Below are 57671 nucleotides of genomic sequence, written 5' to 3'. Positions count from 1 at the left end.
CTCGTTGGCCTTGCCCATTTCAATGTAGTTCGCGATCTGATCGTACTGCTTCTTGTTGATGACGCAGCCGATGTCGCTGTCTTCATCACGCGGGTCGCCGACCTTCATCTTGGCAACACCGTCAACGAGCTTAGCCAGGAAGTCGTCGTAGATGTCCTCGTGCAGGAACAGGCGCGAGCCCATGGTGCACGACTGGCCCTGACGGGCAAAGCGGGTCGACAGGAGAACCTGTTCGAGCGTGTAGTCGTTGTTCGCATCCGGGAACACGATGTTGGGGCTCTTGCCGCCCAGCTCCATCGAAGAGTGAGCCAGGCGAGCGCCGGCAACCTCGGCCACGTGGCGGCCCACACCGGTCGAACCGGTGAAGGAAACCTTGTCGACATCGTTGTGCTGAGTGAGAGCCTCACCGATGACCGAGCCCTTGCCGGTCACAACGTTGAGGACACCCGCAGGCAGGAACTCCTGGATGATTTCAGCCATCTTGAGGATGGTCAGCGGTGCGTCCTCGGCGCACTTGAGGACAATCGTGTTGCCCGCAGCCAGCGCTGCAGGAGTCTTGAACGCCGCAATCATCAGCGGCGAGTTCCACGGCAGGATGCCTGCCACAACGCCCAGCGGAACGCGGCGCGTGAACTGCAGCTGCGCTTCGCCGGCCGGAAGGGTGTTGCCCTTCACTTCGCCTGCCACACCGGCCATGTAGCGGAACAGGTCAACAAGCGTCTGCGTTTCAGGGCGAGCCTGCGTGCGCAGCGCGTTGCCGGTGTCGATCGCGGTCAGCTGAGCGAGCTCTTCAGCCTGCTCTTCCAGGGCGTCGGCGCACTGTCCGAGGACCTTCTGACGCTCCTTGAAGTGCAGAGCAGACCACGCGGGGAAAGCCGCGCGAGCAGCCTTGACAGCGCAATCGGCATCTTCTTCTTTGCCTTCCGGAACACGGGCAATCACACGATTGCGGTCGATCGGCGTGATGACATCAGCCCACGAACCGTCAGCGGCTTCAACCCATTCGCCGCCGATGAGCATCTTCCAGTCTTTGACCTCGGGGAAGTCCCGTACCTGTGCCATAGTCGTCTTTGTCCTTTCGGCATCGAAGCGTTTGCGCTGTGCCCCGCGCTGCCTCAACCGCAGAAGTGTGGGCGGGGACACTCTTGGACTCAGCATAGCCGCGCATCCCCAGGGCTTGTAGGCCCCCGTCTGCCCGATTGCGCACAGCCCGTGTGCGTGCGCGCTAGGGTCGTAGTCATGACGATTGACCTGTTAGAAAACGTCAGCCCCGACTGGCTGGAAGCACTGGGCCCCGCCGTGCCCAAGGTGCGCGAACTCCAGCGGACGGTCCAACGGGATGCCCAGCACCACCTCGTGCTTCCCCGGCCCGAACAGGTCATGCGCGCATTCTTCGAACCGCTTGCCGACGTGCGAGTGCTCATTGTGGGCCAGGACCCCTACCCCACACCCGGCCATCCCATCGGACTGTCGTTTGCGGCGGAGCGCCACGTGCGCCCCCTGCCACGCTCACTGGGCAACATCTATCGCGAACTCGAGGACGACCTCGGGATTGCACCAGCCGAACATGCCGACCTGTCGGCCTGGCAGCGGCAAGGCGTCATGCTGCTCAACAGAGTGCTCACGGTGCGTGCGGGTGATGCCGGGTCACACCGCGGAATGGGCTGGGAGGCCGTCACCGAACAGGCCGTGCGCGCACTCGCCGGCCGCGGCGGACCACTGGTCGCCATTCTGTGGGGCCGGCCCGCACAGACGCTCACTCCCCTGTTGGGGAACATTCCGATCATCGCCTCACCCCATCCGTCGCCGCTGTCAGCCCGCCGCGGTTTCTTCGGGTCAAAGCCGTTCAGCCGCTGCAACGCGCTGCTGGAGGAACAGGGCTCAGCCCCCATCGACTGGCGAGTGGACTGAAACGACTGCGCTGATCAGGCCGTACTCGGCTTGATGCCCGCATCCTTGCGCATAGCCTCGAGCTTTTCTTCCGCTTTCGCTCGAGCCTTCGCAGTCCGACGGGATTTCGCGTAGCGCGACATGGGCCGGGACAGGAAGTCACCGAGCACAGCACCGGCGGCAATTGCCGAGTTCGCGGTGATCGCCGCAAACAGGGCACCCAGGCCAACCGACAGAGGAACATCCTCCCCGGGCACGGGGATCATCCGGTAAACAGACGCGAAGATCGACAGCCCCTGCAGCAGCGGGAAGATCGCCGGAACGATGAGCACAATCGCCGGTGAACCCAAGCGGGAGGCCACCGGGCGGCAGAACAAACCGACAATCGTCGACGCAATGAGCAGAGCCAGAATGTTCTCAATGCCCACAAGCGAAGCACCCACATAGACGAGGAAGCCCACAAGGCCGATGAGCGCGGCCGGGATCACGAGCCTGCGCGCACAGTAGAACCCAATGGCGCCGCAAGCACCGACAAGGAACGCGGCAATAACAGCGATGATCGTGGTGAGCACGCTGATCCCGCTGCTCTGCACCGTAATCTCCATCGGTTTGAGCTCGAGCGTATTGCCGATGACAACAGCGCACGCAATACCGGAGACGATGCCGCCGAAGCCCATCCCCGTTTCGACTATGCGCCCGGCAGCGGTCAGCGGGAAGTTCGACAGCGCATCCTGTACGGCTGACACCAGCCCCAGGGTGGGCAGCAGCAGAACGATGCCCGCGGCAACCGAATACTGGGGCGATGAAATGAACCCGACGTGATGGGCAAACATTGCAGTCAGCGTCGCAATCGCCGATTGGGCCATCACGAGGAAGAACGCCGGCAGACCGGTCTTGCCGATCACCCGGCCCACCCAGTCAATGAAGATGGCCAGGCCGAAGCCCAGAACAGCAGACGGCAGGCGCCCGCCGATCAGCGTGACGAAGCACGCCACGAGCACACCCCACGCAAGGGTCACAAGCCACTGCGGGAAGGGCCTGCGCTGGGCGCGAATGGCATCCAGTCGGCTGCGCGCCTGCGTGTAGTCAACTTTGCCGGCGACCATGTCGGACACCAGCCGGTGCAGGGATGACACTTTGGCGAAGTGCGGGGAAACCTCACGCACAACCCGCACGACCGTCATCTGCTTGCCCTCGGGGTCGGCGTAGTGGACCGTGAGTGCGGTGGCGGTGAGGTCGACTTCCGCGTTCGGCAGCCCCATCGAGGTGCATGCGGCAATGACGCTGACCTCAACGTCAGAACTGCCGGCTCCGGCACGCAGGACCATGGCCCCGATGTCGACCGCCAAGTCCAGGATCATCCGCGCTTCGGATTCGCTTTTCGCCTTCGCCTGCACGGGGGCCTGGTACGGGGTGCCCTCAAGCACTTTGACGATCGGGACCGGCTGGGTGGTCGGCTCCGGATCAGAGGCAAAGCGCGCTACCGTACGCTGTGCGATTCGCTGCGCGGCACGCCGCTTGGAACGTGAGGTGCGCTGGCTCTGGGCCGCTGCACCTTTCTTGGGACTTCCAGCTTTCGAGGTGACAGCACCTGCCCCGGAACGCACCCCGGGCCCCTGAGAAGGACGAGGTGCCTGCCCGGCACCATCTGCGGGTTCGGGTTTCGTGGGGCGCGAGCGAGGTGCGCTGGCGGGGCGTACGGTGGCGGCCGTGTCTGCCGCCCTCTGCCTGGCGACACCTTCGCGCACCTGGTCGACGCTGATCGAGGCGGTCTGCGCAGAACCAGATGCGTCACCTGATGCAACGGGCTTACCGCCTGCCTCAGCTTCGCTGCCCGCACCTTCCGGCATGCTGCCGTCAACGTACTCAACTTCCTGCGTGGGCTTGTCAAAAGCACCGGCTCTTTCAAGGTCCGACAGGAGATCCCGGGCTCGGGCCGACCGCGTGGGAGGTTCGGAAGCGTTTTCGCTCGACGTCCACGCGGCCGCAGTTTCAGACTGCGGGTTCCGTCCCGTCGTCGATGCCTCTGAGTGCGGTGCGGCAGTGCCGTCGCTTCCGGTGCCGTCGGTGCCGTCTGCGCCACGGCCGGAAGCGGGGCCGCGAACGTCCTGAGGATCCAGTTTTGCCACGCCTTCCTAGTAGTGTTGAGCTATGAGCAGATACATCATTGTGGGAGCCGGAGCCATTGGCGGAATGCTCAGCGCTGGATTCTGCCGCGCCGAGGTGGACCACGTGCTGGTTGCGCGGGGAAGCCAAGCCGATGCTGTCGAAAATGCCGGGCTGACCGTCCGCACTCCGCATGAAACTCTGACTGCACATCCAACAGTAGTGCGCTCTGCCGCACAGGTGAATCTCCGCCCTGACGATGTCATCATCCTGGCAGTGAAAACTCAGCAGGTGCCCACCGCACTGAGCGAATGGGCCGACCGTCCGGTTGAGGACGAACACGGCAGGCAGCTGGGCACCGCCGGCGAGTGCCTGCCGCTCATGCTGTTCCTCAACGGAACTGACGCACAGGAGCAGGCGCCTCGTTGGTTCCGGACCGTGTCGACGACCGTCATCTACACACCTGCCGTCTACACGGAACCGGGACAGCTGGCTGTGTTCATGGAAGACCGCTGGGCCGGGCTGATCACCGGTCCCGTGTGTGGTCCGGATGTGCCCCGACCGCAGGCCGGCGCCACCAGCACCGCTGACAACGCGGCCCTTCCGCACTACCTTCAGCAGGCAGACCGCGACTTCACGGCCGGAAACTTCGCATCCGTGCTCGTACCCGAGCCTTCGCCCTACACCTTCGGGAAGCTGCTGGCGAACCTGGCAAACGGCATCGACGCCCTCGTGGGATCCGTCGACTACAGCGACCTGCTGGAGCAGCTGCAGGACGAAGCTCGCAGCGTCTACGAGGCCGCGGGGATTGTGCACTGCCCCAACCCGCCCGAAGAGCTCGGTTTTGCCGACCGCATTCCCGAAGCCCCCATCGACGGAGTGCAGAACCTGTCCTCCACCTGGCAGTCCATGGCCCGCGGGACCGGCAATATCGAAGCCGACTACCTGGGCGGTGAGATCGTCCGCCTGGCACACCTGCACGGCATCCGGGCACCCAAGAACAGCCTCGTCATGCAGTGGTGCCGCCGCGTCATGACCGGCGACACCACGATTCCCGCCAACCCAGAAGAGCGGGCCAGCGGACTGCGTGAAGCCTGCGACCAGCTCAATAAGGAGGCCCTGTGACAGAACACGAAGACAACCGGATCCGCACCTACCTGGCCATCGGGGATTCGTTCTCGGAAGGGCTGATGGACGAATCCGCGCTCGAGGACGGCCGCTTCATCGGCTGGACCGACCGGCTGGCACACGCGCTCACACAGTCCCCCGTCGGCAGCCCCGACCTCCTGTACGCCAACCACGCTATCCGCGGCAGGCAGCTGACCGCCATCATCGACGAACAGGTGCCCGTCGCCCTTGACCTCAAACCCGACCTCGTGTCGTTTGTCGCCGGCGGCAACGACGTGCTGCGCCCATCAGCCGATGTTGACGGCCTGGCCGAACAGCTGGAACGGGCAATCTCGGCCATGCGCGCCGAAGGCATCGAAGTGCTTTTGGGCAACGGCTTCGACACAGCCGCCTTCAGCCCCGTGCTGCGCGCACTGCGCCCCCGCGTGGCCGTGTACAACGCACACATGTGGACCCTGGCCGGCCGCCACGGCTGCTACATGCTCGACCTGTGGGGCATGCGCCCGCTCTACGCCCCGGAATACTGGGCACCCGACCGCATCCACCTGAGCACGCAGGGCCACCGCATGGTCGCCCAGTCCGCACAGACAGTGCTCGAAGGAAGCCGCGTCGACTTCCGCGGATTCCGGCTGCAGAAAACCTCGAAACCGCTGCGCGACCGCATGGAAAACGAAGCCGAATGGCTTAAGGACCACCTGGCCCCGTGGGTGGGCCGCCGACTCCGCGGAACATCGTCGGGGGCTTTCCTTGACCCGAAATACGCCGAATGGGTCCCCGCGGCCGAGCTTCCCCTCGACGCCCGCAGCCAAAGCGGCAGAAACGTCTCACTCGCTGCCCATCAGGCCGCGGCCGACGATGCGGCCGCCTCGGAAGCCCCCGGCACCTCAGAAGTTCCGGAAGCACCGGAGCCGCCCGGCGCCTCGGGCCCTTCCGACAGGACCTGAAACAGCGAAACGGCTGCTGAGCATGTGCTCAGCAGCCGTTTCGCTTGTGACCCGGTCAGCCGGGGCCGAGGTGAGACCCGGCTTCAGCCGGCTCCGTCACCGACCGTGGCGGGACCCGAGGCTGTCCTCCTGGATCTGGTTGGTCGCCAGCATCGTGTTGCGGATTTCGGCCGCGAGGTCACCCACGGCACCGGGGGTGTTCGGCATGAACATGACGTTCGACTTTCCGTTGCGGGCAACGTCCTGCATGGTGTCGAAGTACTGGGTCATGAGCAGCAGCTGTTCAGCGGTCTGCTCGATGCCCACGCGGCGCAGCGCTTCGTACTGTTCGGCGATACCGTTGGCGATTGCCTTGCGCTGGGCGGCGACACCCTCACCCTGAAGGCGACGCGATTCAGCTTCCGCTTCGGCCTGCGTGACGCGCTTGACCTTGTCAGCTTCAGCCAGGGCCTGCGCGGCAACGCGGTCGCGCTGGGCGGCGTTGATCGAGTTCATCGAGTCGCGCACACGCGAGTCCGGGCTGATGTCAGTCACGAGGGTGTTGACGATCCGGAAGCCGTAAGCGGCCATCGACGTCGACAGTCGCTGTTCGACCGAGGTGGCGATGTCGTCCTTCGATTCGAACGCCGAGTCCAGGGTCAGGGTCGACAGTGCCGAACGGACGGTGTCGAAGACGTAGGAGCGGATCTGCTCTTCCGGGTTCGACAGGCGGTAGTAGGCGTCAACGACCTGGTTTTCGCCGATCACGTACTGCACCGCAACCGGCACCATGACGAACACGTTGTCCTGGGTTTTGGTTTCGATGTTGACCTCAAGCTGGTGCACGCGCAGCGAAATCGGCTTGGTGGTCGTGTCGACGAACGGGGCCTTCATGTTCAGGCCCGGTTCGCAGACTTTGCGGTACTTGCCGAAGCGCTCGACGATGACGCGCTCCTGCGTTTTGACGGTGAAGAAGATCGATGTGCGCAGCCCGCCGAACAGCAGGAACAGCAGCACCACGATGATGATGACGGGGATGAGCGGAATCAGAATGTACAGGGGTTCCATATCTGCGTCCTCATGGTGTTTTCCGATGACGGCAACACTCTATAGGAGCCGAGTCACACTGAGAAGAATGACGAATTCGGCCAGGTGTCACTCGCCGAGGTGCCGAACCGGCACTGCTGAAAACGGCGGCTGGGCGCCGGTGGCAACGGCGGCTGGGGCTGGTGGCGTGTCAGCCGGCCACGAGCGCTTGGATCGGCCCGGATGCGAAGTACACGATGAACAGTGCGGCCGTGAGGTACATGAGCGGGTGCACTTCGCGGAACTTGCCGCGTGCGGTCTTGAGCACGACGTAGGACACGAAGCCCGCACCGATGCCGTTGGTGATCGAGTACGAAAACGGCATGAGCACAATCGTGAGGAACGCGGGAACCGCAATTTCAATGTCCGTCCAGTTGATGCGCACAACCTGCTGCATCATGAGGAAGCCGACGAATACGAGCGTCGGCGCTGCCGCCTCGGAGGGGATGAGAGCGGCCAGTGGAGCGAGGAACACCGTCAGCAGGAACAGCGCACCGGTCACAACATTCGCCAGGCCGGTGCGAGCGCCGGATCCGACACCGACGGTCGATTCGACGAAACCGGAATTCGACGAGGTTCCGCCCAGACCGCCGACGATGGCACCGAGAGCATCGGCCACCATGATCCGCTTGGCGCCTTCTACCTGACCGGACTCGTCAACGAGTTTCGCCTGCGTGCCGACGGCCATCATGGTGCCCAGCAGGTCGAAGAAGTTCGTCAGCAGCAGCGTGAACACCACGAGAACTGCGGTGATGATGCCGACTGACTGGAAGGAGCCCAGCAGGTTGAACGAACCGAGGATCGACAGGTCTGGCGAATGGAACCATCCGCCTTCGATCTTCGGCACCGTCAGACCCCATCCACCCGGGTTGGCGACCTCGCCGTCAGCACCGGTCTTCGGTCCCAGGTTGAACACCGCTTCGAGTGCGAATGCGACGGCTGTCGCAATGAGGATCGTGTAGAGGATCGCGGCGCGCACACCCGAGGCGTACAGGACGAACAGCAGCAGAAGCGCGACCGTGAACAGCAGCACCGGCCAGCTGGCAATCGACCCGCCCTGGCCCAGTTCAAGCGCTGTGCCGCCGGAGTTGCTGATGAAGCCGGCGTTGATCATGCCGATGAGCGCAATGAAGAAGCCGATGCCCACACCGATTGCGGATTTCAGCTGGCCGGGCACCGCGTTGAAGATCGCGGTGCGGAAACCGGTGACCACCAGCAGAAGAAGAATGATGCCCTCGATGACCACCAGGCCCATCGCATCGGCCCACGTCATACCGGGGATGACAACGACCCCGAAGGCCATGAACGCACTCATGCCCAAGGCTGAGGACACCGCCATGGGGAAATTGCCCACCAGGCCCATGAGCAGAGTGAGCAGACCCGAAATGAGCGAAGTCGCAGCAGCCACGGCGGCCAGGTTGGGAGTGTCTCCCCCGCCGAGGAAAGCACCAGTGGAGTCAGCGGCCGCACCGATGAGGATCGGGTTGAGCACGATGATGTAGGCCATCGCGAGGAAGGTCGTCAGACCTCCCCTGATCTCTGTGCCCACCGTCGAGCCGCGCTGCGTGATTTTGAAGAAGCGGTCAAGTCCGCTGAGTCTGCTTCCTTCTGCGTTCGTCACAGGGGAAGTCTAGGTGAGACTCAAAACAGAAACGGGAAGCACCTCACAATGAGGTGCTTCCCGAAGAAGCTGAGCCCCCTGTCAGACTCGAACTGACGACCTTCGCTTTACAAGAGCGGTGCTCTACCAACTGAGCTAAGGAGGCGGACGGAGGGACTCCCTCCGATCGTGAGCAGTTTAGTCCACCAGCTCACACAGCCCAAATCAGTGCGAGTGCGGTCTGCGGCAAACCCCGTCGGGAGCAGCCGCAGACCGCCCTCGATCACTTCTTCTGAGCCTGGAGGATTTCAGCGAAGAACGACTGCTGGTCGCTCCAGTCACCGACGTTTTCGCCGTTGACCTGCACCGTCGGGGTACCCTTGAGACCGCCGTTGAGAGCTTCCTTTGTCGACTGGGTGACGAAGTCCTCGAACTGAATGTTGTTCACGCAGTCCTTGACGGTCACATCGTCTTCGGCGGTGTTGATCTTCTTGTCGACGTCGACTCCGGCCTCCTTGGCCAGGTCGAGCATCTTCTGATCATCAAGACCCGTTCCGCCCTCTTCGGGCTGGTTGGAGAACAGGCTGAGCGACAGTTCCTGGAACTTATCGGCCTGGCCGGAGTCGACAACACACATCATGAGGTTGGCCGACCGGGTCGAGTACTTTGTACCGCCGGACTGGTTGTCCAGCAGCGCCACCGGCTGGAAGGTCAGCGAAATATCGCCGTCTGCAACGAGCTTTCCAAGCCCCTTGCCGTTGAGGCCTTCAAACTGCGCACAGGCTGGGCACTGGTAGTCGAGGAACACCTTGACGTTGGGCGCGCTGTCCTTTGCGTCCTTGCTGTCTTTGGCCGGGTCTTCCGTCAGCGCTACGCCGTCGCCGTCCTTGACGAACGTCACCGAACCTTCGGTGTAGCCCTGCGGCTGGGCGGCTGGCTTTGTGGACTGGTAGATGAGCACACCCACCACGACCAGAACCAGTGCCGCTACGAGAGCGACTCCGATGTAGAGCACGCGCTTGGCTGTCTTCTGCTTGCGCGCCTGCGCTTCGGCAATCTGACGCGCCTTTTCACGCGCTGCCGCACGGCGGTCAGTGTTCGACGGTTTCTTCGCCATGTTTCTCTGCTTTTCCTCCGGTTGAAGATTTCACAGACAATCGTACTTGCGCTCTGTGCCGCGGACTCACATGCGGTTCGGATGGAACGCCGGACGCTGGCTATGTCAGCTGCGGTATGGAGTCCAGGATCTCCGGCGGCAGCGGCCACAGGTCAAAGCTGTTTGAGGCGAGCACCGCTGCCAAAAGAAAAGCCGCGGCGATCAGGAGGACGATCCCGATGATAATTCCCGCCGTCCGCGAGGATCCCGTACACCGGTCAAAGGTCAGACGCGTGCCCAGGCGCAGCATCTCTGCACCCGGCCCCAGCCACAGAACGAGCGTGTACACGAACGAGGCGATCAGCAGCTCCACTGTGACCGGCAGCGGGCCGTCGCCGAACTGCACAAAGTTCAGGTGGGCCAAGATGAATGTCGCAGCACCCGCCATGACGGGCAGGATGGTCGCAAAGATGCTGAGGAACAGCGAACTGAAGAACGCCCCTAGCCCGTGGGACAGGAACCCCCACTTTGCACTGTCAGGCCCTTCGTAGAAGCGCCGCCTGCGCACAATCACGTGCACCTTGCCGAACGTGCGCGCCAGCACCTGCCACACGTAGGAGACGATCACCATGATCAGCGGTGCGAAAACCGCTGCCGCCATGCCGAGCATGACAGCACCGAAAGTCGGGAGGCGTCCCTTGAGGGACTTCTGCACGGCCGGCTGGGCAGAAGCCGCGTTCGGATAGGGAGGACGATGCGCCGGGTACTGCACCGCCTGCTGGGCCACGGGACTTGCGGCGTGGTTCTGCACCATGGGCGCCGGTGAGTGCGGCTGGTACCCGAGCGCTGGGGACGGGTGAAGAGCGGGTGGGCGAGGCGGAGCCGGCTGCTGGGGTGGGTAGGGCCGCTGAGCGGGCTCCAGTGATCCGTGCTGCGGCGGTGCCCACTGGGGTGCCGGCGACTGCGGGTGCGGGTAGACGTTCGTGGAACCCACCGCCGGCGGCTGCACCGCCGTAGGAGTTTCCGAGCCCCGCCCAATGGCGGGCATCCGCCCCTCTTCGACGTCGATGAGAGCGCCCAGGAGTTCGTCAGCCGCCGGACGGTTCGCCGGTTTCGGCTGCAGAGCGGCCCGAATGATGGGGACAATGCGCTCGGGGCAGCCCTCCAAATCAGCTCGGCCGGTCGCCACGCGGGCGATGACCGCGTCAATACCGCCACCGCCGAAGGGATTACGTCCCGTGGCGGCAAACGCCATCGTCGCACCCCAACCCCACCAGTCAGTCGAGGGTGCCGAATCTCCCCCTTCGACCACCTCGGGAGACAGGTAGCCGGGGGTTCCCATGACCAGACCGGTCACGGTGACAGTCACCTCGTCAGCGGCCTGCGCAATGCCGAAGTCGATCACCACCGGTTCGCCGTCGGAGATCATGACATTGGCGGGTTTGAGATCGCGGTGGACAACACCTGCCGCGTGCACGGCTTCCAGCGCGTCAATCAGCGCGTGTCCGAAGTGCACGAGCTCAGATTCCGAAAAGGGACCGCCGGAGCGGACGTCCTCAAGCAGCGTCGTACCCGACACGAACTCCGTGACAATGTACGGGTGATCAGCTTCGAGGTCGGCGTCAATGACAGCCGCGATGCGCGGGTGGGAAATGCGCTGCAGAGTGCGGACTTCGCGGGCCAGGCGCATGCGGGAAGGTTCGTCGTCCGCAATGCTGGGGTTGAGGACTTTCACCGCAACGGGACGGTCGTGGTCGTCATAGCCCTTATACACGACGCCCATGCCGCCCGAGCCGAGTTTTTCGCCCAGGCGGTAGCCGCCGACTGTCTGCAGATTCATCACCAACAGGGTAGACGAATTCAGTAGGATGGGCTTTAAGTCCCGGATCTCCGCACAGAACACGCACCGGGCACCCAGGGTCATCCCGCCGGTGCACCGCCGATTCTGTGGTCGAGTAAGGAGCACAGTGAAACGCCTGTACGCCGCCGATCAACTGCCCACCATCGATCCGCCCGCGGAAGGCCCAGAATTCCTTGTTGTGGCCAACCGACTGCCCATCGACCGCGACGATTCCGGCGACGAACCCGGGTGGAAAACCGCGCCCGGCGGCCTCGTAACGGGACTCGCACCGGTTGTGCGGAGAGCAAGCGGAGCCTGGATCGGCTGGCCGGGAATCACCGACACCGACGTCGACCCCTTCGAACACGACGGCATGCACCTGGTGCCGGTGCGCTTGAGCTCCGAAGACTTCCAGATGTACTACGAGGGCTTTTCCAACGGCACCCTGTGGCCGCTGTTCCACGACGTCATCGCCCCACCGGCATTCCACCGCACGTGGTGGGACAAATACCTCGAAGTCAACACCCGCTTTGCCATCCGCACGGCAGAAACCGCTGGTAAGAACGCAACCGTGTGGGTGCACGACTACCAGCTGTTCCTGGTCCCCCAGCTGCTGCGCTCCATGCGTCCGGACGTCAGCATCGGATTCTTCCTGCACATCCCGTTCCCGCCGGTGGAGCTCTACAGCCAGCTGCCGTGGCGCTCCGAGATTCTGCGCGGAGTCCAGGGTGCAGACCTCATCGGCTTCCAACGGCCCACCGATGCCGCGAACTTCCGCCGCTGCGTGCGCAAGCACTCAGGCTTCATCACCAAGGGCGACGACATCACCGTCACGGCCGACCCCGACTTGGGCACCGAAGAGCACATCACGCGGGCCGCCCACTACCCCATTTCCGTCGACACCGATGCACTCATCGAACTGGCGAACACCCCCGCGATTCAGGCCCGGGCGCAGGAAATCCGCCGCGAACTGGGCAACCCGGACATCGTGATCCTCGGCACCGACCGCATGGACTACACCAAGGGTCTGCGCCACCGTCTGAAAGCGGTTCACGAACTTCTGCGCGAAGGCCGGCTGGACAAGGACAAGGTCACGTTCGTGCAGATCGCCACCCCCAGCCGCGAAAGACTGGACCACTACAAGCAGATCCGCACGGAGGTCGAACTGGCCGTCGGCCACACCAATGGCGAGTTCTCAGGCCTGCACAACCAGGTCATCCACTACTTCCACTACTCGTTCCCACGGGACGAAATGACGGCCTTCTACCTGGCGGCAGATGTCATGCTCGTCACCCCGCTGCGCGACGGCATGAACCTCGTGGCGAAGGAGTACACCGCCTGCCGCACCGATGATTCCGGCGCGCTTGTGCTCTCAGAGTTCGCAGGTGCTGCCGACCAGCTGACCCAGGCCGTGCTCATCAACCCCCACGACATCACCGAACTGAAGAACGGCATCATGCGCGCCGTCGGCATGGAGGTGCGTGAACAGCGTCGCCGCATGCGGCCCATGCGCAGACGCCTGAAAGACGAAACCGTGCACACGTGGGCCCGCAGTTTCCTGTCCGACCTCGCCTGGATCGCAGGAGCCGAACCCGTTCCGCTGGAAACCGCGGCCATCAGCCTCGACGCGGTACGCGCCGGCCTGGACGGGACCCAGGTGCCGGGCGAGGTGCCGGGCGAGGTGGCGAGCCAGGGTCAGGCGGCAGACTCGTCAGAGGCGCCGGGACAGGTGCCTGGCGAGGTGCCGGGACAGAACAGCGGCGGAACCGCACCATGAGCGAACTGCGCGACGCCCTGTCGCAGGCGGCCCAAGCGAAGCTGCTGCTGGTTGCACTCGACTTCGACGGCGTCATGGCACCGCTGGTGGACAACCCCTATGAATCGCGCGCCCTGCCGGAATCCCTCAGCGCAGTCGACTTTCTGGACCGGCTGCCGCGCACGTGGACGGCGTTCATCACAGGCCGCAACCTCGACAACCTGCGCTCCGTTGTCACTCCCCCGCGCAGCACTCTGCTGTACGGGGCACACGGGGCCGAGGTTTCTGTCCCCGATGCCGCCGACGTTCCCGATGCTGCCGTGCCGGGAAGCGGGGACGATCTTTCGACGCGCGAACTGCGGGTGCTCGACGTCATCGACACGGCACACGAAGAACTCGATACGCACCTCAATCACACGGGAATCTCCGGCATGTGGCTTGAGCGCAAACCGCTGGGCCGGGCGTTCCACACCCGCGAAGTCGAACCCGAAGGCGCCGAAATCGTCCGCAGGGCACTCGACGAACTTTCCGCTGAACTCGACGACGTGCGGATTGTCCACGGCCACGACATCGTCGAATTCAGCGTGCGCAGCACAACCAAGGGCGACGCCATTGACCAGCTGATGCAGACCACGCGCGCCGACGCCGCCATCTACATGGGCGACGACACAACAGACGAAGACGCCTTCCGGCACCTCAACCGCTACCCCGGCGGGCTGACCGTCAAAGTGGGGCCCGGCCAGACCGAGGCCCGGTTCCGTGCGGAAGACCCGCGCGAAGTGTCCCGCGCGCTCGCCCACTTGGCGAGCGCCCGAGAGCGCGAGGTGTCCCGGGAAGCCTGACGGCACCTCGGGAGCAGTGAGGAGCGTGGCCTGCGGAGGCCAGCAGAGTCAGCGGCGGGCCAGGGGTGCATCCGAACTGCGCAGCACGAGCTCTGGTTCGACCCAGTAGGCCGGCAGCGGATCCACTGGCCCTGCCATGAGCCGCTCGATTTCGCGTACGCCAGTGCTGGCCAGCTGCTCCCAGTCGAACGTGACCTGCGAAATGGGCGGGCTGAAAACATCTGCGTCCGGGACATCGCCGACAGCCAGGAACGAAAGATCGTCCGGCACCCGCAGACGCAGACGCTGAGCCGCCTGGAGGAAGCCCACCGTGAGGTCCGGGGATGCGCTGATGACAGCGGTGCAGCTGGTGTCGAGCAGCTGTTGGGCCGCCTGCGCTCCAGCCAGCACGCCGGGGTCGGACACGACGACGGGTGCTTGATCGCGGGTGCCGGTGATGAACAGCAAGTCCGCCATCGTGGTCCGAAAAGCACTCACGCGGGAGTTCTTCGCGGAGTCTTCCGGCACCGCCAGGCCGATCCTCGTGTGCCCCAGCTGCACCAAGTGGCGCACCGCGGTCTCAATGCCGACGGAAGAATCCATGATGATCTGTGCAAAGCCCGTGTGCCGGGCGTGCGAGATGCGCAGCATGGGAAGTTCCGTGCCCGCCAGCTTCTGGGCTTCACTCGATGCGGGTCCGCCGCCGACGACGATCACACCGTCCACACCGACGGCGGAAAGGAGTTCGTAGGTCGGCGGAAGGCCCGGGTCCGTGACCGCCTGCACGGCAACGTGGCCGACCGCGAAAATGCGCTTGGTCAGCTCTTCTATCAGGGTGGTGAACGGTTCGATGTCCGGCCCGATCGGGGCTGCCGTCACCACGGCGATCCGCTTGACGTCAGGGACAGCCGGCACCTGCACACCGAGGGTGCGCAGCGCGATGTCCACCGCACGCCGGGTCTTCGGCGCCACCGCAGAAGACCCGCGCAGGGCGCGTGATGCCGTGGCCTGGGAAATGCCGGCAGCCGTGGCGATCTGCTGCAGGGAAACACCGGACAGTTCGTACTGGGACACGCTCACCTCCTGACCGCCGCTGTCGAGGCGCGGGCCAGCAGCCGGGGACGGAAGTTCGGCGGAACCGCCACCGGCGGGTTGCCGTCCAGAATGTGCAGGGCGGCTGTGGCGAGCGCTTCAGCCAGGCTCTCGGTGTCATAAGAAAGGACAGTTGCAGGCGGATTGGTGAACCGCATGGTCGACGAATCGCCGATCCCGATGACTGACAGGTCCCGCGGCACGCTCAGGCGACGACGGCGCATGGATTCAAACACGCCGTACATTTGCAGGGCGCTCTGCGTTATGACCGCGGTGCAGGCAGCATCACGCAGGATTGATGCGGCTTCAACACCGCCGGCGAAGGTCTTCGGGACGGCCGCAATCCAATCATCGAGGTTTGGTGCGATGGCTGCCGCCGGGTGGAGCGCACCGAAGTTCTCCTTGAGGATCTCTGCGAGTTCCCCAACGTCCTTGCACACCAGGCCGATACGGCGATGCCCAAGGTCATACAGGTGGTCGAACGCCAGCTTCATACCCGCGCGCAAGTCGATTTCGGCGGCGATATCGTCGCGCCCGACCATCATGCCGTCGGTGCTGACAGCAGTGCTTCGCCTGCCGGACTCAGAAAACCGCACGACCGGCACATCGACATCGAGTTCCGTGAAGGTTGGGGTGATGATGACAGCGGCACCGGCATCCAGGCAGGCGCGCAGTTCCCGCCCCTCAGCATCGAGATACGGGGTCATGACCGCATGCCCCGCACGCTGCAGGTGGGCGATCGCAGCACGGGCAACATCCGTCTGCCAGTGTTCGGGGTTCTCCGGCAGACTCACCGCGGCAAACTGGCCCGCGGCCGCACCGAGCAGTGTGGAGCGCTGATAGCCGACGGCCTCGACCGCGCTCATCACCTTCGCCCGCGTTGCCTCCGCGACGACGTCACGACCGCCGAGCACGCGCGAGACCGTCGAAACCGAAACTCCCGCACGCTCAGCAACGTCTTTCAGCCGAACACCCATACGGCGAAGTCTACGGCAGGCTGAGAACTCCATGGCAGGCTCACAGACGCCCTCATGTGCGGTAATGTTGTCTCCGTTCACCGCTCCCCAACGGTTTTTCGCCACGCTGTTCAATGACGAAAGGCATCAATGGCACGGGTCGTCCTCACAGGCCTCACACACCGGTATCCGTCGACTGTGACAACAACAATCGACAATCTCAGCCTTGATGTGCCGGACGGCGAACTGCTCGTGGTGCTCGGCGGCACCGGATCGGGCAAAACCACGCTTCTGCGGCTGATCAACGGAATGGAAACGCCGACGGCCGGCACGATCACCTTCGATGGCGAAGACGTCACAAAGCTGCCGGCACACCAGCGCCACGTGGTCATGGCCTTTGAGAACTACGCCCTCTACCCGCACATGACAGTCGCCGAGAACATGGCCTTCGCACTGCTGCTGTACGGCGAAACGCAGGAAGGCGCCAGGGAGCGCGTGCACGCCGTCGCCAAGCGCATGGGTCTGGAAAACCTGCTGGATGCCACCCCGGACGAACTGACCGGCACCCAGCGCCACACTGTCTCGATGGCACGCGCAGCCGTGCGCAGGCCGGCAGTGTTCCTCCTGGATGAACCGCTGAACCGCCTGCCCGAAGACACCCGCGAAGAGACCACCGCGGCATTGGCTGACCTCCAGCGCACCATCGGCATCACGTCGATCGTTGCCACTCGCGACGTTCCTTTGGCGCTCGGCATCGCCGACAGAATCGCCGTGCTCGAAAAGGGCAGAATCACGCGGCTCGGAACGCCCGACGAGCTGCGCGACTCCCTGTGACGAGCGGGTGGGACGCGGCAGCGGGCGTGCGGCAGGCGCGCTCAGCGCCTGAGCCAGGCCCGGCGGGCGTGCCGGCTGCACAGATCACCGCTGTTGACGCTGATTTGCGCGAGCACCTAGCTTCCCTGCCGTGGAACAGACCCCTGGCCGAATGGGATGGTGTGCAGCTCGGCCCGTTTGGGTTGTCGCGCCACACCGTCCGAACCGTAGACTGCGTGCAGCCTGGTGCGGCAGAAGGCACACAACCTGCTGCGCTGGTCATCAAGGAAATGGGCGAAGATGGCGCCGGTGACGAATACCGCCTGCTGCACGCACTGCGGGACGCACGATTACCGGCGGTTTTCCCACTGGGGGTCGTCACCGGCCGAACCACGGCGGCTTCAGGGGCGCTCATCACCCGACGGCTGACACCCGCCGCTCGCTACGACGAAATCCTGCGGGACGGGCCCCGCTCCCCCGCCGCACACAGCGTGGTCGACGCTTTTGCCGAGCTTCTGGCCCACCTGCACCGGGCCGGGTTCTTCTGGGGCGATGCTGCACTGTCCAACACGCTGTTCTCACCCAGCAGCGACGGGCACACCGCGTGGCTGGTCGATGCTGAAACCGGCGAGCTTCACCCCAGCCTGTCCGAGGGCCAGAAAACGCACGATCTTGAACTGGCGCGCCTCAACATGGCGGGCGAGCTGTTCAACACCGCTCACTCCACTGACGAGGCGGATCTCGCCTCCGTGCGCAAACTCGACTCCCGTTTGGTCGAGGCGTACCGCTCCCTCACGGGAGCGGACTGAGACTCAGGCGCCGGGTTCGGCGGGAGCGCTGCGCAGACCGCGCGTGCGCGCAATTTCATACAGCGACACCGCGGCTGCAACACCCGCGTTGAGCGATTCGGTTGCTCCCGCCATGGGGATCGACACGATCTGGTCGCAGGTTTCGCGAATAAGCCGCGACAGACCCTTGCCTTCCGAACCGACAACCAGACACACCGGTTCGGTGCCCAAAGAGAGTTCCGGAAGATCCACATCGCCGTCCATGTCGAGGCCAAGCACGAACACGCCCTGCTTCTTAAGCTCGGTGAGTTCGCGGGCCAGGTTGACCACCTGGGCTACGCGGATGCGGGCTGCCGCGCCGGCCGAGGTCTTCCAGGCCCCGGCGTTCATGGCGGCGGAACGGCGTTCGGGGATGATCACACCGTGACCGCCGAAAGCTGCGGCAGAGCGGATGATGGCCCCGAGGTTGCGAGCATCGGTGATGCCGTCGAGGGCCACCAGCAACGGCTTCTGCACTTCCGCGGCAGCCGCATCCAGCAGGTCCTTCGGGGTTGCGTACTCGTACGGTGGCAGGACAAGAGCGAGTCCCTGGTGGACCGCCCTGTCGGTCATGCGGTCAAGCTCATCGCGGCTTGCCTCCAACAGCGGAACTCCGCGGTCAGCGGCAATTGCGATCGCATCGCGCACCCGGTCGTCAGAATCGGCACCGCGGACAATGTAGAGCGCTTTCGCCGGCACACCTTCGCGCAGGGCTTCGAGCACCGAGTTGCGGCCAGCCACAGTGTCAACACCCTGTTCGCCCTTGAAGCGACGAGAGTTCTGCTTGCCCTGCTGGCGGCGCTGCCGTTCGAGCTTCTCCTTGTGCGCCTTGTGGTAAACGCGGTCTTCGGCCTTCGGCGTGGGGCCCTTGCCCTCCAGCCGACGCCGCCCGTGACCGCCCGTGCCCTTGCGCGGGCCCTTTGCCTTCGCCATGTTCAGTCCCTTACGTGGTAGCGGTAGCCATCGGCGGTGTCTTCGACGACGATGCCGGCTGCTGCCAGCTGGTCGCGGATCGCATCGGCCACGGCCCAGTCCTTGTCGGCGCGCGCCTGAGCGCGCGTGCGTACGAGTTCGTCGACCAGCTGGTCAAGAGCGTGCGCGGTCGCCGAGGATTCCCCACCCTGCGCCCAGGTGGCAGAACTCGGGTTGATGCCGAGGATGTCGAGCATGAGCTCAACCGAGGTCAACACTGTGGCGAGTTCACCTCGGTCCCCACCCTCAAGCAGGCGGAAGCCGGTGCCCACCTGGTCGAACACGACGGCCAAGGCCTTCGGGATGCCGAGGTCGGCATCCATGGCCTGTGCGAAGGATTCCGGCACCGTTATCGAGGTGTCGCGGAACGTCGGCACTGCCGGAGCCTCATCTCCGAGTTCCTGCCGGGCTCGGGAAATGAAGTTGCGGATCCGCTCAAGGGCCGGCGCCTGGCCTTCGACCAGCTCTTCCGAAAACTCCAGCACGGAACGGTAGTGCGCCGTGGACAGGAAGTACCGCACCAGAAGTGCGGAATGATCGTCGAAAAGGTCGTGGGCGAAAATCGAGTTGCCCAGTGACTTCGACATCTTGTCCCCGCCCACATTGAGCAGACCGGAGTGCATCCAGATGCGGGCAAAGCCGTCGCCGGCCGCGGTCGACTGAGCGAGTTCGTTTTCGTGGTGTGGGAAGCGCAGATCCAGGCCACCGCCGTGGATGTCGAATTCGGCACCCAGGTACTTAGTCGACATCGCGGAGCACTCGATGTGCCAGCCCGGCCGGCCGCGACCCCACGGGGTGGGCCAGCTGGCGGTCAGCGGGTCGCCGTCCTTGTGCCCCTTCCACAGGGCGAAGTCGCGCGGGTCGCGCTTGCCGCGCACCTCGGCGTCGGTTTCGGCCATGTCGTCCAAGCTCTGGTGGGTCAGCGCACCGTACTGTGGCCAGGACCGGGCGTCGAAGTACACGTCGCCGCTGCCGTCTTCTGCCGCGTAGGCATGGCCGGCATCGATGAGCCTGCCGATCAGTTCGACCATTTCGGTGATGTGGCCGGTGGCACGGGGCTCATAGGACGGGGGCAGCACGCCGATCCGGTCGTAGGCGGCAGTGAACACCTGCTCGTACTTATAGGCGTGAGCAAACCACGGGCGGCCCTCTTCGACGGACTTCTGCAGGATCTTGTCGTCGATGTCGGTCACATTGCGCACCAGCAGAACATCAAGTCCCCTGTAGGTCAGCCAGCGGCGAAGCTGGTCGAACACGACCGCCGAGCGCATGTGGCCGATGTGGGGCGCGCCCTGAACGGTCGCACCGCACACGTAGATCCCCACCTTGCCGTCACAGACGGGAACGAGGGGTTCGAGGGTGCGGGACTTGGTGTTATACAGCTGAATTGTCACGGCTGACAGTCTAGCCGCCATCTGCTGCACGCGCCCGGCCCGGAAGCCCCGGCGCACCCGCTCCTGCGAATCACAAACTGACAACAGTCTGGACGCGCACTGGGAAAACTATGACATTCGTCACGAATTCGTCTACAGTTTCCTCAACATCGCATCAAAACAAAGGTGTTTTATATGTCTACTCAAGCACCCCCTCAGGGTGAAAAGCGGCAGGTTTTCGTCAGCCGCAGCGCTTTCATCTTTGCCGCAGTCGGCTCTGCAGTCGGCCTGGGCAACATCTGGCGTTTCCCCTATGTCGCCTACGAGAGCGGCGGCGGAGCGTTCATCCTCCCCTACCTCATCGCTCTGCTTACGGCGGGTATCCCACTGCTGTTCCTGGACTACGCAATCGGCCACCGGTTCCGGTCTTCGGCCCCGCTGGCCTTCCGGTCGATGAACCGGGCGGCTGAACCCATCGGCTGGATCCAGGTCGGCATCGCCACCGTCATCGCCATCTACTACTCGGCAATCATCGCCTGGGCGGCCAGCTACGCCTGGTTCTCCCTGTCGAAGGCATGGGGCGACGATCCCGAGGGCTTCCTCTTCGGTTCGTACCTGCAGCTGGATGACGGCGGTCTGCCTACCGCGGATATCGTGCCCGCAGTTCTCGGCCCGCTCATCGGCGTGTGGGTCATTACGCTCATCATCCTCTTCCTGGGCGTGCAGGGCGGTATCGCCCGCTTCTCGAAGGTCTTCATTCCGCTGCTCATCGTCCTGTTCGTGGGGCTCGTCATCCGAGCCCTCACGCTGGACGGAGCCATGACCGGCCTCGACGCCCTGTTCAAGCCGGACTTCAGTCAGATCGCCAAGCCCAGCGTGTGGATCGCCGCCTACGGTCAGATCTTCTTCTCGCTGTCTGTTGCCTTCGGCATCATGCTGACCTACGCGTCCTACCTGAAGAAGCGCACCAACCTCACCGGCTCCGGCCTGGTCGTCGGTCTGTCGAACTCCGCGTTCGAAATCCTCGCGGGCCTCGGCGTGTTCGCCGCACTGGGCTTCATGGCCACTGCTTCTGGAACCGAGGTGAGCGAAGTGGCTGCCGGCGGTGTCGGCCTGGCATTCGTGGTGTTCCCGCTGATCATCTCCGAAATGCCCTTCGGTGAGATCTTCGGTGTGCTGTTCTTCGTCAGCCTGATCTTCGCGGGTCTGTCCTCGCTGATCTCGCTGGTGCAGGTGCCGATCGCAGCTGTTTCGGACAAGCTCGGCATCTCGCAGCGCAAGTCGACCGGATTCGTCGGCGGCGGCATGGCGCTTGTCGCGGTGGTCGGCTTCTCCACCACCTCGGGCCTCATCACACTGGACACGATTGACTACTTCGTCAACAACATCGGAATCGTCGGCATTGCCATCATCGCGGTCATCACGGTCGCCTGGGTTCTGCGCCGCCTGCCGTTCCTGCGCGACCACCTCAACGCGGTCTCAACATTCAAGCTCGGCAAGGTCTGGATGGCGTTCGTCGGAGTCATCACCCCGATAGTCCTGGTCGTCATGCTCGTTCAGGTCATCATCACAACCATCAAGGAAGGCTACGAAGGCTATCCGCAGATCACGCTGAACCTGCTCGGCTGGGGCGTCCTCGGGCTCATCCTGGTGGTGTCGATTCTCCTGTCGATCACACCGTGGCCGCGCAAGAGCCTCGAAAAGGTTGAACGAGCCCAGGCTGAGTTCGAACAGCAGCTCAGCTCCCCGGCCGCCGCCCCACATGCGACCACTGAACCGCAGGCCGCGCCGGAAGCCACACCGCACAACGAGAACGGAGTTACGCCATGAGCGCATCCGCAGTCATCATGATGCTCATCGCCATCATCACCGTCTGGGGCGGTCTCGGAGCCGCAATCCTGCACCTCAAGGCGCACCCTGACGAGGCGGCCGGCGACATCGACTGATCCGTCGCCACCCGCTGACTGAACAGAGGCCGGGCTTCGCACACCGCGAAGCCCGGCCTTTATTCGTGCCGAGTTTTCGGTAGCGTGGGACATGACACATCAACGACTGCTTATAGGAGTCAGCATGTCCCAGACCGTGAAGGGCATTGTCGCCTTCGCAAAGGAAGAACCCGTACAGCTAGTCGACATCGTCATCCCCGACCCCGGTCCGGGCGAAGTCGTCGTCGACGTCAAGTCCTGCGGTGTCTGCCACACCGATTACCACTACCGTCAGGGCGGAGTCAGCGACGACTTCCCGTTCCTGCTGGGACACGAATCCGCCGGTGTTGTCAGCGCGGTCGGCGAGGGCGTCGTCCACGTTGAGGTCGGCGATTTCGTCATCCTCAACTGGCGCGCCACCTGTGGTGAGTGCCGCGCCTGCAAGCGCAACGAACAGCAGTACTGCTTCGCCACCCACAACGCCAAGCAGAAGATGACGCTCACCGATGGCACGGAACTCGAAGCCGCCCTGGGTATCGGGTCCTTTGCTGAAAAGACCCTCGTTGCCGAACGCCAGTGCACCAAGGTCGACGAGGGCGACCCGGCCGTGCTGGGGCTTCTGGGCTGCGGTGTCATGGCGGGCATTGGCGCGGCCATGAACACCGGTGAGGTCAAGCACGGCGATTCCGTGGCCGTCATCGGCTGCGGTGGTGTGGGCTGTGCCGCCATTGCCGGCGCAAAGCTGGCGGGCGCATCGACCATCATCGCGATCGACTTCGACGACAAGAAGCTCGCCGCGGCAGAAGAACTCGGCGCAACCCACAGCTTTTCGTCAAAGGGCATGAGCGAAGACGAGGTCGTCGAGAAGGTCCAGAGCCTCACCGGCGGCTTCGGCGCTGATGTCGTTATCGACGCCGTGGGCCGCCCCGAAACCTGGCGCCAAGCGTTCTACGCCCGCGATCTCGCCGGAACGGTCGTCCTGGTGGGTGTTCCCACACCAGACATGGAGCTGACCGTCCCCTTCATCGACATGTTCGCCCGAGGCGGCAAGCTCAAGTCCTCGTGGTACGGCGACTGCCTGCCCGAACGCGACTTTCCGATGCTCACCGAACTGTACAAGCAGGGCCGCCTGCCGCTGGAGAAGTTCGTCACCGAGCGGATCAGCATCGAGCAGGTTGAAGATGCCTTTGACAAGATGGCGCGAGGAGAAGTCCTTCGATCGGTAGTGGAGTTCACATGACAGACAGCGCAGTCCGCATTGAGCGGCTCATCACATCGGGAACCTTTTCACTCGACGGCGAAACCTTTGACGTCGACAACAACGTGTGGATTGTCGGCGACGATTCCACCGTCGTCGTCATCGACCCGGCACACAACCCGAATGCGATTGCAGAAGCGGTCGGCGAACGCGAAGTCAGCGCGATCCTGCTGACACACGGCCATGATGACCACATTCGGTACGTCTTCGACGCACAGGCCAAACTCGGCGACCCGCCGATTCTGCTCAACCCCGCCGATTCGGTCCTGTGGGACCAGGTCTTCGAGGACCGTCAGCCCACCGGCCGGATCGACGACGGCGACAGCTTCACGGTGGCCGGCCTGCGTCTGAGCGCGCTTCACACGCCGGGCCACTCCCCCGGCTCCACGTGCTTCTACATTGCCGAAGGCCTCACGGGTGCCGGACTGCCCGAGGACGTTCGGGGAACCACAGCCTCGGATGCCGAGGTGCCTGTCCTGCTGTCCGGTGACACTCTGTTCAACGGGGGCCCGGGAGCAACAGGACGGTCGTATTCGAGTTTCGACACGATCATCGAGTCGATTCGCGAACGCCTGTTCGCCCTGCCTGAGGACACGATCGTGCTGACCGGACACGGCAATTCCACCAGCATCGGCGCGGAAAAACCGCACCTGCAGGAATGGATTGACCGCGGACACTGAGCGGCATAGTGTCTCCCGCGACCACCATCTGTTTTGTTCATAAAGGATTTTCATGGCCACCACCCAACTGCAGAAGCGTCTGAAGACCCGGCACCTCGTCATGATGAGCCTCGGGTCGGCAATCGGCGCGGGCCTCTTCCTCGGCGTCGGCGAAGGAATCGCCGTTGCCGGCCCGGCAATTCTTCTGGCCTATGTGGCTGCCGGACTCATCATCATCTCGGTGATGCGGATGCTCGGCGAAATGGTTGTCGCCGACCCCAACCCGGGAGCGTTCTCCTACTACGCCGGCAAGGCGCTGGGCCCCGCGGCCGCTTTTGCCGTGGGGTGGCTGTGGTGGGTGCAGCTGTGCCTGGTCGTTGCGGTTGAGGCGACAGCCGCCGCGCAGATCATGCGCTCGGCGTTCTTCCCGGATGTTCCCCAGTGGATCTGGGTGCTGGCCTTCATGCTCATCTTCACCGTCATCAACCTCATGGGCGTCGGCTCGTTCGGCGAATTCGAATACTGGTTCAGCTTCATCAAGGTCGCCTTCGTCATCCTGTTCCTCATCGTGGTCACAGCCTTCCTGTTCGGCCTGACCCCCGGTGAATCCCCCGGTCTGAGCAATGTGCAGGGCATCGACCTGGCGCCCTCGGGCATCGGCGGCATCGGCACCGGCCTGCTCATTGTGATCTTCGCGTTCGGCGGCATTGAGATCCTCGCGGTCGCAGCAGCTGAAACAGCAGATCCGGAAACCTCTATCCGCAAGGCGATCGCGGGCATCGTGCTGCGCATCCTCGTGTTCTACATGGGTTCGGTGACGCTCATGATCCTCGCTGTCCGCTGGGACAACCCGGACCTTGCCGAAAACCCGTTCGTCACGACCCTGACGACCACCGGACTGCCGGCAGTGGGCGCCATCATGGCCATCATCATCGTGGTGGCTCTGCTGAGCTCGCTCAACGCGAACGTGTACGGAGCTTCCCGCATGGTGTTCTCGCTGGCCCACCGAGGCATGGCACCGGCGGCCACGGGACGCGCAAACAACAGGGGCGTCCCGATTCCAGCGATCATGGTGTCGGTCCTCATCGGCTTCGCATCCGTGCTCGTCAACGCCTTCAACCAGGACAATGTGCTGTTCATCGGCCTCAACGTGGTCGGCTCAACACTGCTCGTCACCTGGATCGCGACCGTGGCCAGCCACATCGTCCTGCGCCACCGCGCCGAACGCGACGGCACCCCGCTGCCCATGAAGATGTGGGGCTACCCGGTCCTGTCGTGGCTGACCGCGGCCGCTCTGCTGGCCGTCATCGTGCTGGGCATGTTCGCTCCCGACACCCGCACGCAGATGCTGTGGACGTTCGGCATCTTCGCCATCGTGTGGCTGATCGGCGTCATCGTGACGCGCGGTAAGTCAGTTGAGGAAGTCACCGGCGGCGATGAACTCGCACCGGACGAACCTCACGCCTGGTAAACCAGGGCGGTCGCCACAGCGGCGACCCCTTCACCTCGACCGGTGAAGCCCAAACCGTCAGACGTCGTGCCGGACACCGTCACCGGCGCTCCGGCGGCAACACTCAGCACCCGCTGGGCTTCGGCCCGGCGGGTGCCTATTTTGGGGCGAGTGCACACGGCCTGCACCGCGATGTTGCCAATGGAAAAACCGGCTTCGCGCACCAGGCGGGCGGCTTCTTTCAGCAGTTCAGCACCGGATGCTCCGGCAAGCTCCGGGCGGTCAACGCCGAAGTGCGCGCCCAGGTCGCCGATGCCGGCGGCAGAGAACAGAGCGTCACAGCAGGCGTGAGCCACCGCATCGGAGTCCGAGTGCCCCTCCAGGCCCGGCCCGGCGTCTTCCCACAGCAAGCCCGCCAACCACAGGGGGCGCTGTGGGTCGTCCGAAAAAGCGTGGGTGTCAAAGCCGATTCCCACCCGCATTGTCATTCTCCTTGCAGTCGAGCGCGCGCTGTGCGCAGATCTTCTGGGTACGTGATTTTGTGTGCCGCTTCTGCCCCCGGCACTCCCCTGGCGGGAATGCCGATGGCTTCCAGGAGCCCCGCATCGTCAGTTGCCGAAAGACCGGTCTGGCGAGCGTGCCGGTGAGCCGCGCGCAGGTCTTCCGTGCGGAACCCCTGAGGGGTCTGGACTCGTCTGAGCTGGGAACGGTCGACGGAAGTCGCGAGGTCCTCGACTGACGAGGTGCTGCCCGCCACTGTCCTGATGGTGTCGGCTACCGGGAGGGTCGGCACAACATTGCGCTCACCGGCGCGCAGAGCATCGATCACGCGGATGAAGACCTCGTTTGGGGTGAGCGCGCGAGCTGCGTCGTGCACAAGGACGAAGCTGGGGTTGACGGTTTCGAGCCGCGCCAGAGCGGCGGAAACGGAATCTGTGCGCTCAGCACCGCCTTCAACGACCGCAACCAGACTGCGTGGAACTTTGAGCGAGTCGCATTCGGCGTCTGCGATGGCGCGCGCTTCTTCCAGCAAGTCCGCGGGTGCGGCAATAACGGTGAGCCCGCAGCCGGCACGCAGACCAGAGCGCAGGGACCACGCCAAGAGCGTGCGGCCTGCCAGTTCAACGAAGGCCTTCGGACGGTCAGCGCCCAAGCGCGTACCGGACCCGGCGGCGGGAATGATGAGAGCTGTCTCCACGACAGCAATGGTAGCCGGCGGCAGCGACATGGCGGCTGCTGGCGGTGGCGACGCCAGCCCGGGGAAACAGCCGGCACAGAAGCACAAAGCCCGCGCTCAGGACAGTCTGAGCGCGGGCCGTGTGACAGAAATCAGGAAGCGAGAACCTCGTCAAGCATTGCTTCGGCTTCGTCCTCTTCCTTTTCCTTGGCCAGAGCCAGTTCAGAAACCAGAACCTGACGTGCTTTGGCAAGCATGCGCTTTTCACCAGTGGAAAGTCCGCGGTCCTGTTCGCGGCGCCACAGGTCGCGAACAACTTCGGCAACCTTGATGACATCGCCGGACTGGAACTTTTCGAGATTGGCCTTGTAGCGGCGCGACCAGTTAGTGGGCTCTTCGGCCACTTCAGCGCGCAGAACTTCGAAGACCTTTTCCAGACCCTCTGCGTTGACGACGTCGCGAACACCGACGAGGTCGCAGTTCTCAGCAGGGACTTCGATTGTCAGATCGCCGTGCGAAACCTCAAGCTTGAGGAAGACGGTCTCTTCACCCTTGATCTTGCGGGTGTTCACTTCTTGAACAGTGGCTGCACCGTGGTGCGGGTAGACGACGGTGTCTCCAACCTGAAAACTCATACTCTTTAGTCCCCTTTCGGTGACCCATCTTACCACGACACTTTCCGCAAATTGGGCGACAGCGGTCCACAGTGTGATATAGCGCTCTACTGGCACTTTCAGAGGACCATGGGAGATTCCATACTGAATCCTGTGACCCGAGTTTCGGACCGTTGACAAAAACAGGTACGATGCGGTCAGAGGCTTAGCATTTCTTCTTCTAGGAGCTTTAATCGTGAAAAGGCTGACCCGCTTCGGCGCCGTCGCGCTCGCAGCAGCCCTGGTTGCACCCCTCACCGGCTGTGCCGCACTGATCTCTTCTCAGCAGACCGCCAAGTACCACTACAACGGTGGCGACGGCGCGGCCACCTCGATTGACGGTGTGGACGTTCGCGGCATCCTGCTCATCTCAGACGAAGACCAGGAAAAGGCCCAGCTGTTCTACACGCTGGTCAACAACAGCGAAGAAACCGCCGAAGTCTCGATTGAGGCCGGCGACAAGACCGTCAAGCAGACCGTCAAAGCTGGGGACACTTTCTCGCAGGACCCGCAGAACCCCAACGCTGAAGGCGACAAGGAAGTCATCGTCACCGGCCTGAACCAGGAAACCGGCACCCTCGTCGACGTCACGGTCACCGTCAATGGCAACTCCGAAGACGTGCAGACGCAGATCCTCGACGGCAGCCACTGGTACTACAAGACCCTGGAGCCCACCAGCGAACCGTCCGCCGGCGCTGACACCACCACGGACAGCACCACCGGACAGTGAAGCCGGTGAGTCTGCTCCCACAGCGGACAGACTCTTAACCACAGGCTTACAGCAGAGGTCCCCGAGCGATTGTCGCTCGGGGACCTCTTGCATGTGGCGCCGCCTCGACAACCAGAGCAAACCAGACCGGCACAAGCCCCACCTCGGCGGTGCGGGTGCACCCTCCCCACCTCGGCGGTGCGGGTGCCCTCCCCACCTCCGCCTCGGCAAAAACTCCCGTAAGCAAGAAAAACACCCGTTAGCCGCACGCAAACACCCGATAGCCGGAATCTGCGCGAAAACAGCCACTGCTAAAGCGTGGATCCGTTGCTAAAGCGTGGGCGACCGCCCACAGGAGGCAGCACAAGGGCATGCCTAAGTGGAATTCGGGTTCCGGCACAAGCCCCACCTCGGCGGCCAGCACAAGCCCCACCTCCGCCTCGACAACCAGAGCAAACCAGACCGGCATAAACCCCGCCTCGACAAAAACACCCGTAAGCAACAAAAACACCCGTTAGCCGCACACAAACACCCGATAGCCGGAATCTGCGCGAAAACAGCCACTGCTAAAGCGTGGATCCGTCGCTAAAGCGTGGGCGACCGCCTAAAGCAGAGGCCCCCGAGTGGAGTTCCACTCGGGGGCCTCGCCGTTGGCTTCGTCTCAGCCCGTTGGCACTTTGTTCAACCAGCCAACTGTCTTAGTTCAGTCCTAATGGGCGCAGCCGCTCAGACTGCAAAGCCTCAGTCTTCGAACTTGTAGCCCAGGCCGCGCAGTGTTGTCAGCAGCTTGGGTTCGGAGGGGTTGACCTCGATCTTGGCGCGCAGACGCTTGATGTGGACGTCGAGGGTTTTGGTGTCTCCCACGTAGTCGGAGCCCCAGACCCGGTCGATCAGCTGACCGCGCGTCATAACGCGACCGGCGTTGCGAACCAGCATTTCCAGAAGCTCGAATTCCTTCAGCGGCAGCTGCATTTCCTCGCCGCGCACCGTGACCACGTGACGGTCAACATCCACGCGCACACCGCCGGCTTCGAGAACGTCGTCGAATTCGTCGTCAACAGACGCTGAACCACGGCGCAGAACAGCGCGAATGCGCGCCAGAAGTTCGCGCGAAGAATACGGCTTCGTCACATAGTCATCCGCGCCGAGCTCCAGGCCCACAACCTTGTCGATTTCGGCGTCCTTTGCAGTGAGCATGATGATCGGCACGTTCGATTTGCTGCGAATAGTGCGGCAGACTTCAGTACCCGGCAGACCGGGCAGCATGAGGTCCAAAAGCACCAGGTCTGCCCCGCCGGTCTCGAATTCCTCGACCGCCTTCTTGCCGTCAGCAGCCACAACAACGTCGTAGCCTTCGCGACCCAGCAGGTAGGACAGCGGGTCCGACAGCGACTCTTCGTCTTCGACGAGCAGAATCTTGGTCAACTCATGCCTTTCTCTCGTGACCTTCGACAGACATTCCGTCCGAGGTCTTGTTTTCCGGCGGCTTCAGAAGCCGAACATTATCAGCCGGCGTGGCCGGCAGGATGATGGTGAAGGTAGACCCCTCACCGGGACGACTCCACACGTCGATGCGGCCGCCATGGGTGGCCACGATGTGTTTGACGATCGACAGACCCAATCCGGTGCCGCCCGTATTGCGCGAACGCGCCGGATCAACCCGATAGAAGCGCTCAAAGATGCGCTCGGATTCTTCTGGGGAAATGCCGATCCCGTGGTCGGTGACGGTGATCGAAGCATCGCCGTCCGCAAACTCCACGCTGATGCCCACAGAAGTGCCGGAGTTCGAATAGTTGACCGCATTGTCAATCAGATTGCGCACCGCATTGACCAGAAGGTCAAACGAACCCTGCACAGCGGTGCCAGGGCTGCCGGAGACTGACAGTTCGATGCCTTTCGCTTCGGCATTCGTCCGCGCCCGATCGACAGCCTCCTGCACGACGTCGTCGAGTTCGACCCGGGCAGTTGATTCCAGCTGTTCGTTGTCCTGCACGCGGGAAAGGTTGATGATCTCCTGGACAAGCTGCGCCAGGCGAGCAGATTCCTTCTGCAGTTTGCCGCCAAAGCGCTGCACGGCCTCGGGATCGTCCGAAAAGTCAGTAACAGCTTCAGCCATGAGGGAAATCGCGCCGATGGGTGTTTTGAGTTCGTGCGAAACATTCGCCACGAAGTCGCGTCGGACAGCGTTGATGCGGTGGGACTCAGTCTGGTCGTCACACAGCACAAGAACATAGGCCTCGGCCAGCGGAGCAACGCGAGCGTGCAGATAGCGGCGGCTCTTTTCATCCGACCCGCGCTGAGTTTCAAAGTCGATCTCTTCGATCAGACCGCGCACACGCACTCGCGCAACGGCTTCGCGCAGCTGCGGCGCGGCCAGCACGTGACCGCGAACAAGACCAAACGTGTAAGCGGCAGGCGATGCCTTCGTGACATCGTCACCGGCGTCAATGACAATTGCCGCGCTGGGCAGAACAGCAAGGACTTCGGCAATGCCGTCGGGAAGTTCATCATCCGAGTGCAGGGATGCGGACGACCACGAGCTTTCGGACATGCGGAACGCAAGGATCCCGGCGATGCCCAAAATGAGGCCAACTCCGCCGGTGATGAGCGAAATGATCAACACGTCCACACTGATAGCCTAAACGGATGGTGACGCGGGTTCTATCTGAAAGCGACGGAGTTGACGATATTTCCCGTGGTATTCATATTGGTGACAGGCTCCTTTAACTCCCGCTTGAAAACGTTAACTTGATTCGTGTGGGTGTACAGTGCCTCACGTAGAACTTCAAGGAAAGGACCTCGAGTGCGCGAAGCCTTCCGCAATGAACTCGAATCCATCGCCGACGGACTCGTCGAAATGGCCGAAAAGGCCACCGCGGCCATGGAGGGCTCAGTTCAGGCTCTCTTGGAAAACAACCTCGAACTCGCTCAGCAGGTGATCGCCGCTGACGATTCGATTGACGGAATGCAGGCTTCCCTGGACCGCCGTTCAGCAGAAGTGCTGGCTCTCCAGGCCCCTGTCGCAGCGGATCTGCGCGCCGTCATCGCGGCGCTGAAGATGTCGGTTGCCATCGAGCGCATGGGCGACCTCGCCCGCCACATCGGCTCGCTCGTGCGCATCCGCCACCCCGAACCGGCTCTGCCCGAGCAGTTCCGCGATGTCTTCACCCACATGGGCACGACCGCGGTCCGCATCGGCAATGCTCTTGTTCAGCTGCTGAGCGAGCCCGGCACTGCAGCCGTTCCGATGATCGCTGCGATCGACGAAGAGCTCGACACTCTTCACCTGCGGGTGTTCACCATCATCGGCGAACTGTCTAACGGCGAAATCTCGCCCAGCCAGATTGCCGATGTCACGCTGATCTCCCGCTACTTTGAGCGCTTCGGCGACCAGGCCGTCAACGTGGCACACCGCGTTGAGTACCTGCTCACCGGTTCGTTCGAACCGACGCTGTCAACGCTTCACGACTCCGAACCGGCCCGCCGCGAAGCTGAAATCGCCGACATCCGCGCTGAGCAGAACGAAAACTGAGCAGCACAGGGTTCAGCAGCACACAGCTGAACGCATAAGGCCCGGTGTCCACATGGACACCGGGCCTTTGCGGTTGATGCTGAACTTCAGCGCGCCGAAGCTCAGCTCTCAGCTCACTTCTTGCCCTGGGCTGCGACAGCAGCGGCGGCTTCTGCTGCAGCTTCCGGGTCGAGGTAGCGACCACCGGGGGTCACCGGCTTGAAGTCTTCGTCGAGTTCGTAGTGCAGCGGAATGCCGGTGGGGATGTTGAGTCCAACAATCTCTTCGTCGCTGATGCCGTCGAGGTGCTTGACGAGCGCACGCAGCGAATTGCCGTGTGCGGTGACCAGAACCGTGCGGCCCAGCTGAAGGTCCGGGACGATCGAGTCGTACCAGTACGGCAGCAGACGCTTGATGACGTCTTTGAGGCATTCAGTGCGCGGAATGGCCGAACCCAGGTTTGCGTAGCGGGCTTCCCCTGCCTGCGACCATTCCGAGCTGTCGTCGAGTTCCGGCGGCGGAGTGTCGAACGAACGACGCCACGTCATGAACTGCTCTTCACCGAATTCGTCGCGCACTTCGGCTTTGTTCTTACCCTGCAGGGCACCGTAGTGGCGTTCGTTCAGGCGCCAGGAGCGCTTGACATCGATCCAGGACCGGTCAGCGGTTTCCAGTGCCAAGTTCGATGTGATGATGGCGCGCTTCAGGCGCGAGGTGTGCAGGACATCGGGAGCGAGTCCCGCTTCTGTCAGCAGCTCACCGGCCCGGGCGGCTTCGGTGCGGCCCTTATCAGTGAGGGTTACGTCAACCCAACCGGTGAAGAGGTTCTTCTTGTTCCATTCGCTTTCGCCGTGGCGCAGCAGCACGAGGTTGTAAGTCATATCTCTATTCTTCCATGCGGAGGCGGCTTGCGGCGGGATCATCCGCAGGGCCGCCGTTGACAGTCTCAGACAGCGTCAGTTTCAGCTGAAATCAGCCGCGGTCGCTGTCATTCTCACTGGCTGTTTTCGTCACCTGTTTCGGTGAACGTGCCGATGAATTCGTTGTCGTCGGTATCCAGCAGGTGCTTGAACGCTTCGAGGTTGCGGGTGGATTCGCCGCGGGCGATCCTCCACGCCCATTCGCGCTTCATCGATGTGAGGAAGCCGTGGACCAGAAGGTCGTTGAAGCTGTCGTCGGAGACCGTGAGGATTTCGCCCATCACCTGGTCGATGATTTCAGGCGTCCACGCGGAGGCCGGGATCGACGCACGCAGGTAGACATCCCCGTGCGGGTCGAGGAAAAACGACACGAGGTGGAGGATCTGGTTGCGTCGCAGCATCCACCTGTAGAACGCGGCATGGTTTTCGTCGGGCCTGCGCATGAGGAACGCCTGCAGGTCGACTCGACTGGGCGTGAAGCGAACCGACACGGTGGTTTTGAGCTTCTTTTCGCCCGGCAGCGTGACGACCAGGTGGCCGACGTCGACCACATCGAATTCGACCTCCGCGTCTTTGGCCCAAGCGACCAGGGCAGATGCTGTTTCTTCGATCGACGTCATTCGTTCCTCCCCGCGGGCTTTCCACCCGCTCTGGCAACAGTGAGTGCTTCCATTACCTTCTCAGCACAGGCCTGCCACGTAAACCTCTGTGCGCGCTTGTGCGCCGCCCGCCCCAGGCGATCGCGCAGTCCTGGGTCATCGAGCAGCCGTGCGAGCTCCTCGGCCCACAGCCGGTGGTCCCGCTTAGCCAGCAGAATTCCCGTTGCCCCGCTGTCGACGATGACCTCCAGCCCGCCCACGCGCGAGGCGAGAACCGCGCGGCAGGCGGCTGACGCCTCGGCGGCGACAAAGCCGAAGGACTCCGAGCGCGACGGCACGATCACCACGTCAGCCGCCCTGTACCAGTCGGCGAGCTCTTCGGCCGGCACGGGTTCGCGGATCTCAAGAACCTCAGCAACCCCGAGCCTCTCGGCCAGTTCGGTGTACACGCTGTCGTGTGCGTCCCCGGATGCCGCGCCCAGCTGGACCATGCGCGTGCGGCTTGCCAGGTCCGGCCGCAGAGCACGCAGCGATGCGAGGGTTTCGATCGCCAGATCGGTTCCCTTGACGCGCTGCATGCGGCCGACACCCAGAACCAGCAGATCGGCGTCCACGCCCACCCGGCTGCGTGCTTCGGCCTGGTCGCCGGGGGTGAAGATGTCTGCGCGCACTCCCGGCGGCGCCGTGAGCACTCTGTCAGCCTTCGCGCCCAGCAGATCCTGCGCGTCTTCGGCTTCTGCCGGGGTGTTGGCCACGATGGTGTCGGCCGTCTGCGCGATCCGCCGTTCGGCTTCCAGCCGCTGATCCGGTTCGCTGTGCCCCGGGAAGTCGCGCTCCTTAACCGCTGCCATGGTGTGGAACGACACTGCGGTCGGTTTGTGCGGCTTCGCGCGCAGGGCTGCGTCGGCTGAAATCCAGTAGTGCGCCCACACGCACTCGGCGGCACGGTAGTCGGGGTGTTCGCTCAGCTGCCGGGCCAGGATGTCGATGTCGGCTGCGAGTTCCTCTTTTGTCTGGGCTCTCGTCTCCAACAGGTGGGCACGGATTCCGGGACCCAGTTCACGAGGTGCCTGCTGGCTGCCGCTCTGCAGCTGCGGGTCCGCTGTGAAGATGTCGACTGTGTGCCCGGCGGCCGCGAGTTCCCGTGCGACGTTGAGGGCGTACACGTTGAGGCCGCCGGCGTCACCGGCACCGGGTTGGGCAGCCGGGGACGTGTGCAGGGAGATGAGTGCCAAACGGCGAGCGGATGAGTTCGGCATCGGCGGCTCAGCTGCCAAAGAACTCACCCAGTATGCGGCGCACGTCCTGGCGGCCGCGCCACAGGATGGAGCCGCGCGGCAGAACTTCGAAGCGCGCGCTGGGGAACGCCGCCGCATATTTCTGTGCGACTTCAACAGGGTGGCTGTTGTCGTCCTCGTGGGTCAGCACAAGAACTTCGCCCGTGAAACCTGCCGCACCCTGCGGGTTCTCAACTGCCGTTTGGCGCGCCAAGCCGATGCCGTCTTTGAGGTCAGTTGTCATGATGGCCCGGGCTCGCCCGCGAGCGAACTGCTGGGCTTCCGGCATCTGCCGAACCTCGGGCGCTTCGCGTTCCACAAGAGCCCGAACGAGGCCGTCTTCATCACCGGATTCGACATAGCCGCGCAGCATCGTCGTGTACGCCTCAAAGTTCTCCATGAGGTGTTCGGGCGGCGGGGTCCACGAGGCCGGGAGGACAAAAGCGACCTTTTTCAGACTGCGTGCAGCCGGATGCCCGTCAGTGATGAGCCTGGCGAGAGCCCCAGCGCTCATGGAAACCCCGAGTGCGTGATCAGCGTCAGTGCGCTCAAGAACACCCGCGAGCGCGTGTGCCAGCATCGGATAGTCCCACCCGGGTCCCGGCGATGGGTTGCCTCCGTGGCCGGGCATGTGGGGAAAGACTTTTGTACCGCGAATACCGGCTCCGAAGGGCCTGGTGTCGCGAATGCTGCCGCCGAAGCCGTGCGCGAAGACGGTCGTGGGCTCACCCGAGCCGATGATGGCCGTGTAGTGCTCTTCCGCGCCGGGCAGAATCGCGCGCGTCATCGCCGGTCACGTCGGGGCTGAACGGCGCGCAGCTTCTTGGCCATGTCGCCCAGATAGATGCCGGCGGCCACGATGCTGGCAATGCCCAGCAGGCCAAGACCACCCGTGCCGCCGGTGATCGGCAGGTTGACGAACGCCAAGGCCGCGGCCACACCCAGGATGATGCACCACAGCGCCTTAGAGTGGCGGTCAATGGCTTTGTAGGCCTCGTCAGAGAATCGCAGCGAGTCGATGAACGCGATCGTCGTCAAAGCGAAGACGCCCACCTGGATGAGCATCATGATTCCCATTTGGATATTCCCGAGCACCTGCATGCCGCCATTCTAGCCGGGCGCAAGACCATGGACCGCAGCATCCAAATAAAACGCTAAACGAAGCATTGACATGACTCAAGCCATACATTTACTATTCTGGTTTAAGGAACTTCAAAGGAGAAGGCATGAACAAAAGCTTTCTGAACAGATCCATCGCCGTCGCATGCGGTTTCGTCTTAGCTCTATCCGGAATTTCTGCGGCTTACGCTGGCGGCAAACTCACGGACTACAACACAACCGTTAGCAAGTTCAATGGCAGCGGGTATAGCGGCTACCAAACGAAATCCGTTTCCAGCAAGGCTGGCCGACTCGAATCCAAGTCTGTTGGAGGAAGATACACAGTTGACGCGCGAATGAACGCTGCTTCCGGTACGGGCCCCTGGGTGCGGAGGATAAACGACAACGATCACAGAGATCTGCCTAACGGAGTCGGGGCTAAAAAGAAGACTCGTGTGCAGTTCAGCACCAACCTCACAACCCGAGTGAATGTCCAAGTCTCAGGAAAGTGGAAGAGCAACTGAAACACGCAATAGTCAGCGTTTTTCCCCAGCGAGTATTTCCAGCGCTCGCTGGGGAAAAGCCTCTCTCAGCAGCCAATGTCAAGCGATTTGCGCCGACCGCTGCGGTCGGCATTCTCATCGCCTTCACTCCTGTGCTCTATGGTTCGCTAGCGGCACCGTCGAACGTCATCGCCGATCCGGCTGATCTTTTCATTTTTTCGATCGGCAACGTTCTGCCGCTGCTGTTCGTCTTCTACGCAGCGCTTCTCTATGTGCCCGTCGTGCTCCAGGAGACTCAAGCCGCTGGATGGATGCCGATCATCGCTCGCCGGGGACGGAGTTCCTATGTTGGAACCCACGTTGTTCGCTCAGCTGCGATAGGAGCACTTGCGTTTGGCTCAGCTATCGGGTTGGCCGCAATGTGGGCCTTTGCCATTGCACCCGCATTCGACCAGGTCGCCTTCATGCCAGAACAACGGGTTCTTCCAGTGGCAGAAGACATGACATTCAGCCAGTTTGCGCACACAGGAACCTGGAAATTCGTCGTCTTCATGATTTTCTGGACTGCTTTCCACGGCATGCTCTATACGGTTCTCTTCACAGCACTGGCAATGCACCTGCGCAATCCATTCCTGGCGCTGCTCCTGGGCCCCGCAGTTGTTTTTCTTGTCGGCACCGCTCTGGCAATCGCACAGCTGGAGATGTTCATGCCTGACAACGCTGTGCTGCCGACCGGACTGGAACAGGGACCACTCCACGAGCCGGTCATAACAACCTGCGTCGTACTGCTCACGGTCCTCGGCACGGTCGGCTTTACGCTGTGGTCTCCTCGCTTACCCCGGGCGCTGCAATGAAATCGGCGCACGCTCGGCGCCCCCAGAGCACAGCTGCGCCGATTCGCTTTTCTCAAGTACTGCCCGGTCCCGAAGTTCTGCGAAAAGCCAGTCTCATCTTTTTAGCGAGCGCTGGGGTCTATTTTGTCTTCGGTCTTGTTTTTCCTCCTATCCCTACAGATGCGCGGGTTTCTTTTTGGGAGTCGGTTGTTGCGGGTTCGCATGACCCGTACCCCCTGCTGTATGCAGTGTGGCCAGTTTTGATCATCGCCAGCGCGACTGGCCAGCAGAGCTCCATGTCTCCCTTGCGAATTCTCCGGCGGGGCACAGTGAGGGCGGCCGTTGCCTCGGAGGCGGTCACCGGTGCATTCGCAGGGCTCGCTGCAGGTGCGGGAGCTGCGGTCGGCTCTGCAATCACTGCGACAGGAAACGGTCTAAGCCTGTCATGGAGCAGCTTCGCCACAATCCCCGGTGACGCCGCTGGGTCACAGGTGCTCAGCGCATTCGCACTCGCAGAAACTCCAGTCCTCAGCGCACTCCTCGTTCCGCTATTCGCATGGGCTGGAACCTTGGCGGCTGCTGCCGCAGGGCTCGCAGTGGCGTACCGTGTCTCAGTTTTTGCACACAGGATTTCAGCCGCCTTGTTGATCCTTCTGCCACCCGTCCTATTCCGGGCAGAGTTCCTTCCGCTAACGGTGAATCCGATCTCTTTTCTTTTGCCGATACATCCGAGCGCAAACGGCCTGAGCGTTTGGATACACCCCTGCATCGCCTTCAGCATCGCGACATTAGCTGTCATACAGGCCGGAGCTGGAATCCACACCGCCCTTCGAGTCCTTCGAACACCTCGAAGCGTGTGGTTTCTTACAGCACTCGCTCTAGCCTGGATGCTGTTGCTGCTCGCATCCCCAGAAGACACAGCGGCGGATGCGCTGTTCTACGGAACGTCGCCTGCCGGACTGTCCTTCGTCCACTGGGCTTATGGCGTGATCGTCTGGCTGGGACTGGCGATGGTCTCGCTTGTCCGCTGGTCCGGGTGGGTCCTTCCCCGATTCTCTCTTGTAGCCCTTCGGCACGGAACAGCGTCACGCGTACTGATCCGCGAACTGGTGACCGACACGGCGCGCACACTCGTTTCAGCTTCGGCCTTTGTGCTTCTCTGCGCAGCCAGCGGCATGATCTACGGCCTCACCCCGGCTGTCTGGACTGACTGGCTCGCAGTCGTACTCGGCGGGACTGCCAGCTCCATGGCAACGATCATGTTGGCCCTGGCCGCAGTATGGGCGACTTCGCGAATCGGTTCTGCCGCGCTCGTCCTAGTTGCGGCAGGAGCATCCACTTTGCCCGCGGCGAACCCGCTATGGCCTGCACCTTCCGCAACTGGTTTTCTAGGTGCTTGGGAATCCTCCTGGACCGCGGGCGCCTCAGCAATCAGCTTCTGCAGCAGTGCTGCCCTGCTGATTCTGATCTCCAAATTCAGACCTCTGCCAGAAGCAGACAGACACTGACCTGCTCTCCCTCACCCGACTACATCGAACGGTGGAAACCATGAATCAGCCGCTTGTGCATATCGACAACGTATCCAAGTCCTTCAAAGGCACAGAAATCTTTCGATCAGCGTCAATGGAGATCGAGGAAAACCGAATCCACGGTCTTCAAGGCCCTAACGGCTCAGGGAAATCAGTCCTATTCAAAATGATCGTCGGACTGCAGCGGCCCGATTCCGGAAGCATCCGATTGGACCAAAGCCTCAGAAGTCCCCGCGCTGATTTCCCGACCGAAGTCGGGGTCGTGATCGACCGTCCGGCCTATCTTGGCCACCTCACAGGCTTAGAGAATCTACTCGATCTGGCCCGCATTCGTCGGGTCATCGGCCCAGATGAGGCAGCCGCGGCAATGGAAAGAGTCGGCCTCGACCCAAGCCTCAAACAAAAAGCTCGCAACTACTCTCTCGGCATGAAGCAGAAACTGTCTATTGCCCAAGCCTTTATGGAAGGTCAGAAGATGATCATCCTCGACGAAGCATTCAACGGGCTCGATGACAGCAGCGTTGAGCGGATTCGCACGCTCCTGCACGAGCTTCGGGAAGAAGGTCGCACTGTGCTTCTGACCAGCCACAATCAAGCAGACATCGACGCTGTGTGCCAAAACGTGTGGAAAATTGATCAGCTGCAGATTTGCCGCACCAGGTGACCGGCACCTCGTCAGCCTTGTGGTTCCACGAGGTGCCGGAAGCTTCCCGGGCTGCTCCCCCGGGCACTTGGCTCACCAGGAGCCCCGGCACTCACGTGCCGGTCAGTTCTCTCCAAGTTCCGGCAGGCCCGGCAGGATGTCATCAGCTGCGGCTTCGGTCAGACCGGCAGCGCACATGAGGTCGTGCGCCAGCGGGCGCAGCATGAGAATGATCGTTTCGTCCAGACGGTCTTCAACAAAAGGGGCCTTGACGTCCAGGCGTGCCGCCACCGATGACAGGTACTCTTCGGCCGGCACGCGGGACGTACCGCGGCGCAGCGCAATGCCGAGCATCGAGCTGCCCTCGGCGAGCGCATCGATGAGACCCGAGATCTCCGACCTGGCCTCGCCCGTCTGGGTCAGCGTGACCGATCGGCGCGCCACAATCCGCACCATGCGCATGGAGCGGTCCGCGTATTCGGCGGCGCGGGCAAGTCGGTTGACCTCGGCTGCGTAGCGGCGTGACCGCGCGTTGATGCGAGTGGCTTCCTTCGACACGTTGACCGAACTGTGCCACTGGTCGACAAAGCTCTGGGTGTCACGCGCCCGTTCCAGCGCGCGCTGCGCCGCTCCTGTGTCCGCCGTTCGGATGCTGCGCGAAATGGCCTGCAGAATCTCAGAGATCTCATCCAGCAGAGACGCCGCTCGGTCTCGCGGGGCCTTGCGCGCGTCGTGCGGCACGATGAGGCTCATGAGGATTGCGACAGACGCGCCGACAGCAGCGTCGACGGTTCGATCAAAGGGATATGCATTCAGCGCAGGTGGAACCGTGACCACGTAGATGGACTGCACACCGATCTGCGTGATGAACAGCGGGCCGGAATTGATGAGCGCGCCCACGAGGATGCCGCAGAACATGACCAGAGCCATCTGCCAGATGCCCGTGCCGAACAGCGACAGCACCACCTCGCCGGCCAGCACGCCGAAAATCGCGCCGATGCCGAACTCTGTGGCCCGCCGCAGACGACGATCCGTGACAACACCCGTTCCCACCGTCGCGGCGACGGCCGCCAAGAACGGATACTGGTGGCCAAGCACCAGCAGACAGAACGAATACGCCACAACAGCGCCGATGACCACCTGCAGATACTGGCTGAAGTTCGCCTTGATGCGGCGCAGACCCAGCCGAGCGCGCAGCCCCACATACGAACCCAGGCGTCTGGCCCGCGACGGCTGCTTGACTGTACTCACTGACGCACCTCCTCCTGAAGTCTATATATCCACCCTCAGCGAAATATGAAAAGCTGTTCGGCGGAGGACCAATGACATCAAATCTCACTCGCAAAGAAGCACAAGAACGAGCACGTCTGCTCACCCTCGACACCTACCGCGTCAGCCTCGACGTGTCCGGTGCACCCAACCGTGACATCCCCACCTACGACTCCGTGACCACCGTGACGTTCACCGCGGCGGAAGACGCCACGACGTTCATCGACATCATCGCCGAATCGGTGTACGCCGTCAGCATCAACGGGCAGGACCTCGATCCGGCTGAAGCCTTCGACGGCTTCCGCGTGACCTTCCCCGTCGCGGCCGGACGCAACGAACTGACCATCGGAGCGAAAGCGCTGTACTCGCGCTCCGGTGAGGGCATGCACCGATTCTTCGACCCGGCAGACGACAAGGTCTACCTGTACACGCAGTACGAACCGACCGACGCTCGCCGCGTTTTCGCCAACTTCGACCAGCCGGACCTCAAGGCTGTCTTCGAATTCGAAGTGACCGCCCCGTCTGACTTCACGGTGCTGTCCGGCGGAGCAGTTCAGCACTCCGAAGAGGTCGCTAAGGACATCACGCGGCACAGCTTCGCGCCCACCCTGCGCCAGTCGAGCTACATCACGTGCGTGTGCGCCGGCCACTACGTCGAACTCACCGACTCCTACACCCGCGCCGGTGCCGGCGAAAACGGCGCAGACCTCACCATCCCCCTGGGTCTGTACGCCCGGGCCAGCCTCGCCGACCACATGGACCCCGAATCCATCTTCACGGTCACGAAGCAGGGCCTGGACTTCTTCATGGACTTCTTCGACTACCCCTACCCATGGGGCAAGTACGACCAGATCTTCGTACCCGAATACAACCTCGGCGCCATGGAGAACCCCGGCCTGGTGACATTCACCGACGACTACCTGTTCCGGGACGCCGTCACTCGCCGCCAGCTGGAAGGCCGCGCCAACGTCATCCTGCACGAAATGGCGCACATGTGGTTCGGGGACCTGGCAACCATGACCTGGTGGGACGATCTGTGGCTCAAAGAGTCCTTCGCCGACTACATGGGCGGACTCGCCCTGGCCGAAGCCACTGAATTCGACGACGGCTGGGTGTCCTTCGCACTGTCGCGCAAAGACTGGGCGTACCGCCAAGATCAATACCCCACAACCCACCCGATCGTGGCCGACATTCCCGACGTCGAAGCCGCAAAGCTCAACTTCGACGGCATCACCTACGCCAAGGGCGCATCAGTGCTCAAACAGCTGGTCGCCTACGTGGGCATTGACGCCTTCCGCGAAGGCTCCCGCCAGTACTTCCGCGATCACGCCTACGGCAGCACCACGCTGGAGGACTTCCTGTCCGCACTCGATGCGGCAGCACCGGACCGGGACGTACGAGGCTGGGCTCAGGCTTGGCTGCAGACCACCGGCATGAGCGAAATCGGCATCGACCTGGACGTCGACGCAGACGGCACCATCACCGCCGCCAAGGCCTACCAGCGCAACTGCGACAGATCCGACGTGCTGCGCCCGCACACCATGCGGGTGGGCATCTTCACCAAAAACGGTGCGTCCCTTGACCTCACGGACATGTTCACGCTGGACTTCGACACGGCAACGGCCGATATCCCCCAGCTGATCGGCAAGCCCGCCCCCGACCTCCTGCTGGTCAACCACGGCGACGACGACTTCGTCAAAATCCGTCTGGACGAACGCTCGACCGCTACGGCGCTGCGCCACGTCAGCCGCCTGGCAGACCCCATGGACCGGGCGCTGGTCTGGTCGGCACTCACCAACGCCGCCCGCGACGGGCTGCTGCCCGTGACAGACCTCATTGAGGCCCACGCACGCTCCCTCGGCCGTGAAGACCACGCCGGCATCGCCGGCGGGATGCGCCAGACAGTGCTCGGCGCACTCGACCGATGGACGGCCGACGCCGAACACCCAGAAGCGCTGCGGTCACTGCTCGGCTCAGCCCTCGACGCCCTGGCGACGGCCCCATCTGGTTCCGACGTCCAGCTCGACCTGGCCGAACTGACACTGCTGCTGGTACAGCGCTCGACGGTGCTCACCCAACCGCACCCCGTAGACGCCGCTGGGCGTCAATTGGCATCGACAGTGCTCGACGCAGAACTCGGCAGCACACTGACCGACGGGGCGGACAACCTGAAAATCGACCACTCACTGCGCTGGCTGGCACTGACCGCGCTCGTCACACAGGGCTGGGCCGACCACGAAGACATCGATGCGGAAGCAGCACTCGACAACACCGGTGCGGGAGCGCTGCGAGCACGCACAGCACGGGCGGCCATGCCTCTGGCACTGGCCAAACAGCGTGCGTTCACCGCAGCCGTCGACGACCACACACTGTCCAACGACGCGCTGAGTGCCACCATCCAGGGCTTCACAGCACCGAGCACCCTGCCGCTGTGCGAACCGTACGTGGAACAGTACTTTGAGCGACTCGAATCGTTCTGGGCTGACCACTCAATCGAAATCGCACGCCGTCTGGTGCTGGGCCTCTACCCCACGTGGGGCAAGGACCTGCAGCGCGTGCTCGACCTGACGAACACGTGGTTGGACGAACACCCGCAGGCACCCGCAGCACAGCGACGCCTGCTGGTGGAACTCGCCGACAACCAGGCCCGCGCCATCCGCCTACGGCAAGCAGGCGAAGGCGCAGACCAGGCCGGCGGCACCTCGGGAGCCTGAGAGCCCCGGGCGACTAGAGGATCAGAAGAGCTCTTCGGCCAGAAGCTCGAGAGTCCGCTCCCTGGCGACCGAAGTGCCCAGGTCCTCGTCCGCGTAACCGCCGGCAACCGCCTGCATCATCACTTCGTCGACGCCGCCCTCGGCTGCCAGTTCGCGCAGCTGACGGGCGGCGTCCTTCGGTGTGCCGATGATGTAGGTCTGCGCGAGCTTGTCCGCAACCGCGCGGTGGCCTGCGGACATGACCTCGTCGGTTTCCCGCCCGACGGTCGGCATGGAACGCATGGGAGCACCCACCCGCAGGTTCGCCATCTGGTAGAGGAAAGGCTGTGCGAGGCTCCACGCCTCTTCCTCGGTTTCAGCAACAACGACGTTCGCCGTCATGAAGCTGCGCGGCTGGCTTCCGAACTGGCTTGCTTCGAACTGGTCACGGTACGTCTGCATGGCCTGCTGTGCGCCGCGGCCGGCAAAGTGATTGGCGAACACGTAGGGCAGGCCGAGCGCTGCCGCCAGCTGGCTTGAGTAATTGCTCGAACCCAGGAGCCACACCTGGGCCGCCGGATTGACCTCAAGCTTCGGGGTAGCGCGCAGCGTGTGCTTGCGATCGCCGAACAGCTCCACGTCCAGGCCTTCCGGACTCAGCAGGCGCAGAATGTCCATGACGTGCTGCGGGAAGTACTCCACCGGGTCAACCGGCTGGCCTTCACGATTGACTACCTGGCCATCCCCCAGGTGACCCCACATGGCCATGCGCGTAAACGGGTCGGTGCCCGGTGCACGCCCAATGCCCAGATCAATCCGGTCACCGTAGACGGCAGCCAGCAGGGAGAACTGCTCGGCAACGGAATACGGAGCGTGGTTGGGCAGCATGACACCGCCGGAGCCCAAGCGGATCTGCTTGGTGTTCTGGCCCAAGTGCATAAGCTCGACAGCCGGGTGGCTCGATGCAATGGCCGGCATGTTGTGGTGCTCAGCCACCCAGTAGCGGGTGTAGCCCAGCGCATCGGCCTTTTCCACAAACGACTTCGAGGCCCGCAGGGCATCACTGGTGGTCTGCTCGCCGCGTACCGGCACAAGGTCAAGAATCGAAAGCTTCAACGGTGATTCAGTCATAATCCCGGAACACCCCTGAGCCGCGAGTAATTCCCCAGAACCGCCGAGGTGGGGCTGGGGTGGACTGCCGAGGCGGGGCTGAGGGTCCGCTGTCCTCTTGCCATGTGAGATTTCACTGGGCTGAAAGCGAATCGGCGCGTAGATTACCCGCTATGGCACCCGGGAACACGAACTCACCCAGCAGTGACAGCGGCCGCGGGAGCGGCACCTCGTCAGCAGTACACACAGGCAGAGCAGCCGGCGACCAGCAGACCCGCAGCGCACGGCTGGCCGTGACGGCATTCCCGGTACTGGTGGTGCTCGGCGGGCTTCTGGGAGTCGCCGCATCCGACACGCTCGTGGCGATGAGCCCCGCGATCCCGTGGGCACTGGGCGTGGTCATGTTCCTCATGGGGCTGACGCTCACGATGCCGGACTTCGCCCGCATCGCCAAACGCCCCTGGGCAGTGCTGATCGGTGTTGCTCTGCAGTTCACCATCATGCCGCTGGCCGGACTGGCAATCGTCCGCCTGCTGGGTCTGGAGCCCATGCTGGCCGTCGGCGTCATCCTCGTAGGCTGTGCGCCCGGCGGCACAGCATCGAACGTTGTCACCTACCTGTCGCGCGGCGATGTTGCGCTGTCGGTGACCGTGACGACGGTGTCAACGCTGCTGGCTCCCCTGCTCACGCCGATCCTCACACTGTGGCTTGCCGGTTCCTACCTCGAGGTGTCGGCCGGGGCGATGATGCTCTCGATCGTCAAAACCGTGTTCGTGCCGGTCGTTTTGGGTGTCATCGTGCGGCTGTTTGCGGCACGTGCAGTGGAGGCCGTTGCACCGGCCCTGCCGTGGCTGTCGACCATCACGATCACGCTGATCGTCGCGGTGGTCGTTGCCGGTTCCAAGAGCAGCCTGGCATCCGCCGGACTCATTGTTCTGCTGGCCGTCATCCTGCACAACGCCGTCGGCCTGGCGCTGGGCTATGGGGCCGCCAGGCTCACGGGTCTGTCCCCCGCCCAGCGCCGCGCGCTGTCCATTGAGGTGGGCATGCAGAACTCCGGGCTGGCGGCGTCCCTTGCCGCAGCCTATTTTTCACCTCTCGCAGCACTGCCGGCCGCTGTTTTCAGCGTGTGGCACAACGTGTCCGGAGCAATCATCGCCGCGCTGTTTGCCAGGGCTAAAGCCGACTAGAACAGCAGAAACGCTTCCGGCCGCTGCGTGATTGCAGCGGCCGGAAGCGTTTCTGCGGCTTAGCCGCGCGGTGAGGGCAAGCCCCACCGCGCGGTTCAGATCATTTGCCGAGTGCCTTGGCGAAAGCCTCTTCCATGACGTCGAAAGCGTCGTCAAGGAGTTCGTCCGAAATGGTCAGCGGCGGCAGGAAGCGCAGCACATTGCCGAACGTACCAGTGGACAGAACGAGAACGCCCTGCTCAGCGCAGTACTTGACGACATCACCGGCGAGCGTGGGGTGCGGTTCGGTGGTGCCTTCGACAACGAGTTCGACGGCCTGCATAGCACCGCGGCCGCGGATGTCGCCGACTTCTGCGAAGCGCGACTGCAGCTTGGTGCAGCGGTCAACCATCTTTTCGCCGATCTCGAGAGCACGCTGGGCGAGACCGTCCTGTTCGTAGGCTTCGATGGCGCCGAGAGCACCGGCAACGGCAACCGGGTTGCCGGAGTAGGTGCCGCCCAGGCCGCCGCCGTGCACCGCGTCCATGATTTCGGCGCGTCCGGTGACTGCCGACAGCGGCAGACCGCCGGCGATGCCCTTAGCGGTGGTGACGAGGTCAGGGGTGATGCCCTCCCATTCGGAAGCGAACATCTTGCCGGTGCGGGCAAAGCCAGCCTGGACTTCGTCAACGACGAAGACGATGCCGTTCTTCTGCGCGTACTCCTGCAGAGCCGGCAGGAAGCCCTCGGCGGGGACGATGAATCCGCCCTCACCCTGGATGGGCTCGATGACGATGGCAGCGACGTCTTCAGCGCCGATCTGCTTGTCGATCATGGTGGTGACGCGCTTTGCGGCTTCTTCACCGGACAGCTTGGTGCCGTATGCGGCGTTGTCGCGGAAGGGGTAGGACATGGGTGCGCGGTAGACCTCACCGGCGAACGGGCCGAAGCCCTTCTTGTACGGCATGGCCTTCGCGGTCATGGCCATCGTGAGGTTGGTGCGGCCGTGGTAGGCGTGGTCGAACACGACAACCGCGTTGCGCTTGGTGTAGCTGCGGGCGATCTTGACGGCGTTTTCGACCGCTTCGGCACCCGAGTTCAGAAGCAGGGTGCGCTTTTCGTGGTCGCCGGGGGTCAGGCGGTTGAGTGCTTCGGCAACTTCAACGTACGCCTCGTACGGGTTGACCATGAAGCACGTGTGGGTGAACGCGTCCAGTGCCTCCTTGGCACGGTTCACAACGCGCGGGTTCGAGTTGCCGACGTTTGTGACGGCAATGCCTGCACCCAGGTCGATGATCTGGTTCCCGTCGATGTCCTTGAGGATGCCCCCACCGCCGGCGACGATGTAGGCCGGCAGCGAACTGCCGACACCGGCACACACTGCGGCCTTGCGGCGCTGCTCGAGTTCACGGGACTTCGGTCCGGGGATTTCGGTTACAAGTTTGCGTTCCTGTGGCAGGCTCTGCCCGCCCTGCTCCAACGTAGTCATGAGGTCAGTGTAGAACTCTCTGACGCGTTCGTGCAGACCGGCTCACCTGCCAAGCCGACGCAGATCAGCTTCGCGGTTGATCTGCGGCAGACCGACACGGTTTTCGCGCTTGAAGGCAACGATTTCTTCGACCGTGGTCGGCAGCTTTTCGTCTTCGTCTCCGGCAACCAGCAGCTGTGCGTCAGGGCTGGTTCCGCGGCGGATCAGAGCAAGCGCCACGGGCCCGTACTCGTAGTGGATCGCGGTCGAGGTCAGGTGCCCGATCACCCGTTCGGCACCTCGGACTTCGGCATAGACTTCCGCGCCCGGGCGCGGAATGGTGTGAGTCGAACCGTCGACGTGCAGAAACACCAGGCGGCGCGGCACCTGACCCAGGTTGTGTACGCGCGCCACGGCCTCCTGACCGCGGTAGCAGCCCTTGGCCAGATGTACGGCGGTGCGCAGCACGTCGAGTTCGCCCACGAGCGTTTTCGAGTCAACGTCCTGCGGGGACGGCCGCCAGTTCTCGATCCTCAGGGCCTCCCAGGCGTCGCGGCCGGCAACGCCGCCGGGCTGCCAGTCGCGCAGCTGCTCCCGCGGGCACAGCTGGATGCGCAGGTCGTTCGTGTGGCCCGGGTGTTTCGGTGAAGCCTGTTCCTGGCCCAAGTCAAGGGCAGCATACGAGGCGGAGCCGGCTCCGATTGCAGGCCACGGGTCGTTCCACTCGGCTTGGACGGGAAGCCCTTCGGGTGCCGGGCCGACCGTGCCAACGCACTGGAACTCAGGAGTGCGGTCGGTGATTTCTGCGCGCATCATGAAGCGCATGGAGTTCAGCCATTCGACGGCTTCTTCACCGCCGGTTTCGAAGATCAGCCACAGGCTGTCCTCTTCCGCGATGATCCGCACCCAGTGTTCGATGTGCCCGGTGGCCGACAGAATGAGCGTTTCGGTGCTCGTTCCCGCCGGCAGGTTCTCCAGTGACTGCGTTGTCAGGGAGTGCAGCCAGCGCAGACGGTCTTCGCCGGTGAGCGTGTACACGCGGAAGCTCGAAAGGTCAGCGACGGCACGGCCGGCGGCGAGGTCACGCTGTTCCTTCAGCGGCATGCCGAAGTGCTGGACTTCGTCTGCGCGTTCGTCGATGCCGTAGACGGCTGCAGAGCGGGGGTAGCGAAGCGAATTCACGAATCTCCTGACTGTTCGACGGGGAATACTGCGTTGAGGCTTCTCAGTCCGGAACGGTTGTGTGCCTACAGTGCTGCTAGGACGCAAGCCGGGTTGTGGGCTTCAAAGTGTCGTACGTCTCGTTCAGCACATCCTGGGACTTGTACAGCTGTGAGCGCACTGACCTCCACGCACCGGTCTCATCCACATTGTTGAGAGTGTCTCGGGCGCCTTTGAGCTTCTTCATAGCCTCTGGAGTGTCGGCCGCTGCCGATCCAAGGTCCTTCAGCGCACTGATGCGCTCGGCCAGCGACTGGTCGTCGTCGCCCTTGAAGGCCGAAGTCGACTGGGCAAGCTTGACCACGGTCGGTGCAGCTTCATCGACGACGATGATGAACTGGTCGAGGATCGTGGCAACGATGCTCACGTTCGTGTCTAGGTCAGTGGACTTGCGCAGAACCGGCATGGGGAACTTGTCGATTTCCTTCCGCGCCGCGTGCAGTTCGTCCGAGGCCTTCTTCCGTGAAGCTTCGGCATTCTGCGGGTCGTCGCGCAGATCATCAGCGAACTGCCTGGCCGCTTCAACCGCGCTGTCCGCATGGGCGCGGATGTTCTGATACCGCACCGTAGCCGTCCCCACGACCGCCACGAGGAACCCCGCAATGACTGCGAGCACAACGAAGATTGACACGAAGATCGCCAGATTGCGCCGTCTGCGGCGTCTGCGCTCTTCGAGTGTCGGCCCGTCGTACCAATCCAGAGGGTATTCGGCGGTGTGGTCGACCGTCATGGAAACCTTGTCAGGCGACCTTCTTCAGCCGCGCTGAAGCGTGGCTGCCCAGCGGGTTGCCGAGCGCGGCCATGTCCCATGCCCACAGAAGATCACCTTCGACCAGCCCGTACATGCGGGTGGAGGACTTGTATTCCTTCGAGGTGGTGGTGCGGGCAACGAGGTCTGTCGCCAAGTCAATGCGCGGACCCTTGACGCGGCCGGTGTAGAGCTCCATGATGCCGTGCGGCTGAACGATCGACACTTCGAGCTCGAAAGCGTCGTCGTCTCCGCGCAGCTTTTCGACGGATTCGGCCGTCGTGAACGGGGTGTCCGCTGTGGGCACCATGAGTCCCGGACCGGCATCGTGGGCCTCGCGCTTGCGCACCAGCTGCCAGATGCCGGTTTCCATGGTCAGCGTCTTGTCGATCTTGCCGTCGTCGTCAAGCGTGTACGCCTGCGCCGTGTAGTGCAGGAACGGGGCTCCGACAGGGGCGACGAAGTCGATGCGCTGGCCGAACTGGGTGTCGGGAGCGTCAGCGTAGCCGACAACGCCAACACCCTCCCAGGACCCGATGACCCATGCCAGCGGCACGAGCTCAGGAGCGAGGTCCGTAGGGATTTCGGTGACCATCAGCGGCGGCTCTTGAAGAGGTTGGTGATGACCTTGGCCGCAACACCGATGGTGCCGAGGCCGGCGAGGGCAACAAGAACGGTGAAGAAGGTTTCGAGAACCACGAAGTTATCCATGCCATCAGTGTACCCAGGGCGCGATTGGAAAGAAGACGCGCCCGGCACATCGTCAGTCGACCTGACCACCCGGTCACAGATCAGGTCAGATCATGGGGAAGATCAGCGGCAGCTGATCGAAGATGTAGACAACCACACCGCCGAGCGCAATAGGTGTTCCGCCCAGGGTGAGGTTGACGCCGACTTCGCGGACTTTGCTGCGGTTGGGACTGCGCCTGGGACTGCGCGCATGGAAGCGGCCGACGGCAATCGGGGCGAGCGCACGGTCAACAGCGGCGACGAGACCGCCGAGCAGCACGCCCATGATGCTCGCTGAAACGAGAGTCTGGGTCGGATACCACCAAGCGGAATAGGCGATGAGCGCGCCGACGAGCCCCGCGATGATCGCCAACGGCGACGTGTAGCGGGCCGGGAACGGCAGGATGGATGCGCATTGAGCCAAGAAAATGGCTGACAGTCCGATGATGATCGCCGACTCATCGCCCGGCAGGCGGAAACTCGCGGCCCACGAACACGCCGCGAGCGTCACGACCACACCGGCCACCTGCGCCGACACATTGGCCACGGCGTTTGAGGCCTCAATGCCGCGCGCCAGGTTCTGCACGAACGCCCACAGCAGCGCCAAGCCCGTCAGCAGCGGCAGCCACTCCAGGTGCGGCGGATAGATGCTCATCCACGTGCTGCCCATGCCGGCCAGGCCGAACACGAACAGCATGATCGACGTCAGCCAGCGCTGCGGGGAGTCAGTCAGACGCGGCCAGCCGAAAGCGAGAACGCCGACGAGAGCGGCTGTTGCCAGGGCCACGGGTATGACGGCAACGGCCTCGCCGGCGAGCGGGTAGCTTCCCAAGAGGGAGGTTGCCCCCAAAGCGAGCGCTCCGACCAAGGCCACGAGGGCGCGAAACCATCTGTACACGGCCCTATCGTCTCAGAGCCGGATGAGTCTGCCTAATGGCGGGGAAAGCGCGGCGCGTCGATATACTGTGGCCGCGAAGCCGGAAACCCGATCGCCGCGAAAGGTGGCAGCAGCTGTGTCCTGGGATATTCACTCTCCCGCCCGCGTTGACGGAAGCGTCCGCAGCCTTCTTGCAGAAGCGCAGCGCGCAGACGGCGTTCCCCCACTGTCAGACGGTGTGCTCGATGCGGCGGATGCCGCCGACACGATCACTGTCGCTCTGGTCGATGGCTCGACCGTCGTCGGCTTCGGAATTGCCACGGGGCTGGGCTCCCGAGGTGCCGTCGAGTTCACAATCCACCCCGACTTCAGAGGTCAGGGACTGGGCAAGAAGCTGTGGACCGAACTGCTGGAGCGCCTGCGGGCTGAGGGAAGTCAGCACACCACGTGGCCGTGGTCGCACGGAAACCACCCGGCTGCCGCGGCTCTTGCCGCCGAATACGGCTACACGCCGCAGCGCACTCTTCTGCAGCTGCAGACCCCGCGCGTGGAAAAACTCGAACTGCCGCCGCTGGATCTGCCGGCTGGCGTTTCGCTGCGCACTTTTGAAACCGCGGACGAAGAGCGCTGGCTGGAAATCAACAACGCTGCCTTCTCCTGGCACCCGGAACAGGGCAACCAGACCATTGAGGACATTCGCGGCCACACCCGCAGCGCTGATTTCGACCCGCGCGACGTCATCATCGCCGAACAGGACGGCCGGGTCATCGGCTTCCACGACACCAAAATGCACCCCGAACACGTTTCCGGTCTGCTGGTGGGCGAGGTCTACGTCATCGCTGTAGATCCCAGCGTGCACGCAAAGGGCATCGGCAATGCACTCATGGTTGCCGGCATGGGCGACATGATCGACCGCCGCGGAGCGCAGATGCTCGAGCTCTACGTAGAAGACGACAACGACAAGGCCCTCGGCCTGTACGACCGTCTGGGGTTTGCACACCGTATTGCACACATCAGCTACGCCCCGCCGCAGGCTGAGGACACCGCTGAAACAACGCAGGGAGAACGCTGATGTACGACGTCGCCGCCAGCGGGAAGAAACACGACCTTCCCGAACCACAGGACCGCTACCTCGACCGCGAACTGTCGTGGCTGGCGTTCAACGAGCGCGTGCTCACCATGGCGGACGACCCCGAAACCCCGCTGTTGGAGCGGGTGAACTTCCTGTCGATCTTCGCGTCGAACCTCGATGAGTTCTTCATGGTCCGCGTGGCCGGCCTCAAACGCCGCATCGCCACGGGACTGGCCGTGCCTTCTGTCACGGGTGCCCAGCCGCGAGCGGTCATGCGGTCCATCAACAAGCATTCGCGTGCACTGGCCAAACGCCACACGCGGCTTTTCCTCGACGACATCAAGCCCAAGCTCGCCGATCAGGGCATCCACTTCGTGTCGATGGACGAACTCACCGCGCGCGAACACAAGCGGATCGACCGCTTCTACCGCGAGCGGGTCTTTCCCGTTCTCACTCCCCTGGCAGTCGACCCCGCGCACCCCTTCCCCTATATTTCGGGGCTTTCGCTCAACCTCGGCATCCTGCTGCGCCACCCCGCGACAGGATCGGAGAGCTTTGCCCGCCTCAAAGTGCCCGGCCTGCTGCCCCGATTCATCAACGTGTCAGAGTCCCCCGACGGAAACCGGGTGGTGTCACCAGAACACCCCGCCCGCTTCGTCACGATCGAAGACCTCATCGCCACGAAGCTCGACACCCTTTTCGAAGGCATGGAGATTGTCGGCTATTCGCTCTTCCGCGTCACCCGCAACGAAGACATGGAAGTCGAAGAAGACGAAGCCGAAAACCTGCTCAAGGCGCTGGAAAAAGAACTCAGCCGCCGCCGCTTCGGCCCGCCCGTCCGTTTGGAAGTCACCCACGACATCCACCCCCGCGTGCGCGCGCTGCTGCAGGAAGAGCTCGACCTCGCCGACACCGAAATCATCGAACTGGACGGTCCGCTCGACCTCACGGGACTGTCGGTCATTGCGGACATTCCCCGTGACGACCTGCACTTCCCCCGGGCCGTTCCGCGCATGAACCGCGACCTCGCACCCACCGAAACCGCCAACCAGGTCGACGTCTTCGAAGCGACAGCGGAACGCGAAATCCTCCTGCACCACCCCTACGATTCCTTTTCGACATCAGTGCAGGCCTTCATCGAACAGGCGGCAGCCGACCCGCACGTGCTGGCCATCAAGCAGACCCTGTACCGCACCTCGGGAGACTCCCCGATCGTCGACGCGCTCATCGAAGCCGCCCACGACGGCAAACAGGTGCTCGCGGTCGTCGAAATCAAAGCCCGCTTCGACGAAGAGGCCAACATTTCGTGGGCGCGCAAACTCGAACGGGCCGGCGTGCACGTGGTCTACGGACTCGTGGGCCTGAAGACCCACGCCAAGCTCTGTCTTGTCGTGCGGCAGGAAAGCGACGGCCTGGTCCGCTACTCACACGTGGGCACCGGCAACTACCATCCCAAAACGGCCCGCGGCTACGAAGACTTCGGCCTGCTTTCCCGCGATCCCGTGCTGGGCGAAGACATTTCGAAGCTCTTCAACAAGCTCTCCGGCTATTCGCCCCGCTCGGACTACCAGCGGCTCGTGGTCGCACCACAGTCAGTGCGCACCAGCCTGCTGCACCTGATCAACCGCGAAACCGAAAACGCTCGCGCCGGCAAACCCGCTCGCGTGCGCATCAAGGTCAACTCCATCGTCGACGAAGCGATCATCGACGCGCTCTACCTGGCCAGCCGCGCAGGCGTGCAGTGCCAGATGTTCGTGCGCGGCATCTGCGCCATCCGGCCCGGGATCAAGGGGCTGAGCGAGAACATCGAAGTCCGCTCCGTGCTGGGCCGCTACCTCGAACACTCACGCGTGTTCTCCTTCCTCAACGACGGGAACACCGAAATGTGGATCGGCTCAGCCGACCTCATGCACCGCAACCTCGACCGTCGTGTCGAAGCTCTCGTCGAACTCAAATCAGCCGAACACATAGCCAAGATCGACGCCCTGTTCGACCGCGCGTTCGACCCGGCGACCGAATCCTTCGTCCTGGGTCCTGCGGGAGTGTGGCGGCACATCGACCGCTCACCCGACGGCGAGAAACTCGCCAACTACCAGGAAGTGACCATCGCCGACTACCGCCGTCGCCCAGGAGAGCGCCCGTGAGCCCCACCCCTGTAGCCAACGCCGGCGAATCCGCCAAGATCAAAGCCGACGTCTTTGCCGCCGGCGCAGTTCTGTGGCGTGACTTCACCGGCCAGCTGGAAGTCCTGCTCATCCACCGACCCAAGCACAAAGACTGGTCGTTCCCCAAGGGCAAAGTCGACAAAGGCGAAACACTTCCGGAAGCCGCCGTGCGCGAAGTCCGGGAAGAGACCGGGTACATCATCCACCTGGGCCTGCCGTTGCCGGACGCCCGCTACACGGTGGGAAAGAAGCTCACCAAGCACGTCAAGTACTGGTCTGCTGAAGTCACCACGACCCAAAAGCCCGCGGCCGACAACCCCAAAGAAGTCGATGAGGGGCGGTGGCTGCCCGTCGACCAAGCCATAAAAAATGTCTCCCGCCACTCAGACCGCGAACAGCTGGAGAAGCTCAAACTCGCCTACTCAACAGGTTCGCTGCGGGCGTGGCAGTTCATCATCGTCCGCCACGCCAAGGCCTTCCCACGCTCCAAATGGCACGAAACAGAAGCGCTGCGGCCTCTGCTGGCCATTGGTACGCGCCAGTCGATGGCGCTGACCGGCCTTTTGGGTTCCTGGAACATTCCCAAGCTGCTGTCCAGCCCGTGGAAACGCTGCACCGCAACGCTCAAACCGTTCTCGGCAGGCCGCGGACTGAAGATCTCCACCAACCGCTGGCTGTCAGAGAAGGCGAACACCCAAAACCCCAATAAGACCGTCAAGGTGCTGAAGAAGGTTATGGCGCGCGGCCAGACGACCGCCATCTGCTCGCACAGACCGGTGCTGCCGACATTCCTGGACGTCGTCTCCGAATACTGTGTGCCCGGCCTGGCGGAAAAGCTGCCGCAGAAAGACCCGTACCTCAGCCCCGGCGAGATCCTTGTGGCCTATGTGCGGCCGGGCTCAATTCCGAAGATCGTGGACTTCGAGCGGTTCCGCCCGATCGACTCCTGAAAACAACTGCCCGACCGACCGGTCCGAACCGATCAAACGGCAGGAACAGATCGGCACAATAGTCGCTTGAAGGCCCTTTTGTGGCGGGGGACACCGCGCCCTGGCAGAGGTTCACCTTCCGTTAACCTTAAAAGTTCCTGGGCGTTACACGCACGGCCTAGCTTTTGAAGAGCACTGAGGGAAAACCTACCCCGTGACCTCGAAAGAAAGGCACTCTTGTGAAGCTTACGCGCCTCGCACCTGCCGCAGCCGCATTCGCCGCAGCTGCAATCACCCTGTCCGCATGCGGCGGAGGATCCGCCACCGGAGAATCCGGCGGAGGCAACGAAGGCGGAGACCAGGTCTCCGGCGAACTCGTCGGCATCGGAGCGTCCTCGCAGAAGGCCGCCATCCAGTCCTGGACCACCGACTTCACCGGACAGAACTCCGACGTGACCGTCAACTACTCGCCCGACGGCTCCGGCGCTGGCCGCAAGCAGTTCCTGGCCGGCAAGGCAGACTTCGCCGGTTCGGACGCATTCATGGACGACGACGAACTCGAGCAGGCCAACAAGGTCTGCGGCGACGGCGGAGCTTTCGAATTCCCCGTCTACATTTCGCCGATCGCCATCGCCTACAACCTCGAAGGCGTTGACGAACTCAACCTCGACGCTGCCACCGCCGCAAAGATCTTCGCAGGCAAGATCACCAAGTGGAACGACAAGGCAATCGCCGACCTGAACCCGGACGCTGACCTGCCTGACACCAAGATCACGGCTGTCCACCGCTCCGACGAATCGGGCACCACCAAGAACTTCACCGACTACCTCAACAAGGCAGCCGGCGAAGACTGGAAGGACGAAGCAGCCGAAGAGTTCCCGAAGGAAGCCGGCGGTGAAGCTGCACAGGGTACCGACGGTGTTGTTTCGCTCGTTTCTGAAACCGACGGCGCAATCGGCTACGCAGACGCTTCCGCAGTTGCCGACGACCTCGGCACCGCCAAGATCAAGGTCGGCGAAGACTTCGTGGAGTACACCCCCGAAGCGGCCGCCAAGGTCGTTGACGCTTCGCCGGTCGCCGAAGGCCGCGGCGAAGGCGACATCGCTGTCGAACTCAAGCGCGACACCGAAGAAGCAGGCGCTTACCCGATCGTCCTCGTGTCCTACCACATCGTGTGCTCGTCCTACGACAGCCAGGAAAAGGTCGACCTGGTCAAGGCTTGGGAAAACTTCGTCGTGAGCGAAGAGGGCCAGGAATCGGCTGCTGAAAGCGCAGGCTCGGCTCCGATCTCCTCTGAAATGCGCGACAAGATCACCTCTGCCCTCGACAAGATCGAAGTCAAGAAGTGATCTTACGCCGGTCTGAAACATACTCAGACTGAGCATTAGGGCTGTGCGGCTGTTCGGGACGGACTCCGAACAGCCGCACAGCCCGTTGAAATACCTACCCACACCACAGGAGCTCTTTTGTCTACAGCAACAGACACACAAGCCTCTGCTCCGGACACGAAGAAGTCCCGCACGGTAATCCGTCCCGGTGACCGCATCTTCTCGGCAGCTGCACTCAGCGCAGGCATTTTCATTCTTGCCATCCTCGCCGGCGTTGCATTCTTCCTGCTTCTTCAGTCCACGGACACCATCAAAGCGTCGTTTGACGACCCCTCGCAGATCAGCGGCGGACGCGGCTTCCTGCCCTACGTGTTCCCGCTCATCATCGGCACACTGATCTCGGCCGTGATCTCGCTGATCATTGCAACGCCGTTCGCAATCGGCATTGCGCTGTTCACCACGCACATGGCCCCGCGCAAGCTCGCACCCATCCTCGGCTACACGATCGACCTTCTGGCCGCCATCCCCTCGGTCGTCTACGGCCTGTGGGGCCTGGCACTGTCGAGCAACCTCGTCGGTCTCTACGCCTGGCTGGCCAAGTACCTCGGCTGGATCCCGATTTTCGCGCCCGACGACGACGGAGCCATTTCACAGACGGGCCGCACCCTGCTCACCGCGAGCTTCGTCCTGTCCATCATGATTCTGCCGATCATCACGTCGCTCGTCCGCGAAGTCTTCCTCCAGACCCCCCGTCTGCAGGAAGAGGCCGCGCTGGCTCTTGGCGCAACTCGTTGGGAAATGATCCGCATGGCTGTTCTGCCCTTCGGCACGTCCGGCATTGTGTCCGCCGTTATGCTCGGCCTGGGCCGCGCTCTCGGTGAAACGATGGCCGTCGCCATGGTTCTGTCCTCGGGCGGTCTGATCGTGTCGCTTCTCCTGTCGGGCAACCAGACGATCGCAGCGGAAATCGCCCACAACTTCCCAGAAGCCGCAGGTCTGCGCCTCTCTGAACTCATCTCGATCGGCCTCGTCCTGTTCGCGATCACGCTGGTGGTCAACATGACAGCACGCTGGATCGTTGCTCGCACGACCGTGAAGGGGAAGTGATGAACACCCAGACAAACACTGTTGACAAGAACCGCAGCTCATCGCACCTGGTCACAAAGCGACTGCCCAAGTTCGCATCCCTGTACGTCGCCGCGGGCTCCATCATCCTGGCGATCGTCCTGACGTTCGTCATCGCACACGGTTTCAACGTTCCGCTTGCCGCGTTCCTCGCCGGCGTCATCAACCTCGCCATCATCGTCGGGTGGTCGTGGACGGTCGAAGGCCGCCGCAAGGCAGTCGACCGTGTGGCCACAACACTCGTGGCTTCGGCATTCGCGCTGGCGCTCATTCCGCTCATCTCACTTCTGTGGATGTCGATTGAGAAGGGCGGCCCCGTCCTCGTCGAGAACTCCACCCTCCTGTCCCGATCCATGGAAGGCATGAAGGGCATCTACGACAAGGAGTTCGCCGCCGGTGAAGGTGAACTGTTGGGCGGCTTCTACCACGCCATCGTCGGTACGCTGCTCATCACTCTGTTCGCTGCACTGATCTCGATTCCGGTCGGCATCATGTGCGCCGTCTACCTGGTGGAATACTCCGGCGGCAAGAAGGCCGGCGCGCTCGGCCGTTCGATCACCTTCTTCGTCGACGTCATGACGGGCATCCCGTCGATCGTCGCCGGTCTGTTCGCTTTCTCCCTGTTCTCAACTGTCATCGGACTCGTCGCACCCGAAAGCCTCACGGCCGCGAAATCGGGTATCGCAGCGTCCGTGGCACTGTCTGTGCTCATGATCCCGGTGGTCGTACGCAACACGGAGGAAAT

The 57671-nt window shown here is 63.2% G+C and carries 53 protein-coding genes and 1 tRNA gene (2 of these 54 only partly in view); 26 read left to right on the top strand and 28 right to left on the bottom strand.

Annotation, left to right across the window (positions count from 1 at the left end; genetic code table 11):
• Positions 1–1062, bottom strand: partial view of an aldehyde dehydrogenase family protein gene (locus tag HMPREF3172_RS02800; RefSeq protein ID WP_070515221.1) — the 5' portion only. It extends 414 nt beyond the left edge of the window; 1062 of the gene's 1476 nt are visible here — the first part of the coding sequence; the start codon lies at positions 1060–1062; its stop codon lies off the left edge, out of view.
• A gap of 177 nt (positions 1063–1239) precedes the next feature.
• On the opposite strand from HMPREF3172_RS02800, the gene HMPREF3172_RS02795 reads away from it, so the two are divergent.
• Entirely contained in the window at positions 1240–1911 is a 672-nt protein-coding gene (locus HMPREF3172_RS02795; protein WP_062020553.1) for a uracil-DNA glycosylase, read from the top strand.
• A 14-nt stretch (positions 1912–1925) separates the two neighbouring features.
• Here HMPREF3172_RS02795 and HMPREF3172_RS02790 read toward each other — a convergent pair whose 3' ends face one another.
• Positions 1926–4019 (bottom strand): threonine/serine exporter family protein, encoded by a 2094-nt coding sequence (locus tag HMPREF3172_RS02790; RefSeq protein ID WP_070515219.1) that lies wholly within the window; start codon positions 4017–4019, stop codon positions 1926–1928.
• Between the two features lie 22 nt (positions 4020–4041).
• Between HMPREF3172_RS02790 and HMPREF3172_RS02785 the strand changes: the two genes are divergently transcribed.
• Both HMPREF3172_RS02785 and HMPREF3172_RS02780 read left to right on the top strand, forming a co-directional pair.
• Positions 4042–5121, top strand: coding sequence for a ketopantoate reductase family protein (locus HMPREF3172_RS02785; RefSeq protein ID WP_070515217.1), 1080 nt, complete (start codon positions 4042–4044; stop codon positions 5119–5121).
• Entirely contained in the window at positions 5118–6068 is a 951-nt protein-coding gene (locus tag HMPREF3172_RS02780) for an SGNH/GDSL hydrolase family protein (protein ID WP_070515215.1), read from the top strand. The genes HMPREF3172_RS02785 and HMPREF3172_RS02780 overlap by 4 nt, the downstream gene beginning before the upstream one ends.
• A 96-nt stretch (positions 6069–6164) precedes the next feature.
• Here the strand turns inward: HMPREF3172_RS02780 and HMPREF3172_RS02775 are convergent, their stop codons facing one another.
• The 5 genes from HMPREF3172_RS02775 to HMPREF3172_RS02755 all read right to left on the bottom strand — a co-directional run bounded on the left by HMPREF3172_RS02775 (position 6165) and on the right by HMPREF3172_RS02755 (position 11669).
• A complete protein-coding gene (locus tag HMPREF3172_RS02775) occupies positions 6165–7115 on the bottom strand; it encodes an SPFH domain-containing protein (RefSeq protein ID WP_083272020.1) in 951 nt (316 codons plus the stop codon).
• A 169-nt stretch (positions 7116–7284) separates the two neighbouring features.
• Positions 7285–8754: an NCS2 family permease gene (locus HMPREF3172_RS02770; protein WP_070515213.1), complete on the bottom strand. Its 1470-nt coding sequence runs from the start codon at positions 8752–8754 to the stop codon at positions 7285–7287.
• Positions 8755–8826: 72 nt separating this feature from the next.
• Positions 8827–8899, bottom strand: a tRNA-Thr gene (locus HMPREF3172_RS02765).
• 117 nt (positions 8900–9016) lie between these two features.
• On the bottom strand, positions 9017–9850 hold the full coding sequence (locus tag HMPREF3172_RS02760) for a DsbA family protein (protein ID WP_070515211.1): 834 nt from the start codon (positions 9848–9850) through the stop codon (positions 9017–9019).
• A gap of 100 nt (positions 9851–9950) precedes the next feature.
• Entirely contained in the window at positions 9951–11669 is a 1719-nt protein-coding gene (locus tag HMPREF3172_RS02755; RefSeq protein ID WP_070515209.1) for a serine/threonine-protein kinase, read from the bottom strand.
• Positions 11670–11796: 127 nt separating this feature from the next.
• On the opposite strand from HMPREF3172_RS02755, the gene HMPREF3172_RS02750 reads away from it, so the two are divergent.
• Together HMPREF3172_RS02750 and otsB are read left to right on the top strand one after the other, a co-directional pair.
• Entirely contained in the window at positions 11797–13446 is a 1650-nt protein-coding gene (locus HMPREF3172_RS02750) for an alpha,alpha-trehalose-phosphate synthase (UDP-forming) (RefSeq protein WP_256173134.1), read from the top strand.
• Positions 13443–14267 carry a trehalose-phosphatase gene (gene otsB / locus HMPREF3172_RS02745; RefSeq protein ID WP_061942084.1) on the top strand — a complete coding sequence of 275 codons (825 nt, stop codon included), beginning with the start codon at positions 13443–13445 and terminating at the stop codon, positions 14265–14267. The genes HMPREF3172_RS02750 and otsB overlap by 4 nt, the downstream gene beginning before the upstream one ends.
• Positions 14268–14315: 48 nt before the next feature.
• On the opposite strand, the gene HMPREF3172_RS02740 is transcribed toward otsB, so the two are convergent.
• Positions 14316–15320 (bottom strand): LacI family DNA-binding transcriptional regulator, encoded by a 1005-nt coding sequence (locus tag HMPREF3172_RS02740; RefSeq protein WP_070515207.1) that lies wholly within the window; start codon positions 15318–15320, stop codon positions 14316–14318.
• A gap of 2 nt (positions 15321–15322) precedes the next feature.
• On the bottom strand, positions 15323–16315 hold the full coding sequence (locus HMPREF3172_RS02735; RefSeq protein ID WP_070515205.1) for a LacI family DNA-binding transcriptional regulator: 993 nt from the start codon (positions 16313–16315) through the stop codon (positions 15323–15325).
• A 129-nt stretch (positions 16316–16444) separates the two neighbouring features.
• On the opposite strand from HMPREF3172_RS02735, the gene HMPREF3172_RS02730 reads away from it, so the two are divergent.
• Positions 16445–17128, top strand: a complete 684-nt coding sequence (locus HMPREF3172_RS02730) for an ABC transporter ATP-binding protein (protein ID WP_070515203.1) — start codon at positions 16445–16447, stop codon at positions 17126–17128.
• Between the two features lie 68 nt (positions 17129–17196).
• On the top strand, positions 17197–17916 hold the full coding sequence (locus tag HMPREF3172_RS02725) for a lipopolysaccharide kinase InaA family protein (RefSeq protein WP_070515201.1): 720 nt from the start codon (positions 17197–17199) through the stop codon (positions 17914–17916).
• 3 nt (positions 17917–17919) lie between these two features.
• Here HMPREF3172_RS02725 and rlmB read toward each other — a convergent pair whose 3' ends face one another.
• Together rlmB and cysS are read right to left on the bottom strand one after the other, a co-directional pair.
• Entirely contained in the window at positions 17920–18867 is a 948-nt protein-coding gene (gene rlmB / locus HMPREF3172_RS02720; protein ID WP_061942095.1) for a 23S rRNA (guanosine(2251)-2'-O)-methyltransferase RlmB, read from the bottom strand.
• 2 nt (positions 18868–18869) lie between these two features.
• Positions 18870–20300 (bottom strand): cysteine--tRNA ligase, encoded by a 1431-nt coding sequence (cysS, locus tag HMPREF3172_RS02715; protein WP_070515268.1) that lies wholly within the window; start codon positions 20298–20300, stop codon positions 18870–18872.
• 174 nt (positions 20301–20474) lie between these two features.
• Between cysS and HMPREF3172_RS02710 the strand changes: the two genes are divergently transcribed.
• The 5 genes from HMPREF3172_RS02710 (at position 20475) to HMPREF3172_RS02695 (ending at position 25592) form a co-directional block, all read left to right on the top strand.
• Complete coding sequence (locus HMPREF3172_RS02710; RefSeq protein WP_070515199.1) at positions 20475–22109, top strand: sodium-dependent transporter; 1635 nt, start codon at positions 20475–20477, stop codon at positions 22107–22109.
• Positions 22106–22225, top strand: a complete 120-nt coding sequence (locus HMPREF3172_RS10245) for a methionine/alanine import family NSS transporter small subunit (RefSeq protein WP_019175780.1) — start codon at positions 22106–22108, stop codon at positions 22223–22225. Before HMPREF3172_RS02710 ends, HMPREF3172_RS10245 begins: the two co-directional genes overlap by 4 nt.
• Positions 22226–22349: 124 nt before the next feature.
• Positions 22350–23444, top strand: coding sequence for an S-(hydroxymethyl)mycothiol dehydrogenase (locus tag HMPREF3172_RS02705; protein ID WP_070515197.1), 1095 nt, complete (start codon positions 22350–22352; stop codon positions 23442–23444).
• The gene (locus tag HMPREF3172_RS02700) at positions 23441–24142 is read left to right on the top strand and encodes an MBL fold metallo-hydrolase (protein WP_070515195.1); all 702 of its coding nucleotides are present in this window, start codon (positions 23441–23443) and stop codon (positions 24140–24142) included. Before HMPREF3172_RS02705 ends, HMPREF3172_RS02700 begins: the two co-directional genes overlap by 4 nt.
• A 52-nt stretch (positions 24143–24194) precedes the next feature.
• Positions 24195–25592, top strand: a complete 1398-nt coding sequence (locus HMPREF3172_RS02695; protein WP_070515193.1) for an amino acid permease — start codon at positions 24195–24197, stop codon at positions 25590–25592.
• Here the strand turns inward: HMPREF3172_RS02695 and ispF are convergent.
• The 3 genes from ispF to HMPREF3172_RS02680 all read right to left on the bottom strand — a co-directional run bounded on the left by ispF (position 25580) and on the right by HMPREF3172_RS02680 (position 27383).
• Complete coding sequence (gene ispF, locus HMPREF3172_RS02690) at positions 25580–26059, bottom strand: 2-C-methyl-D-erythritol 2,4-cyclodiphosphate synthase (RefSeq protein WP_070515191.1); 480 nt, start codon at positions 26057–26059, stop codon at positions 25580–25582. The genes HMPREF3172_RS02695 and ispF overlap by 13 nt on opposite strands.
• Positions 26056–26769, bottom strand: a complete 714-nt coding sequence (gene ispD, locus HMPREF3172_RS02685) for a 2-C-methyl-D-erythritol 4-phosphate cytidylyltransferase (RefSeq protein ID WP_256173129.1) — start codon at positions 26767–26769, stop codon at positions 26056–26058. Before ispD ends, ispF begins: the two co-directional genes overlap by 4 nt.
• Positions 26770–26900: 131 nt before the next feature.
• Entirely contained in the window at positions 26901–27383 is a 483-nt protein-coding gene (locus tag HMPREF3172_RS02680; protein WP_019175786.1) for a CarD family transcriptional regulator, read from the bottom strand.
• Between the two features lie 214 nt (positions 27384–27597).
• Between HMPREF3172_RS02680 and HMPREF3172_RS02675 the strand changes: the two genes are divergently transcribed.
• On the top strand, positions 27598–28131 hold the full coding sequence (locus HMPREF3172_RS02675; RefSeq protein ID WP_019175787.1) for a hypothetical protein: 534 nt from the start codon (positions 27598–27600) through the stop codon (positions 28129–28131).
• Positions 28132–28851: 720 nt separating this feature from the next.
• Here HMPREF3172_RS02675 and HMPREF3172_RS02665 read toward each other — a convergent pair.
• A complete protein-coding gene (locus HMPREF3172_RS02665; RefSeq protein WP_019175788.1) occupies positions 28852–29535 on the bottom strand; it encodes a response regulator transcription factor in 684 nt (227 codons plus the stop codon).
• A gap of 1 nt (position 29536) precedes the next feature.
• Positions 29537–30739 carry a sensor histidine kinase gene (locus HMPREF3172_RS02660; protein WP_062020068.1) on the bottom strand — a complete coding sequence of 401 codons (1203 nt, stop codon included), beginning with the start codon at positions 30737–30739 and terminating at the stop codon, positions 29537–29539.
• Positions 30740–30913: 174 nt separating this feature from the next.
• On the opposite strand from HMPREF3172_RS02660, the gene phoU reads away from it, so the two are divergent.
• Positions 30914–31642 (top strand): phosphate signaling complex protein PhoU, encoded by a 729-nt coding sequence (gene phoU, locus HMPREF3172_RS02655; RefSeq protein WP_062020066.1) that lies wholly within the window; start codon positions 30914–30916, stop codon positions 31640–31642.
• Between the two features lie 113 nt (positions 31643–31755).
• On the opposite strand, the gene HMPREF3172_RS02650 is transcribed toward phoU, so the two are convergent.
• The 5 genes from HMPREF3172_RS02650 to HMPREF3172_RS02630 all read right to left on the bottom strand — a co-directional run bounded on the left by HMPREF3172_RS02650 (position 31756) and on the right by HMPREF3172_RS02630 (position 35518).
• A complete protein-coding gene (locus tag HMPREF3172_RS02650) occupies positions 31756–32502 on the bottom strand; it encodes a phosphoglyceromutase (protein WP_061942117.1) in 747 nt (248 codons plus the stop codon).
• A 113-nt stretch (positions 32503–32615) separates the two neighbouring features.
• The gene (locus tag HMPREF3172_RS02645; protein ID WP_070515185.1) at positions 32616–33161 is read right to left on the bottom strand and encodes a type III secretion system chaperone family protein; all 546 of its coding nucleotides are present in this window, start codon (positions 33159–33161) and stop codon (positions 32616–32618) included.
• Complete coding sequence (locus HMPREF3172_RS02640; protein ID WP_070515266.1) at positions 33158–34399, bottom strand: glycosyltransferase; 1242 nt, start codon at positions 34397–34399, stop codon at positions 33158–33160. The genes HMPREF3172_RS02645 and HMPREF3172_RS02640 overlap by 4 nt, the downstream gene beginning before the upstream one ends.
• A 7-nt stretch (positions 34400–34406) precedes the next feature.
• Positions 34407–35204: an alpha/beta fold hydrolase gene (locus HMPREF3172_RS02635; protein WP_070515183.1), complete on the bottom strand. Its 798-nt coding sequence runs from the start codon at positions 35202–35204 to the stop codon at positions 34407–34409.
• Positions 35201–35518 carry a DUF2516 family protein gene (locus tag HMPREF3172_RS02630; protein WP_062020059.1) on the bottom strand — a complete coding sequence of 106 codons (318 nt, stop codon included), beginning with the start codon at positions 35516–35518 and terminating at the stop codon, positions 35201–35203. Before HMPREF3172_RS02630 ends, HMPREF3172_RS02635 begins: the two co-directional genes overlap by 4 nt.
• A gap of 125 nt (positions 35519–35643) precedes the next feature.
• On the opposite strand from HMPREF3172_RS02630, the gene HMPREF3172_RS02625 reads away from it, so the two are divergent.
• The 4 genes from HMPREF3172_RS02625 (at position 35644) to HMPREF3172_RS02610 (ending at position 39044) form a co-directional block, all read left to right on the top strand.
• A complete protein-coding gene (locus HMPREF3172_RS02625) occupies positions 35644–36039 on the top strand; it encodes a hypothetical protein (RefSeq protein ID WP_070515181.1) in 396 nt (131 codons plus the stop codon).
• Positions 36024–36872, top strand: a complete 849-nt coding sequence (locus HMPREF3172_RS02620) for a hypothetical protein (protein WP_070515179.1) — start codon at positions 36024–36026, stop codon at positions 36870–36872. Before HMPREF3172_RS02625 ends, HMPREF3172_RS02620 begins: the two co-directional genes overlap by 16 nt.
• Positions 36873–37738: 866 nt before the next feature.
• On the top strand, positions 37739–38359 hold the full coding sequence (locus tag HMPREF3172_RS02615; RefSeq protein ID WP_062020054.1) for a hypothetical protein: 621 nt from the start codon (positions 37739–37741) through the stop codon (positions 38357–38359).
• Positions 38360–38399: 40 nt separating this feature from the next.
• Positions 38400–39044 (top strand): ABC transporter ATP-binding protein, encoded by a 645-nt coding sequence (locus HMPREF3172_RS02610; protein WP_062020052.1) that lies wholly within the window; start codon positions 38400–38402, stop codon positions 39042–39044.
• A gap of 102 nt (positions 39045–39146) precedes the next feature.
• Here the strand turns inward: HMPREF3172_RS02610 and HMPREF3172_RS02605 are convergent, their stop codons facing one another.
• The gene (locus HMPREF3172_RS02605; protein ID WP_244878100.1) at positions 39147–40274 is read right to left on the bottom strand and encodes an FUSC family protein; all 1128 of its coding nucleotides are present in this window, start codon (positions 40272–40274) and stop codon (positions 39147–39149) included.
• Positions 40275–40345: 71 nt separating this feature from the next.
• On the opposite strand from HMPREF3172_RS02605, the gene pepN reads away from it, so the two are divergent.
• The gene (pepN, locus tag HMPREF3172_RS02600; RefSeq protein WP_070515177.1) at positions 40346–43006 is read left to right on the top strand and encodes an aminopeptidase N; all 2661 of its coding nucleotides are present in this window, start codon (positions 40346–40348) and stop codon (positions 43004–43006) included.
• A 21-nt stretch (positions 43007–43027) separates the two neighbouring features.
• On the opposite strand, the gene HMPREF3172_RS02595 is transcribed toward pepN, so the two are convergent.
• Positions 43028–44116, bottom strand: coding sequence for an LLM class flavin-dependent oxidoreductase (locus HMPREF3172_RS02595; RefSeq protein WP_218078919.1), 1089 nt, complete (start codon positions 44114–44116; stop codon positions 43028–43030).
• Positions 44117–44268: 152 nt separating this feature from the next.
• On the opposite strand from HMPREF3172_RS02595, the gene HMPREF3172_RS02590 reads away from it, so the two are divergent.
• The gene (locus HMPREF3172_RS02590) at positions 44269–45285 is read left to right on the top strand and encodes a bile acid:sodium symporter family protein (protein WP_070515174.1); all 1017 of its coding nucleotides are present in this window, start codon (positions 44269–44271) and stop codon (positions 45283–45285) included.
• Between the two features lie 100 nt (positions 45286–45385).
• Here HMPREF3172_RS02590 and gabT read toward each other — a convergent pair whose 3' ends face one another.
• The 5 genes from gabT to HMPREF3172_RS02565 all read right to left on the bottom strand — a co-directional run bounded on the left by gabT (position 45386) and on the right by HMPREF3172_RS02565 (position 50328).
• Positions 45386–46753, bottom strand: a complete 1368-nt coding sequence (gene gabT, locus HMPREF3172_RS02585; RefSeq protein WP_070515172.1) for a 4-aminobutyrate--2-oxoglutarate transaminase — start codon at positions 46751–46753, stop codon at positions 45386–45388.
• 42 nt (positions 46754–46795) lie between these two features.
• Complete coding sequence (locus HMPREF3172_RS02580; RefSeq protein ID WP_070515170.1) at positions 46796–47914, bottom strand: CAF17-like 4Fe-4S cluster assembly/insertion protein YgfZ; 1119 nt, start codon at positions 47912–47914, stop codon at positions 46796–46798.
• A 76-nt stretch (positions 47915–47990) separates the two neighbouring features.
• Positions 47991–48683, bottom strand: coding sequence for a hypothetical protein (locus HMPREF3172_RS02575; protein ID WP_070515168.1), 693 nt, complete (start codon positions 48681–48683; stop codon positions 47991–47993).
• Positions 48684–48693: 10 nt separating this feature from the next.
• On the bottom strand, positions 48694–49296 hold the full coding sequence (locus HMPREF3172_RS02570) for a heme-binding beta-barrel domain-containing protein (protein ID WP_070428158.1): 603 nt from the start codon (positions 49294–49296) through the stop codon (positions 48694–48696).
• Positions 49297–49497: 201 nt separating this feature from the next.
• A complete protein-coding gene (locus HMPREF3172_RS02565; protein WP_239233580.1) occupies positions 49498–50328 on the bottom strand; it encodes an ammonia permease in 831 nt (276 codons plus the stop codon).
• A 115-nt stretch (positions 50329–50443) separates the two neighbouring features.
• Here HMPREF3172_RS02565 and mshD point away from each other — a divergent pair, with 115 nt between their 5' ends.
• From mshD to pstA, 6 genes are all read left to right on the top strand, one after another.
• Positions 50444–51379, top strand: a complete 936-nt coding sequence (gene mshD, locus HMPREF3172_RS02560; protein ID WP_176746120.1) for a mycothiol synthase — start codon at positions 50444–50446, stop codon at positions 51377–51379.
• Complete coding sequence (locus tag HMPREF3172_RS02555; protein ID WP_070515166.1) at positions 51379–53523, top strand: RNA degradosome polyphosphate kinase; 2145 nt, start codon at positions 51379–51381, stop codon at positions 53521–53523. Before mshD ends, HMPREF3172_RS02555 begins: the two co-directional genes overlap by 1 nt.
• The gene (locus HMPREF3172_RS02550) at positions 53520–54494 is read left to right on the top strand and encodes an NUDIX hydrolase (protein WP_070515164.1); all 975 of its coding nucleotides are present in this window, start codon (positions 53520–53522) and stop codon (positions 54492–54494) included. The genes HMPREF3172_RS02555 and HMPREF3172_RS02550 overlap by 4 nt, the downstream gene beginning before the upstream one ends.
• A gap of 218 nt (positions 54495–54712) precedes the next feature.
• On the top strand, positions 54713–55822 hold the full coding sequence (pstS, locus tag HMPREF3172_RS02545) for a phosphate ABC transporter substrate-binding protein PstS (RefSeq protein WP_070515162.1): 1110 nt from the start codon (positions 54713–54715) through the stop codon (positions 55820–55822).
• A 117-nt stretch (positions 55823–55939) separates the two neighbouring features.
• On the top strand, positions 55940–56908 hold the full coding sequence (gene pstC, locus HMPREF3172_RS02540) for a phosphate ABC transporter permease subunit PstC (RefSeq protein WP_070515160.1): 969 nt from the start codon (positions 55940–55942) through the stop codon (positions 56906–56908).
• On the top strand, positions 56908–57671 hold the 5' portion of the coding sequence (pstA, locus tag HMPREF3172_RS02535; RefSeq protein ID WP_070515158.1) for a phosphate ABC transporter permease PstA. Its footprint extends 397 nt past the window's final position; the window shows 764 of its 1161 coding nt (coding positions 1–764); its start codon is at positions 56908–56910; its stop codon lies beyond the right edge, outside the window. The genes pstC and pstA overlap by 1 nt, the downstream gene beginning before the upstream one ends.

The sequence above is a fragment of the Brevibacterium sp. HMSC08F02 genome (assembly GCF_001807555.1).
GTDB lineage: Bacteria > Actinomycetota > Actinomycetes > Actinomycetales > Brevibacteriaceae > Brevibacterium > Brevibacterium ravenspurgense.
Note: the sequence above shows the minus strand (reverse complement) of the source record. Positions and strands in the feature narration are given on the sequence as shown.

Bases quoted from the DNA above. Each gene is read 5' to 3' on its own strand.
- HMPREF3172_RS02795 (WP_062020553.1), top strand. From the start codon at position 1,240: ATGACGATTGACCTGTTAGAAAACGTCAGCCCCGACTGGCTGGAAGCA.
- HMPREF3172_RS02785 (WP_070515217.1), top strand. From the start codon at position 4,042: ATGAGCAGATACATCATTGTGGGAGCCGGAGCCATTGGCGGAATGCTC.
- HMPREF3172_RS02775 (WP_083272020.1), bottom strand. From the start codon at position 7,115: ATGGAACCCCTGTACATTCTGATTCCGCTCATCCCCGTCATCATCATC.
- HMPREF3172_RS02760 (WP_070515211.1), bottom strand. From the start codon at position 9,850: ATGGCGAAGAAACCGTCGAACACTGACCGCCGTGCGGCAGCGCGTGAA.
- HMPREF3172_RS02755 (WP_070515209.1), bottom strand. From the start codon at position 11,669: ATGAATCTGCAGACAGTCGGCGGCTACCGCCTGGGCGAAAAACTCGGC.
- otsB (WP_061942084.1), top strand. From the start codon at position 13,443: ATGAGCGAACTGCGCGACGCCCTGTCGCAGGCGGCCCAAGCGAAGCTG.
- HMPREF3172_RS02735 (WP_070515205.1), bottom strand. From the start codon at position 16,315: ATGGGTGTTCGGCTGAAAGACGTTGCTGAGCGTGCGGGAGTTTCGGTT.
- HMPREF3172_RS02730 (WP_070515203.1), top strand. From the start codon at position 16,445: ATGGCACGGGTCGTCCTCACAGGCCTCACACACCGGTATCCGTCGACT.
- rlmB (WP_061942095.1), bottom strand. From the start codon at position 18,867: ATGGCGAAGGCAAAGGGCCCGCGCAAGGGCACGGGCGGTCACGGGCGG.
- HMPREF3172_RS02710 (WP_070515199.1), top strand. From the start codon at position 20,475: ATGTCTACTCAAGCACCCCCTCAGGGTGAAAAGCGGCAGGTTTTCGTC.
- HMPREF3172_RS10245 (WP_019175780.1), top strand. From the start codon at position 22,106: ATGAGCGCATCCGCAGTCATCATGATGCTCATCGCCATCATCACCGTC.
- HMPREF3172_RS02705 (WP_070515197.1), top strand. From the start codon at position 22,350: ATGTCCCAGACCGTGAAGGGCATTGTCGCCTTCGCAAAGGAAGAACCC.
- HMPREF3172_RS02700 (WP_070515195.1), top strand. From the start codon at position 23,441: ATGACAGACAGCGCAGTCCGCATTGAGCGGCTCATCACATCGGGAACC.
- HMPREF3172_RS02695 (WP_070515193.1), top strand. From the start codon at position 24,195: ATGGCCACCACCCAACTGCAGAAGCGTCTGAAGACCCGGCACCTCGTC.
- ispF (WP_070515191.1), bottom strand. From the start codon at position 26,059: ATGACAATGCGGGTGGGAATCGGCTTTGACACCCACGCTTTTTCGGAC.
- HMPREF3172_RS02680 (WP_019175786.1), bottom strand. From the start codon at position 27,383: ATGAGTTTTCAGGTTGGAGACACCGTCGTCTACCCGCACCACGGTGCA.
- HMPREF3172_RS02650 (WP_061942117.1), bottom strand. From the start codon at position 32,502: ATGACTTACAACCTCGTGCTGCTGCGCCACGGCGAAAGCGAATGGAAC.
- HMPREF3172_RS02645 (WP_070515185.1), bottom strand. From the start codon at position 33,161: ATGACGTCGATCGAAGAAACAGCATCTGCCCTGGTCGCTTGGGCCAAA.
- HMPREF3172_RS02640 (WP_070515266.1), bottom strand. From the start codon at position 34,399: ATGCCGAACTCATCCGCTCGCCGTTTGGCACTCATCTCCCTGCACACG.
- HMPREF3172_RS02635 (WP_070515183.1), bottom strand. From the start codon at position 35,204: ATGACGCGCGCGATTCTGCCCGGCGCGGAAGAGCACTACACGGCCATC.
- HMPREF3172_RS02630 (WP_062020059.1), bottom strand. From the start codon at position 35,518: ATGCAGGTGCTCGGGAATATCCAAATGGGAATCATGATGCTCATCCAG.
- HMPREF3172_RS02625 (WP_070515181.1), top strand. From the start codon at position 35,644: ATGAACAAAAGCTTTCTGAACAGATCCATCGCCGTCGCATGCGGTTTC.
- HMPREF3172_RS02615 (WP_062020054.1), top strand. From the start codon at position 37,739: ATGCTGTTGCTGCTCGCATCCCCAGAAGACACAGCGGCGGATGCGCTG.
- HMPREF3172_RS02610 (WP_062020052.1), top strand. From the start codon at position 38,400: ATGAATCAGCCGCTTGTGCATATCGACAACGTATCCAAGTCCTTCAAA.
- pepN (WP_070515177.1), top strand. From the start codon at position 40,346: ATGACATCAAATCTCACTCGCAAAGAAGCACAAGAACGAGCACGTCTG.
- HMPREF3172_RS02595 (WP_218078919.1), bottom strand. From the start codon at position 44,116: ATGACTGAATCACCGTTGAAGCTTTCGATTCTTGACCTTGTGCCGGTA.
- HMPREF3172_RS02590 (WP_070515174.1), top strand. From the start codon at position 44,269: ATGGCACCCGGGAACACGAACTCACCCAGCAGTGACAGCGGCCGCGGG.
- gabT (WP_070515172.1), bottom strand. From the start codon at position 46,753: ATGACTACGTTGGAGCAGGGCGGGCAGAGCCTGCCACAGGAACGCAAA.
- HMPREF3172_RS02575 (WP_070515168.1), bottom strand. From the start codon at position 48,683: ATGACGGTCGACCACACCGCCGAATACCCTCTGGATTGGTACGACGGG.
- HMPREF3172_RS02570 (WP_070428158.1), bottom strand. From the start codon at position 49,296: ATGGTCACCGAAATCCCTACGGACCTCGCTCCTGAGCTCGTGCCGCTG.
- HMPREF3172_RS02555 (WP_070515166.1), top strand. From the start codon at position 51,379: ATGTACGACGTCGCCGCCAGCGGGAAGAAACACGACCTTCCCGAACCA.